This window comes from Leptospira noguchii serovar Panama str. CZ214 (assembly GCF_000306255.2).
Classification (GTDB): domain Bacteria; phylum Spirochaetota; class Leptospiria; order Leptospirales; family Leptospiraceae; genus Leptospira; species Leptospira noguchii.
Genome location: NZ_AKWY02000020.1, coordinates 1 through 57,671 on the forward strand (window position 1 = coordinate 1; position 57,671 = coordinate 57,671).

Annotated in this window: 46 protein-coding genes and 2 pseudogenes (1 of these 48 running past the window's edge); 21 read left to right on the forward strand and 27 right to left on the reverse strand. The window is 35.5% G+C overall.

Features of this window, described 5'->3' with window-relative positions:
* Together LEP1GSC059_RS08770 and LEP1GSC059_RS08780 are read left to right on the forward strand one after the other, a co-directional pair.
* A partial coding sequence (locus LEP1GSC059_RS08770) for a DUF1564 domain-containing protein (RefSeq protein WP_020980693.1) occupies positions 1 to 365 on the forward strand: 365 nt, incomplete at its 5' end.
* Positions 366 to 811: 446 nt separating this feature from the next.
* On the forward strand, positions 812 to 2,947 hold the full coding sequence (locus tag LEP1GSC059_RS08780; RefSeq protein ID WP_036057379.1) for a sensor histidine kinase: 2,136 nt from the start codon (positions 812 to 814) through the stop codon (positions 2,945 to 2,947).
* 3 nt (positions 2,948 to 2,950) lie between these two features.
* Here LEP1GSC059_RS08780 and LEP1GSC059_RS08785 read toward each other — a convergent pair whose 3' ends face one another.
* Positions 2,951 to 3,625 carry a glutathione S-transferase family protein gene (locus tag LEP1GSC059_RS08785; protein WP_017215544.1) on the reverse strand — a complete coding sequence of 225 codons (675 nt, stop codon included), beginning with the start codon at positions 3,623 to 3,625 and terminating at the stop codon, positions 2,951 to 2,953.
* A gap of 1,283 nt (positions 3,626 to 4,908) precedes the next feature.
* Here LEP1GSC059_RS08785 and LEP1GSC059_RS08790 point away from each other — a divergent pair.
* Positions 4,909 to 5,229, forward strand: coding sequence for a DMT family transporter (locus tag LEP1GSC059_RS08790; protein ID WP_002155560.1), 321 nt, complete (start codon positions 4,909 to 4,911; stop codon positions 5,227 to 5,229).
* A 3-nt stretch (positions 5,230 to 5,232) separates the two neighbouring features.
* On the opposite strand, the gene LEP1GSC059_RS08795 is transcribed toward LEP1GSC059_RS08790, so the two are convergent.
* Complete coding sequence (locus tag LEP1GSC059_RS08795) at positions 5,233 to 5,808, reverse strand: PaaI family thioesterase (RefSeq protein WP_002180486.1); 576 nt, start codon at positions 5,806 to 5,808, stop codon at positions 5,233 to 5,235.
* Between the two features lie 426 nt (positions 5,809 to 6,234).
* Between LEP1GSC059_RS08795 and LEP1GSC059_RS08800 the strand changes: the two genes are divergently transcribed.
* Complete coding sequence (locus LEP1GSC059_RS08800; protein ID WP_020980654.1) at positions 6,235 to 7,266, forward strand: zinc-binding dehydrogenase; 1,032 nt, start codon at positions 6,235 to 6,237, stop codon at positions 7,264 to 7,266.
* Positions 7,267 to 7,376: 110 nt separating this feature from the next.
* On the opposite strand, the gene LEP1GSC059_RS08805 is transcribed toward LEP1GSC059_RS08800, so the two are convergent.
* Positions 7,377 to 8,270: an IS982 family transposase gene (locus tag LEP1GSC059_RS08805; RefSeq protein WP_017213826.1), complete on the reverse strand. Its 894-nt coding sequence runs from the start codon at positions 8,268 to 8,270 to the stop codon at positions 7,377 to 7,379.
* A gap of 102 nt (positions 8,271 to 8,372) precedes the next feature.
* A complete protein-coding gene (locus LEP1GSC059_RS08810) occupies positions 8,373 to 9,128 on the reverse strand; it encodes an SDR family NAD(P)-dependent oxidoreductase (RefSeq protein ID WP_017213545.1) in 756 nt (251 codons plus the stop codon).
* Between the two features lie 62 nt (positions 9,129 to 9,190).
* Here LEP1GSC059_RS08810 and argB point away from each other — a divergent pair, with 62 nt between their 5' ends.
* Together argB and LEP1GSC059_RS08820 are read left to right on the forward strand one after the other, a co-directional pair.
* Positions 9,191 to 10,066 carry an acetylglutamate kinase gene (argB, locus tag LEP1GSC059_RS08815; RefSeq protein WP_002180081.1) on the forward strand — a complete coding sequence of 292 codons (876 nt, stop codon included), beginning with the start codon at positions 9,191 to 9,193 and terminating at the stop codon, positions 10,064 to 10,066.
* Between the two features lie 171 nt (positions 10,067 to 10,237).
* Positions 10,238 to 11,983 (forward strand): GAF domain-containing SpoIIE family protein phosphatase, encoded by a 1,746-nt coding sequence (locus tag LEP1GSC059_RS08820; protein ID WP_017213543.1) that lies wholly within the window; start codon positions 10,238 to 10,240, stop codon positions 11,981 to 11,983.
* 465 nt (positions 11,984 to 12,448) lie between these two features.
* Here the strand turns inward: LEP1GSC059_RS08820 and LEP1GSC059_RS08825 are convergent, their stop codons facing one another.
* Complete coding sequence (locus LEP1GSC059_RS08825; RefSeq protein WP_017213542.1) at positions 12,449 to 13,744, reverse strand: ATP-dependent 6-phosphofructokinase; 1,296 nt, start codon at positions 13,742 to 13,744, stop codon at positions 12,449 to 12,451.
* Positions 13,745 to 13,855: 111 nt separating this feature from the next.
* Here LEP1GSC059_RS08825 and LEP1GSC059_RS08830 point away from each other — a divergent pair, with 111 nt between their 5' ends.
* A complete protein-coding gene (locus LEP1GSC059_RS08830) occupies positions 13,856 to 14,788 on the forward strand; it encodes an LIC_20087 family outer membrane protein (RefSeq protein ID WP_002179833.1) in 933 nt (310 codons plus the stop codon).
* A gap of 450 nt (positions 14,789 to 15,238) precedes the next feature.
* Here LEP1GSC059_RS08830 and LEP1GSC059_RS08835 read toward each other — a convergent pair whose 3' ends face one another.
* The 6 genes from LEP1GSC059_RS08835 to LEP1GSC059_RS21710 form a co-directional block, all read right to left on the reverse strand.
* Positions 15,239 to 15,565, reverse strand: a complete 327-nt coding sequence (locus LEP1GSC059_RS08835; protein WP_002179688.1) for a hypothetical protein — start codon at positions 15,563 to 15,565, stop codon at positions 15,239 to 15,241.
* Between the two features lie 109 nt (positions 15,566 to 15,674).
* Entirely contained in the window at positions 15,675 to 19,418 is a 3,744-nt protein-coding gene (gene metH, locus LEP1GSC059_RS08840) for a methionine synthase (RefSeq protein WP_017213541.1), read from the reverse strand.
* Positions 19,419 to 19,463: 45 nt separating this feature from the next.
* Positions 19,464 to 19,763: an indolepyruvate ferredoxin oxidoreductase subunit alpha gene (locus LEP1GSC059_RS08845; RefSeq protein WP_017213540.1), complete on the reverse strand. Its 300-nt coding sequence runs from the start codon at positions 19,761 to 19,763 to the stop codon at positions 19,464 to 19,466.
* Between the two features lie 52 nt (positions 19,764 to 19,815).
* Positions 19,816 to 21,126, reverse strand: a complete 1,311-nt coding sequence (gene ahcY / locus LEP1GSC059_RS08850; RefSeq protein ID WP_002179979.1) for an adenosylhomocysteinase — start codon at positions 21,124 to 21,126, stop codon at positions 19,816 to 19,818.
* A 1-nt stretch (position 21,127) separates the two neighbouring features.
* Entirely contained in the window at positions 21,128 to 22,111 is a 984-nt protein-coding gene (locus LEP1GSC059_RS08855) for an ArsR/SmtB family transcription factor (protein WP_017213539.1), read from the reverse strand.
* 243 nt (positions 22,112 to 22,354) lie between these two features.
* On the reverse strand, positions 22,355 to 22,534 hold the full coding sequence (locus LEP1GSC059_RS21710; RefSeq protein ID WP_081099772.1) for a hypothetical protein: 180 nt from the start codon (positions 22,532 to 22,534) through the stop codon (positions 22,355 to 22,357).
* 357 nt (positions 22,535 to 22,891) lie between these two features.
* Between LEP1GSC059_RS21710 and LEP1GSC059_RS08860 the strand changes: the two genes are divergently transcribed.
* Both LEP1GSC059_RS08860 and LEP1GSC059_RS08870 read left to right on the forward strand, forming a co-directional pair.
* A complete protein-coding gene (locus LEP1GSC059_RS08860) occupies positions 22,892 to 23,485 on the forward strand; it encodes a TetR/AcrR family transcriptional regulator (protein WP_017213538.1) in 594 nt (197 codons plus the stop codon).
* A gap of 394 nt (positions 23,486 to 23,879) precedes the next feature.
* The gene (locus LEP1GSC059_RS08870; protein ID WP_017213536.1) at positions 23,880 to 24,308 is read left to right on the forward strand and encodes an acyl-CoA thioesterase; all 429 of its coding nucleotides are present in this window, start codon (positions 23,880 to 23,882) and stop codon (positions 24,306 to 24,308) included.
* A 101-nt stretch (positions 24,309 to 24,409) separates the two neighbouring features.
* On the opposite strand, the gene LEP1GSC059_RS08875 is transcribed toward LEP1GSC059_RS08870, so the two are convergent.
* Positions 24,410 to 25,219, reverse strand: a complete 810-nt coding sequence (locus LEP1GSC059_RS08875; protein WP_017213535.1) for a TIGR01458 family HAD-type hydrolase — start codon at positions 25,217 to 25,219, stop codon at positions 24,410 to 24,412.
* Between the two features lie 621 nt (positions 25,220 to 25,840).
* On the opposite strand from LEP1GSC059_RS08875, the gene LEP1GSC059_RS08880 reads away from it, so the two are divergent.
* From LEP1GSC059_RS08880 to LEP1GSC059_RS24190, 4 genes and pseudogenes are all read left to right on the forward strand, one after another.
* Positions 25,841 to 26,356, forward strand: coding sequence for an LB099 family protein (locus LEP1GSC059_RS08880; protein WP_017213534.1), 516 nt, complete (start codon positions 25,841 to 25,843; stop codon positions 26,354 to 26,356).
* A gap of 193 nt (positions 26,357 to 26,549) precedes the next feature.
* Positions 26,550 to 27,959: a polysaccharide deacetylase family protein gene (locus tag LEP1GSC059_RS08885; protein WP_036026944.1), complete on the forward strand. Its 1,410-nt coding sequence runs from the start codon at positions 26,550 to 26,552 to the stop codon at positions 27,957 to 27,959.
* Positions 27,960 to 28,004: 45 nt separating this feature from the next.
* Entirely contained in the window at positions 28,005 to 28,751 is a 747-nt protein-coding gene (locus LEP1GSC059_RS08890) for a class I SAM-dependent methyltransferase (protein ID WP_017213530.1), read from the forward strand.
* Positions 28,748 to 29,038 (forward strand): annotated as a pseudogene (locus tag LEP1GSC059_RS24190) (chromate transporter); the annotation flags it as partial. The gene LEP1GSC059_RS08890 and the pseudogene LEP1GSC059_RS24190, both read left to right, overlap by 4 nt.
* A 41-nt stretch (positions 29,039 to 29,079) precedes the next feature.
* On the opposite strand, the gene LEP1GSC059_RS08895 reads toward LEP1GSC059_RS24190, so the two are convergent.
* The gene (locus tag LEP1GSC059_RS08895; RefSeq protein ID WP_020980686.1) at positions 29,080 to 31,998 is read right to left on the reverse strand and encodes an adenylate/guanylate cyclase domain-containing protein; all 2,919 of its coding nucleotides are present in this window, start codon (positions 31,996 to 31,998) and stop codon (positions 29,080 to 29,082) included.
* A gap of 162 nt (positions 31,999 to 32,160) precedes the next feature.
* Here LEP1GSC059_RS08895 and LEP1GSC059_RS08900 point away from each other — a divergent pair, with 162 nt between their 5' ends.
* The 3 genes from LEP1GSC059_RS08900 to LEP1GSC059_RS08910 are packed head-to-tail and all read left to right on the forward strand — an operon-like array spanning position 32,161 to position 34,860.
* Complete coding sequence (locus tag LEP1GSC059_RS08900; protein WP_020980724.1) at positions 32,161 to 34,098, forward strand: long-chain fatty acid--CoA ligase; 1,938 nt, start codon at positions 32,161 to 32,163, stop codon at positions 34,096 to 34,098.
* A 55-nt stretch (positions 34,099 to 34,153) separates the two neighbouring features.
* Positions 34,154 to 34,567: a DoxX family membrane protein gene (locus LEP1GSC059_RS08905; RefSeq protein ID WP_020980653.1), complete on the forward strand. Its 414-nt coding sequence runs from the start codon at positions 34,154 to 34,156 to the stop codon at positions 34,565 to 34,567.
* 53 nt (positions 34,568 to 34,620) lie between these two features.
* Entirely contained in the window at positions 34,621 to 34,860 is a 240-nt protein-coding gene (locus LEP1GSC059_RS08910) for a hypothetical protein (protein WP_002179960.1), read from the forward strand.
* A gap of 539 nt (positions 34,861 to 35,399) precedes the next feature.
* On the opposite strand, the gene LEP1GSC059_RS08920 is transcribed toward LEP1GSC059_RS08910, so the two are convergent.
* The 10 genes and pseudogenes from LEP1GSC059_RS08920 to hisE form a co-directional block, all read right to left on the reverse strand.
* Positions 35,400 to 36,956: an NAD(P)/FAD-dependent oxidoreductase gene (locus tag LEP1GSC059_RS08920; RefSeq protein WP_017213526.1), complete on the reverse strand. Its 1,557-nt coding sequence runs from the start codon at positions 36,954 to 36,956 to the stop codon at positions 35,400 to 35,402.
* 186 nt (positions 36,957 to 37,142) lie between these two features.
* A pseudogene (locus LEP1GSC059_RS08925) lies at positions 37,143 to 37,590 on the reverse strand (hypothetical protein).
* Between the two features lie 235 nt (positions 37,591 to 37,825).
* Positions 37,826 to 38,707 (reverse strand): mechanosensitive ion channel family protein, encoded by an 882-nt coding sequence (locus tag LEP1GSC059_RS08930; protein WP_002179922.1) that lies wholly within the window; start codon positions 38,705 to 38,707, stop codon positions 37,826 to 37,828.
* Positions 38,695 to 39,792, reverse strand: coding sequence for a 3-dehydroquinate synthase (gene aroB, locus LEP1GSC059_RS08935; RefSeq protein WP_002179768.1), 1,098 nt, complete (start codon positions 39,790 to 39,792; stop codon positions 38,695 to 38,697). Before aroB ends, LEP1GSC059_RS08930 begins: the two co-directional genes overlap by 13 nt.
* A complete protein-coding gene (locus LEP1GSC059_RS08940; RefSeq protein WP_002179702.1) occupies positions 39,789 to 40,253 on the reverse strand; it encodes an NUDIX domain-containing protein in 465 nt (154 codons plus the stop codon). Before LEP1GSC059_RS08940 ends, aroB begins: the two co-directional genes overlap by 4 nt.
* Before the next feature lie 454 nt (positions 40,254 to 40,707).
* Positions 40,708 to 41,451, reverse strand: a complete 744-nt coding sequence (gene rnc, locus LEP1GSC059_RS08945) for a ribonuclease III (RefSeq protein WP_002179962.1) — start codon at positions 41,449 to 41,451, stop codon at positions 40,708 to 40,710.
* Between the two features lie 53 nt (positions 41,452 to 41,504).
* Positions 41,505 to 41,738: an acyl carrier protein gene (acpP, locus tag LEP1GSC059_RS08950; RefSeq protein WP_000753030.1), complete on the reverse strand. Its 234-nt coding sequence runs from the start codon at positions 41,736 to 41,738 to the stop codon at positions 41,505 to 41,507.
* Between the two features lie 498 nt (positions 41,739 to 42,236).
* On the reverse strand, positions 42,237 to 43,001 hold the full coding sequence (gene fabG, locus LEP1GSC059_RS08955; RefSeq protein ID WP_002179721.1) for a 3-oxoacyl-[acyl-carrier-protein] reductase: 765 nt from the start codon (positions 42,999 to 43,001) through the stop codon (positions 42,237 to 42,239).
* 452 nt (positions 43,002 to 43,453) lie between these two features.
* Positions 43,454 to 45,382, reverse strand: a complete 1,929-nt coding sequence (locus tag LEP1GSC059_RS08960; protein ID WP_017213522.1) for a hypothetical protein — start codon at positions 45,380 to 45,382, stop codon at positions 43,454 to 43,456.
* A gap of 3 nt (positions 45,383 to 45,385) precedes the next feature.
* Positions 45,386 to 45,664 carry a phosphoribosyl-ATP diphosphatase gene (hisE, locus tag LEP1GSC059_RS08965; protein WP_000394955.1) on the reverse strand — a complete coding sequence of 93 codons (279 nt, stop codon included), beginning with the start codon at positions 45,662 to 45,664 and terminating at the stop codon, positions 45,386 to 45,388.
* Between the two features lie 128 nt (positions 45,665 to 45,792).
* Here hisE and LEP1GSC059_RS08970 point away from each other — a divergent pair, with 128 nt between their 5' ends.
* Entirely contained in the window at positions 45,793 to 46,863 is a 1,071-nt protein-coding gene (locus LEP1GSC059_RS08970; RefSeq protein ID WP_036057387.1) for a thioredoxin domain-containing protein, read from the forward strand.
* A 431-nt stretch (positions 46,864 to 47,294) separates the two neighbouring features.
* Here LEP1GSC059_RS08970 and LEP1GSC059_RS08975 read toward each other — a convergent pair whose 3' ends face one another.
* Positions 47,295 to 48,401, reverse strand: a complete 1,107-nt coding sequence (locus LEP1GSC059_RS08975) for an SIR2 family protein (protein WP_017213520.1) — start codon at positions 48,399 to 48,401, stop codon at positions 47,295 to 47,297.
* Positions 48,402 to 49,218: 817 nt separating this feature from the next.
* Here LEP1GSC059_RS08975 and LEP1GSC059_RS08980 point away from each other — a divergent pair.
* Positions 49,219 to 50,250 (forward strand): FRG domain-containing protein, encoded by a 1,032-nt coding sequence (locus LEP1GSC059_RS08980; RefSeq protein WP_036057389.1) that lies wholly within the window; start codon positions 49,219 to 49,221, stop codon positions 50,248 to 50,250.
* 159 nt (positions 50,251 to 50,409) lie between these two features.
* Positions 50,410 to 50,535, forward strand: coding sequence for a hypothetical protein (locus tag LEP1GSC059_RS24535; RefSeq protein ID WP_020980720.1), 126 nt, complete (start codon positions 50,410 to 50,412; stop codon positions 50,533 to 50,535).
* A gap of 73 nt (positions 50,536 to 50,608) precedes the next feature.
* Here LEP1GSC059_RS24535 and LEP1GSC059_RS08985 read toward each other — a convergent pair whose 3' ends face one another.
* The 3 genes from LEP1GSC059_RS08985 to LEP1GSC059_RS08995 form a co-directional block, all read right to left on the reverse strand.
* On the reverse strand, positions 50,609 to 51,445 hold the full coding sequence (locus tag LEP1GSC059_RS08985; protein WP_235592099.1) for an Lp29 family lipoprotein: 837 nt from the start codon (positions 51,443 to 51,445) through the stop codon (positions 50,609 to 50,611).
* Positions 51,446 to 52,314: 869 nt separating this feature from the next.
* Entirely contained in the window at positions 52,315 to 53,007 is a 693-nt protein-coding gene (locus LEP1GSC059_RS08990) for a class I SAM-dependent methyltransferase (protein WP_017213516.1), read from the reverse strand.
* 387 nt (positions 53,008 to 53,394) lie between these two features.
* The gene (locus LEP1GSC059_RS08995) at positions 53,395 to 54,723 is read right to left on the reverse strand and encodes a hypothetical protein (RefSeq protein ID WP_017213515.1); all 1,329 of its coding nucleotides are present in this window, start codon (positions 54,721 to 54,723) and stop codon (positions 53,395 to 53,397) included.
* Between the two features lie 106 nt (positions 54,724 to 54,829).
* Here LEP1GSC059_RS08995 and LEP1GSC059_RS09000 point away from each other — a divergent pair, with 106 nt between their 5' ends.
* Both LEP1GSC059_RS09000 and LEP1GSC059_RS09005 read left to right on the forward strand, forming a co-directional pair.
* The gene (locus LEP1GSC059_RS09000; RefSeq protein ID WP_017213514.1) at positions 54,830 to 56,842 is read left to right on the forward strand and encodes a methylmalonyl-CoA mutase family protein; all 2,013 of its coding nucleotides are present in this window, start codon (positions 54,830 to 54,832) and stop codon (positions 56,840 to 56,842) included.
* Positions 56,843 to 56,866: 24 nt separating this feature from the next.
* Positions 56,867 to 57,671, forward strand: the 5' portion of a protein-coding gene (locus LEP1GSC059_RS09005; protein WP_017213513.1) for a P-loop NTPase family protein. Its footprint extends 146 nt past the window's final position; the window shows 805 of its 951 coding nt (coding positions 1-805); the start codon lies at positions 56,867 to 56,869; the stop codon falls past the right edge of the window.

The window sequence follows — 57,671 nt, forward strand, 5'->3', positions numbered from 1 at the left end:
ATCTTTCTTCGTCGGAACGTCTCGGCAAAAAGGCGGGCAGAACTTTATATCAACCTAGTCCAGGTAAATTAAAAATGAAACGAATCAATGTTCGTGTTCCTTCCGGAAGTTGGACTCTTTTGGGAACGTTGGCTCAGGCTCATGGTGTGTCTAGGTGTTATCTTTTTAATTATCTTTTGAAATTGGAAGCTCTTGGGGTCGGGGATTCTATCTTGAATACGGTTCGGGCGGGAGTTCCCGCATTTCACTGGTCTTACAGTTATATCCTACACTTAGACCTGCCAAACAACCGAGTAACTCGAAAACTACACTGTGAACCAGAATCCTATTTTTATGCTTTAGATCTAGAACGGTTTTCTACATAAAATCACTTACACAAACATCAGTAGTTAAAAATATATTATAATTTATGAATATATTTTAATAAATTATTGAAAAAAAACTATATATACTATTCAAAAAACTGTATTATCTATCGGTTTTCATAAAAAAACGGAAGGGAATTAATTTTTGAAAAACTATAAATTGTAAAAAATCTTTGAACTCAAAATGAAAGATCAATTTTCTATAAGAGGCTCAAAAGTTTTCAAATTTCTCTTTTAAAAAATTTAGTTTCGAAAATGGATCTATAAATTTGTAACTGGAATTAACGGGACTTGAGTTTTACTATAAGTAAAAAAACAGTCAAAATGAAAAAAGGTATTTTGTAACTATTGTATAAACGGTTTCTGTTTTGAGAAACTTTGAAACTAGAAAAAGATCGACGAAATTGACACTTAGCTCTTAAACTGTCGTCGTCTCTGAGCAATTGATGACAAACGTGAAAAACCATTCAAGATTTTCCGCCTACTATTTGGGACAATGGATATTTGGAATCGGTACGATTTTAGTGATCGTATCTTTTTTTGGTAACTATTATTACAAAGAAAAAAATATAGACAGACTCATTGATAATATTCACTGGACCGTTTCTTATCTTTGTGCGGCGGCTTTAGCCTGGCTCGGTTATTTTTCAGAGAAGGTCTGGATTTATCGTTTTCGATTTTGGTTTGCACTTGGTCTTACTGCAAACGCATTCGGACAACTCTCTTGGGCGATTCAAGTTTATTTCAATTATTACATGACTCCAACCCCGAGCGATTTTCTTTTTCCATGGGTTGCTCCTTGTTTTGTCATAGGATACTCTATTATAGTTATTGAATGTGATCGAAACAAAATCAGAGTGGCGGCATTGGACGCTCTTGGTCTTATCACGGCGGTTCTCACGTTTTCACTTGCGTTATATCTTCCTCAGAGAGAAGGAGTCGGAATTGCTCAGCTTCTTCCATTGATCAATCATCCAGTATCTTTTTTAACTGCTGCCGCTTTGGGAATTTTATTGATTCCTGTTCTAAAACTACAACCAGATAAATCTTGGTTGTCGTTTATAATTGGTATGGGAGGGAGTGGTTTTTGTTGGTTGTTATGGAACGCGTTATTTATTGTTGAGATTCCTCCCGATGGAACCGTTCTCAATGCCGGTTTCTCTGTTTCGACTTTGATCTTGGGATATGGAGTCTGGACCTGGGAACCTAAACTAAATGATCATCCGATTTTAGGAAGAAGGTTTGAAGCGGCGCTTCGTTTATTGCCTTTATTTGAAGTGATTGCAAGTTCGATTACGATTGTACTGGCAGGAACTCTTAGTGGTTTGCCGGAAGGGGTTCGAATTGTTGCATGGGCTGGAACTACAATTGTGGTTTTAATTGCGAGTGTGAGACAAACCTTACTCGTTAAGGAGATGACTGATACGGAACAGGAAATCCGTTTGGTCAACGAAGGGCTCGAAGAAATAGTCGCTAAACGGACTGGAGAACTTAGAACTGTAAATCAATATCTTATTTCTAAAAATGAACAAGTAATTAGAGCGATCGCAAACTTAAAAAACACACAAAAACAACTCGTTCGTTCTGAAAAGATGGCTGTGCTTGGACAGTTGGTTGCTGGAATTGCACACGAACTAAATACCCCATTAGGCGCTATCGTTTCTTCTAACGAAGCCATTCAGTTAGTATTGTCCAATTCTTGGGAAGGTCTTTTGAGAAATTATTCCGATTTTACCGAAGATGAAAAATTAATTTGGGAAAAACTTTTTTCAAAAGGAATTACTCTAAGAGAATTTTACGATACAAGAGAAGAAAGAACCAAAAGAAAAAAAATAGCAATTTTGTTAAACGACTTCGGGTTTTCCGAAACGACTCGTCTTGCGGATATTCTTACTGATCTGGGGATTCATCCAGATTATGTATTAGAAAATTTTAAATATCTAAATCAAAAAGAAAAATTGCTTATGATCGCGCAAAATGCTCTATCTCTTTCAGGTCTGGCAAGAGCGAGTTTTACGATCGAAAAAGCCGCTGAAAAAGCTTCTCTAGTAATACAAGCTCTGAAGGAATATGCGTATAAAGATCGTAGCGAAACTGCGATGAGTCCTGTGGATGTACGGAAACAATTGGAAACAGTACTGACTCTTTATTATTCTAAATACAAAACTCAAGTAGAGATCGTTCGTGAAATGCCGGAAACTTCTTACGTTCGAGGAAATGCGGAATCTCTTACACAAGTATGGACAAATCTGATCGGAAATGCTCTTTATGCGATGGGATATAAAGGGAAAATTGAAATTTCTTGTAAAAGAGTTGAGACTAGTTGGGAAGTGGCAATTAAGGATAGCGGAACCGGAATCGAAGAGTTGATCAAAGATCGAATTTTTGAACCTTTTTTTACTACAAAACCTTCCGGTGCGGGAACCGGTTTAGGCCTGGATATATGTAGAAGAATCATAGAAGATCATAACGGAAAAATCTATTTTGAAACTTCTAAACAGGGAACCACGTTTTTTGTGATTCTTCCCGCCGTAGAACCGGTTTTGCAAAAATTCGAAAGTCAAATCAGTAAAAATCAGTAAATTCTATTTTGTTAATATAGACTGAGCTTTCTTTTTGATTTCTTCTTCATCTTTTTTATGATCCACTTTATTCGGTATATCTTTACCCTTAATGAATGCAGGACGTTTTTCTAATTCATCGTTCCAACGTTTTAGATTGGGAAATTCATCCAAACTGATTTCTACCCAGTCGTGCATATTGATCCAAGGCCAGGTAGCAATGTCTGCAATAGACAGATCCTTGCCGCCTAAAAATTTACTTTCACTCAGTCTTTTATCTAAAACGGAATATAATCGTTTTGTTTCGTTTTGATATCTATTGATCGCGAAAGGAATTTTTTCTGGTGCGTATTTTAGGAACACTCCGGCTTGTCCCTGCATCGGACCGACTCCTCCCATTTGAAACATAAGCCATTGTATTACGGTACTTTTTTCTTTTGGATCTTTAGGCAAAAGTTTTCCGGTTTTTTCCGCAAGATAAATTAAAATTGCGCCAGATTCAAATACCGCAAAGTTTCCGTTGTCTTTGTCGGTAATTGCTGGAATTCTTCCGTTGGGATTGATTTTAAGAAACCATTCCTCTTTTTGTTCCAATTTATCCAAATTGATTGGATGGATCGTATAAGGAATTCCTAATTCTTCTAACATAATAGAAACTTTTCTTCCGTTGGGTGTAGACGCCGAATATAATTCGATCAATGTTTTTCTCCTAGTTGTGGGGTGTTTGTTTAGAAGTTAGACTTTCCTTTTGGAAAAAATTCGGTTTTTAAGTAGAAATCTAAAAAAAATTGTTTGAATCGAATGGGTTTTTGAACATTCGAATCTATTACGGGAATTTTCATATTTGAAAAGGTATTAGAATGTTTTTGAGTTTTACTCACTTGGATTGAAACTTATATTTTAGAATTCTTGAACGTATCAAAAACCTTTTATGTATCGTAAGCGATTTTTTTAAACGAATTGAAAACTAATTCAAAAACTCGAAAAAAAGAATTAATCGCATTTATTTCGGTATTTTATTATAGAGTTTTCGAGTAGGATCAAAACGTGGTAGTTCCCACAGAAACCATCTTTTTACTATTAGATTACTACTCGGACGATACTAAGTTATTAACGGTCGAATTTTTGGAAAAAATAGAGTTATTTAAAAAATGTCGCAAATACGGGATTTACGACATTTTAGAGCATGGCTAAAACATTCAAATTATTGAAACAATCTATTCTATTTATGCTTCCGAGTAAGTAAGTATTCCTATATTTTTAGAAATTTCGGGGCGGATTTTACGTTCATTCTTTTTTCGTTTAAGTAAGATTTTATAATTTAATGTGTGTTTGGTGTAAAGTCCGTTTTTATAGGACAATCTTGTCGTAAAAAAAGTGAATGTGGGAACTCTTACAAATCGTGGTTTACAGATAGATTTTTAAAATGAGGAACTCGGACTTTCAGAAAATTTCTCACTTACGTTACTTAACGTGAGTTCGGCGTAAAAAAATGAGAAAGGGTTTTAAAAAATATGAGTTTTTGCAATTTAAGAATTGGTTCTTAAAATCGCGATTTGTTGTAGTTCCCACAAATTAAGTCGCATTAGAAATTTTTAAACAGTATGAGTTCCTACATTTTAGGAATTGATCAGTAGAGTTCAGATCCAAGTTTTTTCAAAAAAATGAATTCCTTGCGACGGATTTACGTTACTTAAGTTTTTAGGAAAATGGATTTTAGTTTATAGAAGTCTGTTTTTGGAAAAAAACGATCCAAAAAAGTCAGAAGTCGTTTCCTGTTTTCAAATTAGAAAAATATAAAATTCAATTTTTTGAAAATATTAGACTTTTTTAGGTGATTTAAAAAAATCATTTTATATTTTTGAAAGATATCTAGAAAATAATATATCATGAATTTTAAGACAAACCACTGTTAGGTGTATAATTTTAGACACTTAAGTGGTAGTTTGATATTTAATTTTATAAAAAGGTTTTTGGAATTTATGGCTTGGATTTATCTCATGATCGCTTCTATTTTTGAGATCGGCTTTACTACGTGTCTTAAGTTGTCGGATAATTTTACAAAACCAACTTGGATTGGGAGTTTTGTGTTTTTTTCAGTTTTAAGTTTAGCTTTTTTGAATAAAGCCGTTCAAACGATTCCTATGGGAACGGCTTATGCTATATGGACCGGTTTGGGTGCCGTGGGAACGATATTGGTTGGAATTTTTCTACATGGAGAAGTGATCGATTTTTGGAGAGGATTCTTTTTATCAACTTTAATTCTTTCCGTTTTAGGTCTTAAATTTTTAGTTCCGGAATGAGATCTAGGAATTTACCTTTTGAAGTTTAAGGCGTTTTCTAATTTCTTTACCTCGTTTTTGGTTTACTTCTAAAACTTGTAAAAGTGTATCGATTGGAAAGACAGTTCCTTGAAACATTCTTCTCATTGTTCTTTCTGACATGTCATACCAGCGCGCTTTGGAAGAAACTAAAAGTTCGCCTGATTTGGAAAGATGAATCGTGGCCTTGGTATAAAGTCTTCTTCTTCTTACCATTGTAACCCAACAACGTACTTCAACTTCTTCATTCAATGGAACTGCTTTGTGATAACGCATATAAAGTTGGTCTGTCATAACGAAATGACCAAGATGAAAACAAAGAACTCCTTGGGCTTCGTCAAGAAGAGTTGCTAAAACTCCTCCGTGTGCGTAACCGGGAGCACCTTCAAAAGCTTTCTCGATTTTAAACGGGAATCGAACTTCGCCGCTTTCTTCATGAAATGGAAAACTAGCGTGAATCCCTTTGGCGTTTTCGGGACCACAGCCGAAACAATTTTTATGATGCCAATCCTGTCCGTTTTGGCTAGCTTTAATTTCCCGGTAGATTGTTTCTGTTTCCATAGGTAACTATTCGTTTCATTTTAGAATCTGTTCCAAAAACTATCACTTTTCAATTTGTATTTTATTTCTTTGAAGTTCTATTTCCATGAAAAATTTGATACTTAAGGATTCAAGTTCGAAACCGTTGATCCAAAGTCTTTTTTCAATTTCGTTTTTTAAAATCTTTTAAATAAATACATAATAGGACTTTAAAAAAATTTCAGATTTCTACTGAGAATTGTATTTGGGAATTTTGCATACAAATTCAGATCGTTACAGAGATTTCGGTAAATAGAAAACTGTATTGCCCCATTTATTTTAATGAAAAAGAAATAAAAGAAAATTAAATTTTCAATCACTCTATTTTAAAAACAAATCGTCTTGACCATACTAACGACGGTCTTAATCTAACTCGGTTTTGATATGAAAAGTCGGAAAGGGTTGGAAATGAAAGCAGCTATTTTAGAATCCGGTAAAAAAAAATTAGAAATCAGAGACGTTGCCGTACCACAACTTAAGGCAGAACAAGTAAGGGTAAGAATCAAAGCTTGTGGTATTTGCGGTTCGGATGTACATCTGGTGGTCCATGGGACTCTCAAGTGCAAACATTTTCCCAGAATTCCCGGACATGAATCATCTGGTATTATTGAAGAAGTAGGCGAGAACGTTAGACGATTTCGAAAAGGGGACCGGGTAGTTATAGCGGCTGGAACCTCGTGCGGAGTTTGTTCTTATTGTAAGGAAGGAAGAGAAAATTTATGTAAAGACTTAGGAGTGTTTGGTTTTGATCGAGATGGAAGTTTTGCAGAATTTAATATAGTAGAAGAACGTTATTTGTATTCTCTTCCAGACGAGATTCCATATGATCAAGGAGCAATTCTTGCGGATGCGGTATCTACTCCTTATCATGCCATTCGTTATAGAGGAAATATTCAAGAAAGTGATACGGTAGCAATTTTCGGTTGTGGGGGGCTTGGGGTTCATGCGGTGGCGGTTGCCAGAGCGATGACAAAAGGTAAGGTGATCGCATTGGATGTGGATCCAGGAGCATTAGAAAATGCTTATAAATACGGAGCCGATGAAGTGATCAATTTGAAAGAAGTACGAAATTCAGGTAAGATATTAAAAGAAGTATCGAAAGGTGTGGATCTACTGGTCGATTTTTCGGGTTATATGTCTAACGTAGAAGATTCAATTCGTGCGATGAACCCTGGAGGTAGAATTGTACTTGTGGGTATAGGTAGACAACCTTTGAAATTTCAGATTCCTTTTATATTAATCGAAAAAATGATTTCGGTATCTGGTTCTTATGGATCCGATCGAAGAGCAATTCCGGAACTGATTGACTTTTATTTAAAAGGAAAAATTAATCTTTCTCATTCGATTACTTCTCATCATCCATTAGAAGAATTGAATGAATGTCTTGAGGCTTTGGATCAGAGAAAAGGGAATCCAATTCGGTTTATCGTTGAACCTTAATCGGTTCTGAATTTACTAGAGTTGTTGAAAAATGAATCTCCGTTTGTTTCTGTTTTATAGAAACGGTCGATTTAAACAGTTTTGTTAATTTTAACTAACGTGAATTCGGTCTAAGGAGAGATTAAAAGTTGTAAATTGTCTTTAGATCTCAAATTCAAAGACGGTTTTTTTGGAAAGAATGAAAATGCAACTAAACCACTTAAAAGATTAACAGCCCAATTGCAAAAACTCCGATGTCTAGTATGTTGAATTTGGCAGATATTTTTAAGTTCATCGTTAACCGATTCAATGATAGCTCTTTTTCTTAGAAGAATTTTATCAACCAAGGGCATTAATTTATTTTTCATATTCTTTTTAAGTTTTGTAATGAGTTGAATTCCCTTTTCATAAAGACTTTCAAATAGAGATTGACTGATGTATCCTCTATCTCCGAAAAGTTTATCGTAAATCTTTTTAACAAGTGGGAAAATCACTTTCGAGTTTCTGTCGTCGACGTTTCCAGGAGTGACCATAAATGATAATATTTCACCTTGATCATTTACGATTAAATGTAATTTAAAGCCGTAAAACCAGCCTGTGCTTGATTTCCCTCGTTGTGCAATGTTTTTAAATACTTTATGAGAATGGATTCTTCTGTTGTCGCATACTTTGAGAATTGTAGAATCAATGAACGATATTCCGGAACATTTTCCCATACAAGTGTTGGATAGAAAGGAAGCTATAACAGCTAACACGTTAGGCATCAGTTCAACGAAACGATTGTAACTTACCGCTTTTGGGAATTCGGATTTCAGATTCTTTTTTATTTCTATCAAATAAAAATTTTTAAATTCTCTATAATGAGAAAGATGAAAATAAACTACGATTGTTGCTACCTCACTCAGGCTGAGCTGAAATTTACGATTTCTTTTTCCTGCCACGGGACTCAATATTTTCCCGTTCCAATTTATTTTTTGTTGTGTACAATAATCGTCTATTGCACAAAATATTGATGTCAGATCCATATTGAACTCCTTTTTGCTGAAAGTTTGGTTCAATATGGATCTGGCGCTTTTGAGTACAAGATCTTTCTCTTTTTTCCCACCTTACGCCGAACTCACGTTAGTTTAAATTGCAGTAATACCTCCGTCAACGGTCCAATTGGCACCGTTGATATAAGAAGATTCCTTGTTTAATAAAAAAGAAACTACCCTTGCGATTTCGGAAGGAGATGCGATCTTACGCGCGGGTGTCATTTGAATGATTTTATTTCTATGGTCTGGAACTTGATCTTCTTGAATTCCCATTGAAGTTTCTATATAACCAGGACTTACAGCGTTCGAAGTAATTCCAAAAGGACCCCATTCATCAGAAATTGATTTTGCAAAACCGATCAAAGAATGTTTGGAAGCGGAATAGGCTACCGAGTTTGCAGAGCCGACAATAGATAAAGAAGAAGCAATGAATACTAATCTACCTAGTTGCAATTTTTTGAATTTAGGAAGAATCAATTTCACAATCTGAAACGCAGATCTTATATTTACCGAAAAAATTCGATCCCATTCTTCTAAACTAACATCAGTAATTTTATGATAAGGACCGCCGTATCCCGCACAATGAACAAAACCATACGGGCTTTGATTTTGAGAAGAAATCAAAGCTTCCCATTGAGAAAGCGCGTACGTAAGATCTTGTTCGATTGTCAGATCTGTGTTAAAAAAAAATTCTCCCGAAAAAATTTCCTTTGGAGATTGAATATCTAAATTCGTTACGGAATAACCTTCCGATAGAAGTGACCTTACGATAGCTCTTCCTAAACCTCCACTTCCTCCTGTTAGAATGATATTTTCTTTTTTAGTTGTTTCCTGATTTTTCAAAGTCAACCTCGAACTTACATTCGTATTTCTAGATGACAGAGAAAGACACAAGGATTCTTTTGTTTCTCATGGAAAAACTTTTGGAAAGGGTCAATCACATCCTCGAAGCTCTTCCTTATATTACTCAGTACTCGGGCAAAACGGTTGTGATCAAATACGGTGGGGCAGCGATGGCAAAAGCTGATCTCAAAGAATCTTTTGCAAAAGATATTGTTCTTCTAAAATATGTAGGCATTCATCCAGTAATCGTCCACGGTGGCGGTCCCGAAATCAACAGACTCTTGGACAATTTGAAAATCCCAACCGAATTTGTTCACGGTCATAGAGTTACAGACACTCAAACGATGGAAATCGTAGAAATGGTTCTTACTGGTAAGGTAAATAAACAAATCGTTTCTCTGATCAATTCTCAAGGTGGAAAGGCAGTTGGAATTTCCGGTAAAGACGGTAACCTTGCAAAGGCGACTAAGGCTCCTGTCGAAATCGAATTAGAAGGAAAAGAAAAACAACTCTTTGACGTCGGACTCGTAGGAAAAATCGAATCTATAAATCCCGAAATTCTTCATAACCTCCAAAAAGAAGGTTTTATTCCGGTCATTTCTCCGGTCGCCGAAAATTCAGAAGGAGAAAGTCTCAACATCAATGCGGATACGTTTGCAGGTGAAATCGCTGGAGCACTCAAAGCAGAAAAACTGATTTTACTTACCGATACTCAAGGAATTTTAATCAATCAGCAATTGGTAACAGGACTCAATCGAAGTAAAGTAAAAGATTATATTCGAAAGGGAGAAATTTCGGGAGGAATGATTCCTAAAGTAGAATGTTGTCTGACAGCAATCGATCAAGGAGTACGTAGAACCCATATCATAGACGGAAGAGTCGCTCATTCCATTTTGATTGAGATTTTTACAGACCAAGGAATCGGCTCTTTGATCGAATCGTAATTTGTTCGTATTATTTTCAAAAAAGTTCATATTCATTAAGAAGCTCTTTATAAATTTTATTTTTCCCTAAGTTTTCAATCGTGTCTCTGACGTTGAAACTCCTTGACAGAGAAAACTTTCTTGTGTCCAATGATCGAATTCTTTTAAAGAATCATCTATCAACACATCAGTATGAGTGAAAGGCAGTTATCCTTATCTTTAATTTCCGATATAACGGCGAGAATCAATTCGACCGATGATCTGGACGAGCTACTTGGTATTATCATAGAAACCACAAAAGATGTTCTCAATACGGAAGGTTGTTCTCTTCTTTTATATGATCAAAACGAAGATTGTCTAGTATTTAATGTTGCGAAAGGAACCAAAGGAGATTCTTTAACGGAACTCAAAGTTCCAAGAGGTAAAGGAATCGCAGGAATAGTTCTGGAAACATTGGAACCCGTAATCGTAAACGACGCCGCAAACGACCCTAGAATTTATAGAAACATTGACGAGACGGTAGGTTTTGTAACCAACAATCTGATTTGTGTTCCGATGAGCACTCAAGGAGAAATCCAAGGAGTTTTGGAAGCAGTCAATTCTCTCGAAAGAAATGAATTCACAAAAAAAGATATTAAAATTCTTCAATATCTTTCTGATCTCGCTGCAATTGCGATCAGAAATAGAAGATTAATCCGGGATTTAAAAAGTAGAGCCAACGAATTAGATTGTTTATTTCAACTCAGTCAGGCGATTTCGAATATTTCTGAAATGGATCAATTTTTGAATCTAATCGTAAATTCGATTTCGGAAGTAATGAATGCGGAAAGAGTTTCTTTAGTTTTTTTTAATTCGAAAACCGGCAAATACGAACTTAAAAAAAGCATCGGCTTTAGTCTAGAAGATCAGGAACATTTTATCAATGAAAAAGAAGGAGTCATTCAAAGAATCATAGAAACCGGAAATCCGATTCTGGTTCAAAATATATCCACGGTAGAAGATTGGTTTCGCCCTGAAAGATACAAAACAAAATCCTTCATTTCAGTTCCGATTCGTTTGGATGGAAAAATCATTGGAATTTTAAATGCAGCCGATAAAAAATCAGGCAACAGTTTTGACAACGCAGATCAAAACGTTTTAAGTACAATCTCCAATCAAATTGCAGAAGCTTATAATTCCCTGCTTTCTAAAGAACAAAAGGAAAAACTCAATTTGATTTATAGAGATATGCAGATCGCTTCTCAAATTCAATTGAACTCTTTGCCAAATATTCCTAAAAAAATCCAAGGGTTAGAATTAGAAACTAGTTATACAGCTTCTAGGGAAATCGGAGGAGATTTTTACGATCTGATCTATCATAATCCGGACGAAGTAAGTGTTCTTATTGCGGACGTTTCTGGCAAAGGAATCGCAGCGGCACTTTTTATGGAATTTTCCAAAACGATCATCTCGGGAGAAGTTTCCAGAAATTCTTCGACTAGCATCAGTTTGATGAGCGCCAATAGAATCATTCAGGAAAAATCAGGATACTTTATGTTTGTCACCGTAATGCTCGTAAGGATCAATATGGCAAAACGAAAGATTCATTATTCCAGTGCGGGACACAACGAACAACTTCTTTATAGAACCAAAGAAAAAAAGGTAATGAGTCTTTCTGGTAAAGGAATGCCTCTCGGAATCAAAGAGTCCGAAATTGACGAACACGAAATTGATTATTCTTCCGGAGATCTTTTGATTCTTTACACAGACGGAGTCAGCGAAGCGATGAACGAATCCAACGAGATGTACGGCCTCGAAAATTTGATCAAACTCATCGAACGAAACGGAGAAATGGCTCTCGGCGCCTTAAAAGAACTCATCATAGATACTACGGACTCGTTTAGAGGAGACGCGGCACCTCACGACGATTATACGCTTTTTATGGTTCGTCTTCCTTAAACGAGACGTAACATTGTATATTCTATTTTTATAAACTGATTGAGAACGATTGTAATCCGTTTCTTTTTAACTTGGATTACTGATCTCTATAACCCTGAGTACCGTTAATTTTTATTACAAAGTGCTGTTTAACGCAAATTCGATGAATCGTAGGGGAACTCAGAGCGTTTTGCTTCTATGGTCTCTTGACGGATTGTGTTCTATAATAAATTGTAACTAAAAACGAAACATCGCATTCCGTTTCTATTATACAATTTATTGACTGAAGCTGAAGGTGCAATTCGTAACGCCCCATTTTCTTTTTCTGGATTCACATTTTTTTAAGTTCCCGAAAAAATTTTGAGACTTAACTTACGGATTTCTAAATATTCATTTTTCGCAATTGGAATTTGTAGGAGTTGTTTTTGATAAGAGAAGCAAAATGAGACGCTTTCATTTCACAAAAACGTGGGATTCATTCAAAAACTATTTGGCCAACATGTGAGCCGGCTGTCCCGTTGAAGCCAAAAACGATCTCCATAAAGTACTGCGATCTGGTTGTAAAACTTTTCTTTCCTGAATTGCAACTGAAATCGGAAGATGTGTGAATACATTGTTCCACATTCCTACCACCATATCTGTTTTTCCAGCCATGCCGGCGTGTACCGCATTCTGAGCCAGAAAACCGCAAAATACAGAATCCTCTGCGTTAGCCGTAATTGATCGAATAATATAACTAGGATCGATGTATTTAATGTTTACCGGAACATTTTCTTTTTTGAAAAACTCAGTCATTGTATCCTTCAGAAAAAGTCCGATGTCCTTGAGTTTTAAATTTCCTGAAGAATCTCTTTCCTCCGTAGAATCAAAAAATTTTTGACCAGCCCCTTCTGCTACGATGATAACAGCATGTCCCTTTTTTTGGATTCTTTTTTTGAGATCATCCAAAAAGGCCTCGTTTCCAAATAGATCAAAGTCCACTTCCGGAATCAGACAATAATTTACGTTTCTAGATGCCAAAGCCGCGTTGACCGCAATAAATCCGGAATGACGCCCCATCAACTTTACAAGCCCAATTCCATTCGGTGTTCCCTTTGCTTCCACGTGAGCACATTCTACCGCTTCCATCGCTTTGGAAAATGCAGTAGAAAAACCGAATGTTTTTTGTACGTAATTAATATCGTTATCGATTGTCTTAGGAATTCCTATTACGGAAATTTTTTCTTTCCTTTTTGTGATTTCATCCACGATGGCTCTAGCGCCCCTGAGAGTTCCGTCTCCTCCAATACAAAAAAGAATTTTTACTCCATAAAAATTAAGACCGTCCACCATCTCTTTGGGAGATTGATTTCCTCTCGAAGAAGATAACATAGACCCGCCTTCGTCTACGATATGTGCTACTTTTTCTGGAGTGAGTTCAATTGGTTGATGAGAATATTTTTTTACAAGTCCTTGATACCCATAAAGAAAACCTAAAATTCTGGAAACTCCATAACGATAATAAAGTTCCATTACGATTCCACGGATCACGTCGTTGATTCCAGGACAAAGCCCTCCACAAGTAACAATTCCTGCAGTTACTTCCTGAGGGTTAAAATAAATTTTTTCTCTAGGACCAGCCTGTTCGAAAAAGTCAGGACCTTCTTGGACATAAGAATCCCAATCTTCTTTGGATTGAAATACTGTTCTGAATATCAATCTGGAAGTATCACTTGTATAATATTCATAGTCTGCCGGACTAGGAATTGAACATTCTCCAAAATTTTGAATCTTTGTTTCCATGATCGGTTCCTTATAGATTATTTTCGAGGATTTCGGTAAAATTCATTTTATTTTACAATTTTATACTGACAGTACTGTTTTACTTTCATAGTCTTACAGATAGAACGTTTTATGAACAAAAAAAGATCTTTTATACTATCTTTATTTTTGATTCTATTTGGAGTTTCTATTTTTTCAGTAGAAAATCCTTCATTCGGCCCGTTCGAACCGTATCATCTTTCCCGTAATTTCGATCTCAATCATCAAAAATATCTACAAGTAATTGCAATTCCTTATAAAGATCCGATGGAACTCAAACTAGGACCGGAAAACAATTCTATTTCTGATAAAGAATCAGTAGAAACTAATTTTATACAAACTCCCAGACTTTCTTTTTCCGGAATGTTTCAGCCTTTTTTATTTTCCGTAGTTCCAAGAGAAAGGATTCAATTTTTACCAGTTTCCGAAACCATTTTTGTAAACGATGTTTCATCTCGAAACGGCAAACTAGTTTCGGGAGCCTTTTCCGAAAAAAGAACAATGGATCGTATTACAGATTCTAGAAATCAAATTCCCGGTTTCGGTTTAACGAATTGGAATTTAAACTCTCTTCAAAATGGAAATAGTTCCGGAGTTATGTTTCTTTACATGAAACGTCACGCAGGATTAGAAATGGATTTTAATGCAAGAATGATCGGCAACCAAGCGGGTCTTGCATTTTTAGAATCCGCAAGATCCACGATTGCATTCAATTATTCTGTATTTCCAGAAATTGGAGAAAGTTCTAAAATGAATTTCTTTCTTCAATTTTCGAGCATCAAACGATTTCAGGATAAGGGTTTAAGTTATGGGGAACCCGGAAATAATTTTCGCGGTATGAAATCCTACGAATACTATCTAAATCCAGGTATTTCTTTTTCATCCAGAAACTTAAGTTTAGAAGGTATGATTCGAGTTCCAGTTCCAATTGCAGCCCAACTTGGAGGAGAACAACATCAATGGATGCAGGATGTTCAAGGAATTCTTGGAATCAAATATAGTTTTTCGGAAACTTCTTCAAAGTAAAAAATATTCTGAGTTTCTTTCATTATTGGCGTATCTTTCAATCCAATTGAGATGATTAAATTTGTTCATACCATAACGCGAGTTAGTTTGTAATAGAAATTTTGAAATTTTTTTCTTAAAGTAAGAGTTCCTACATTTTTACGAACCTGCTCAAGAGAATTCTTGAACTTTTAAAAATTTCACTGTAATACGACTTAATCTGTGGTAGTTCCCACATTTCAAAGTTTTACCGTAAAATTTAAATTTGTGAGAGTTCCCACAGATTAAGTCGCATTACAAATACTGAAACATTTATTTTTAGTAATTTTGAAATTGTATGAGTTCCCACATTTTCAAAATCTAACTACAAAACATAAACATGAGATAGTTCCCAATTTTATTTTTTACGAAAAAATCCAGGTTTTATAAAATCAAACTCTTATGTGGGCCTATAAATGATTCCTAACTTATTTATACAATACCTTGTTTTTTCAAAGAGAACGTAAGATCCATCTTACTGATTAAATGTTTTGCTCTTCCAAAACGAATCACACTCTCCGGTTTCGCACTCTGATCTGTATGATAAATTTCTAAACAAGTTTCTATCACCGGACAAGAACGATCCGTACAACCGATTTCAATAATTTTTAAAATTTCGTTTCCTTGGAATTTTAGAGATGTTCTAAGCCAGGAGATTAACATTGGATGAAACGAAAATTCTTCGGTACTTTTACGAGTCTCCGAATATACGGGAGCATGATTGTGCACCGAAGAATGATTGGAAATCTCAGGATCCATACTTTTTTAATTAGACTAAAAATTACATCCACATTCTCAAAAGATATTCACAAAACTTAATTTTACTTCATCAAAAAAGATAAATTACCGGAATAGATTCTTATATTTTTCAACGTACCGCAGAAACCGCAAGAGGATCATAGGCCAGATTTGGAGCTAACCAACGCTCTACCACTTCTACACTCATTTCTTTTCGTTTTGCATAATCTTCAATTTGATCCCGGTTGATCTTTGCCACCGCAAAATATTTTGATTTAGGATGTGCAAAGTAAAGCCCACTGACTGAACTCGCGGGCCACATTGCAAAGTGTTCCGTTAGAGTAATTCCGGTATTTTTTTCCACTTGCAACAAATCGAATAGAACTCTTTTTTCAGTATGATCGGGAGAAGCTGGATATCCAGCCGCAGGACGGATTCCCCTGTATCGTTCGCGGATCAGATCTTCTGGAGAAAGATTTTCGTTTTTGTCGTATCCCCAATATTCTTTTCGAACTTTATAGTGCATGTATTCCGCAAACGCTTCCGCAAAACGATCACCTAACGCCTTTGCCATGATTGAATTATAATCGTCTTGATTATTTTCAAATTGTTTTGCAAATTCTTCCACTCCGTGTCCTGCAGTTACGGCAAACCCCCCTATATAATCAATTCTTCCAGATTCTTTTGGAGCCACGTAATCCGCCAAACAATAATTAGGCTCCGTTTCATCTTGTTTTTGAATTTGTTGACGAAGTGTATGAAATACAGTCAACAACTTAGAACGATTCTCGTCTTCATAAACCTCTATATCGTCCCCTACTGAATTTGCAGGAAAAATTCCGATTACACCCTTGGTCTTAAAAAGTTTTCCAGTCGTGATCGTCTTCATCAACTTTTGTGCGTCCGCAAAAAGTTCCCTCGCTTGTTTTCCGGTCGTTTCACTTTCTAAGATCGCAGGGTATCTCCCTTTAAGTTCCCAAGCGGTAAAAAAAGGAGTCCAATCAATAAAGGGAACTAACGTTTCTAAAGACACTTCCTCATCAAAAACCTTGATGCCGGTAAAAGAAGGTCTATCTATAACGGTAGTAGACCAATCGATCGGATCGCAATTTTCTCTAGCCTGTTCCAAAGAGATCAATTTACGTTCTGCTCTTGTGTTAAAATAATTTTCCCGAGCAACTTTTTGATCTTCCTTTACCTTTTGAAAATACGACTCGTGTAAATCTGGATGTAATAATTGATTTACTACATTTACAACCCTAGACGCATCCACTACGTGTACAACCGGATGATCATAAACGGGCGCAATTTTAACCGCGGTATGAGCGGAACTTGTAGTCGCTCCTCCGATCAACAAAGGAATTTCCAAACCGATTCGTTTCATTTCGGATGCTACGTGAACCATTTCGTCTAAAGAAGGAGTAATTAAACCGGAAAGACCAATGATATTTACGTTATGTTTCTTTGCTTCTTCTAAAATTTTATCAGAAGGAACCATCACACCTAGATCAATCACCTCATAGTTGTTACACGCAAGTACTACACCCACAATATTTTTTCCGATGTCGTGAACGTCTCCTTTGACAGTAGCGATTAAAAACTTAGGGCGAACGGAAACTTTTTCCGATCGGTTCTTTTCTTCTTCCATAAACGGCAAAAGATAAGCCACTGATTTTTTCATGACCCTTGCACTTTTTACTACCTGAGGAAGAAACATCTTTCCCGCACCAAACAACTCGCCTACAATTTTCATTCCGTCCATCAGAGGGCCTTCGATGACGGTTAACGGACGTCCGTATTTGAGTCTGGCTTCCTCAGTATCCTGATCAATGTATTCTACAATTCCTTTTACAAGAGCGTGAGAAAGTCTTTCTTCTACCGAAGTACCTTCTCTCCAAGTTTCTTCTTTTTTTTCAGTCTTGTCTCCGGCAGCCTTTACGTTCTCCGCAAATTCTACAAGACGTTCAGTTGCATCCGGTCTTCTATTTAAAATTACATCTTCAACATATTCTAGTAGATCTTTTGGAATTTCTTCGTAAACCGCAAGCATTCCAGCATTTACGATAGCCATGTCGAGTCCGGCACCGATAGCATGATATAAAAATACGGAGTGCATTGCCTCTCTCACTGGATTGTTTCCGCGAAAAGAAAAAGAAACGTTAGATAAACCGCCTGATACCTTTGCGCCAGGACAAAGTTTTTTAATCTCCCGGACCGCTTCTATAAAGTCCATCGCATAATTATTATGTTCTTCGATTCCGGTTGCAACGGTGAGAATATTCGGATCAAATATAATATCAGTTGGACTAAAGTTCGCTTTTGTTACAAGAAGGTCATACGCCCTTTTACAAATTCGAACCTTATCTTCTTTGGTTGCGGCCTGCCCCTTTTCGTCAAATGCCATTACGATCGCGGAAGCTCCGTATCTTTGGATTTTCCTAGCGTATTCTAAAAACTTATCTTCTCCTTCTTTTAAAGAAATAGAATTTACAATCGGCTTTCCTTGGATACATTTCAAACCTTCTTCTAAAACACTCCACTTGGAAGAATCGATCATAAATGGAACCTTAGCAATATCCGGTTCACCTGCGATCAAATTTAAGAAATGTTTCATAGACGCTTCACCGTCTAACAAGGCTTCGTCGAAGTTAATATCGATTATGTTGGCTCCAGCTTCTACTTGTTGTAAGGCAACTGAAACGGCTTCTTCAAAGTTTCCTTCTATAATTAGTTTTTTGAATTTAGGAGATCCAGTAACGTTAGTCCTCTCGCCTACTAATAAAAATCCTTTATCGGAAGTAATATTCAAAGGTTCTAAGCCTGAAAGTTTAGTCACCTCTTCTATTTTAGGAAGGGTTCTAGGTTTTTTACCTCGAACCGCTTTAGCAGCCTCTGTAATATGTTCCGGTGTGGTTCCACAACAACCCCCGGCAATATTCAACCAACCTGAATTTGCAAATTCTTGAATGTATTTTCCAAATTCTTCTGGAGTTTGATCGTATCCACCAAATGCGTTTGGCAACCCCGCGTTCGGATAACAACTAATATAACAAGGTGAAATTCTTGCCAGTTCTTCAATATAAGGACGCATCTCATCGGCCCCAAGAGCACAGTTGATTCCCACAGAAAGAGGATTACAATGTGCAATGGAATTATAAAACGCTTCCACGGTTTGACCGGAAAGAGTTCTTCCAGAGGCGTCCGTAATTGTCACGGAAAGGCAGACCGGAATTCTAACTTGCAAATCTTCAAATACTTGTTCGATCGCAAAGATCGCCGCTTTTAAGTTCAAAGTATCAATGTTTGTTTCCGGAAGAAGTAGATCCACACCCGATTCTACAAGTGCTCGCGCTTGTTCATAAAATGTGGCAACTAAATCGTCAAAAGTTACCGCACGAAACGCGGGATTATTTACATCTGGAGAAAGTGTAGCGGTTTTAGTAGTCGGACCAATTGCACCTGCAATCAAACAAGGATGATTAGGATTGGTTTTCTGAAATTTTGTAATCGCATTACGCGCGCAAACGACCGCGGCTTTGTTTAAATCCGCGACTAAAAATTCGGTTTTATAATCACCCTGAGAAATTTGGTTTGAACTAAACGTGTTCGTCTCTACAATGTTAGCTCCCGCTTCTAAAAATTTCAAATGAATCGATTCGATTACGTCCGGTCTAGTCAAACAAAGAAGTTCGTTGTTTCCTTTTAAAGGATGAGGGTGATTTTTAAGAATTTCTCCTCTAAAATCTTCTTCCTGTAGAGAAAATCTTTGGATCATAGTGCCCATTGCGCCGTCTATGACTAAAATTTGTTTTTCGAGAAGGGAAAGCAGTTCCTTAGAGGAAGGATTTGTATAGTTCTGAACTTTATAAACCATGAGCAAACTTCTTTGATAATTTTAAAAACAGTATAACTTTATATTCTAATATTCAGGATTTATACACCCCTCTTTTTTGAGAGGAATTTTTACGTCCAGAATCGCAGGATAACATTTCGCTTTTTGAGCGTTTGCCTCGATCCAATCCCGCCAGACAAAAGGCACTTCGTAATCCGGATAAATTGCATCTACCGGACATTCTGGTCTACATTTGTTACAATCAATGCAGACAGAAGGTTCAATATATAAACAGTCGGCCCCCTCTCGAAAAGCCTCCACGGGGCAAACTGCGGCGCAGTATGTATATTTACAATTCCTGCAAGGTTCTGTAACAACATAAGCCATTGTTTTTCGAGAGACGGACAACCCAAAGTCCGCCATTCGGAAAAATTTAGGATCAATATCTGTAATGATCCGGTTTGAAAGGCCCGTTGATAGGAACTCCCAGATAGTCCGCTTGTTTTTGATTCAGTTTTGTTAAACGAACTCCCAACTGTTCAAGGTGAAGAGCCGCCACTTTCTCGTCCAAATGTTTTGGAAGGGTATAAACACCTAACTCGTATTTGTTGTTGTAAAGTTCGATCTGAGCCAATACCTGATTGGTAAACGAACAAGACATTACAAAAGAAGGATGACCCGTAGCACAACCTAAGTTTACAAGACGACCTTCCGCAAGAACGATGATAGATTTACCGTCCGGGAAAGTGTATTTGTCTACTTGAGGTTTAATTTCTTTTTTAGTTACACCTTTTTCGCCGTTTAGTCTGGACATTTGGATTTCTGTATCAAAGTGTCCAATGTTACAGAGAATTGCCCCGTCTTTCATCGCCTTCATGTGTTCTAAAGTAATGATATCATCATTACCAGTTGCAGTTACTACGATGTCCACTTGTTCGATGATGTCTTCTACACGAAGAACTTGATAACCTTCCATAGAAGCTTGAAGAGCACAGATCGGATCGATTTCGGTTACGACCACTCTTGCACCAAAGTTACGAAGAGAAGCCGCGGAACCTTTACCGACGTCTCCAAAACCACAAACTAGAGCCACTTTGCCTGCGAGCATAACGTCTGTTGCTCTTTTGATTCCGTCTGCGAGAGATTCACGGCATCCGTATAAATTGTCAAATTTGGATTTAGTAACGGAATCATTTACGTTAAAAGCAGGAATTTTCAGTTCTCCTTTTTTAAGTAGTTTGTAAAGACTCTTAACGCCTGTGGTAGTTTCTTCGGAGATACCTCGGATTTCGCTTAACAATTTAGGATACTTTTCGTGAATATATGCTGTAAGATCTCCTCCATCATCAAGGATCATGTTTGGTCCTTTGTCTCCAAAGAAAATGGTCTGTTCAATACACCACCAATATTCTTCTTCGGTTTCACCTTTCCAAGCGAAAACGGGAACCCCAGCCTTAGCGATTGCAGCAGCAGCATGATCTTGAGTTGAAAAGATATTGCAAGAAGACCATCTCACCTCCGCCCCTAGTTCCGTCAGGGTTTCAATTAGTACCGCGGTCTGGATTGTCATATGAAGGGATCCGGCGATTCTTGCGCCAGCCAAAGGTTTTTTACCTTTGTACTCTTGTCTTAACGCCATAAGACCTGGCATTTCTTTTTCCGCCAGAATGATCTCTTGTCTTCCCCACTCAGCTTGGGAGAGATCTTTTACTTTATAGCCTAAGCCTTTTTCTTGTGTTATTGCGGACATTTTAGTCCTCCTTTTTCTTTGCTTGAATGATCAAAATTTTAAAAACATTGCCCGTATCAAATTCTTCGTAAGAAACAACTCTAAAACCGGAAAGTTCCAGCCAATCTTGCAAAAGTGAATAATCAAATCCCAACCAAAGATCAGAGAAACTATCTCTCATAAACTCTTGGTTGTGTTTTTTCAAATCTACAAGACAAAAGGTCCCACCAGACTTTAGAATTTTATAAATTTCGCGAATAACCGTAGGTGGATTGGAAAGATGATGGAGTACCATAGAAGCGACGACCGCGTCCGCTTTTTCTTTGGCATAAGAAGCCACATTTTCCAAAGGAGAACGGATAAAAGATACATGAGAATTTCCTGTAAATACAAGTCCCGCCTCTTCCAACATCTTTGGAGAAGAATCGATTCCAATCACTTGATCCGATTTTGTCAAAAGATAAGGAATCAAACCTCCGGGCCCACAACCCAGATCGTAAATTAACGAGGAAGAATCCGGTAAATAAGAAAGAATTTTTTTACGATAAATTGCAGGATCTAATACATCCTTTTGAATCGATTCCCAGTCGTGTGCTACATTATTAAAATAGAATGTGTTTCTCTGATCCCTTCTAGAAAGAATTTCTGAAATTTGGGTCTGATCTTCCGATCTAAATGGAAGGTTTTCTTTATAATTGAGAAGAAGTTCAGTAATTTCCAAAGAAAAATCAGGGGTTCTCTTTTCTTCTGGAATCCTGTAATAAACCCAAGAACCTTCTCTTTCCGGAATTAAAAAACCCGCGTCGGTTAAAATTTTAAGATGTCGGGAAACTCTAGATTGTCCCATTCTTAAAACCTCTGTAATTTCCTGTACATTCAAAGGGGATAAAGATAAAATGTGTAGAATTCGAATTCTAGTTTCATCCGAAAGCGCTTTGAGCGCGGAAAGAATCTGTTTGGGACCATTTCCAGAATGAATTTTGGCTTCTAAGAGTTGTTCCACCAAGTACAGGATATCAAGATATCCTGATATCTGCAAGTTTTTTATGGATCCAAATACACTTTTACTTAGAAAATGAACGTGCTTTTAACTTTTTTTATTTCTTAAAATTGTATGAGTTCCCACAATTTTAGGGATTTTGTCTATAAAATCAAGATTTGCAGTAGTTCCCACAGATTAAGTCTCATTACAAATTTTTAAACTATCACTTTGTAATTTAGCTTTTGTATGAGTTCAAACACCTTATTTTTAACGTGAGTTCGACGTAAGAAAATTGGGGCGAATAATAAACTCAATGCAACGCGACCCGTAGGAAAGTGTTGTGCTGAGTTTCAAACGCTTTCGTAAAAAGCGTTTTACTGAGTTTTTTTCGCTCCAATTCCTTCGGAATTTTTCAAACTCAATGCTGCTCACTATGGATCGCAGCATAATAATCGCTTTCGCATTTGTTATGCCGAACTCACTTTATTTTTAGGAAAAAATCGGATTTTATAAAACACACCGAACTTACGTTAAATTACGTATTCTATAATTAAATTTCTAAATTATTTTTTAAAGTGAACTATAAATTTTACTTGAAAATTAATATGACCAGTCGTATTAGATTACTGACTCAAAGTTATATAATAGATGATTGCTGCTAATTTTTAACACAAAGACTATTTGAGCGTAAAACATTAGGAAATTCTGTTATATAGCTTATCAGTAAAAGGAAGGATTTTTTTAACTCTATAACTGTAGTATAAAAAAATTTCAGAACCTCAAACGATGTTTTAACTCAATAAGATGAAAATTTCTGCAACCCAATCCGCAACCAAAAGAAAATCTATACTTCAAACAGGAATTGATCTTATCCGACAAAACGGTCCAGTAGGAATCCAAGAGATCGCAGACAAGGCAAAAATTCCCAAAGGATCTTTTTACAATTATTTTTCTTCTAAAGATCAATTTCTAATCGAGGCTTTAGAAGAATATACACAAAACGCAATCCTTTGGAACAATCAAACTCTGGAAAAAGGGAAACGAAAACTATACTATTTATATGAACAAAAAGTAATTTTAGAAAAGAAGTTTTTACAAGATGGTCTTTCCTGTCTAATCAACGTACTTTCCCAATACTCTTCTCCAAAACAACAAAAACTGAGAAACAAACTAAAACTGAGAAACAAACTAAAACTTTCTTTGGATTCTATATCAAAAGGAATTTTTAATTCTCTTCGTTTAAATCCAAAAAACTCGTCCAATGAAATTTTAATTCATATTCAGATTTTAGAATCTTCTTGGAGAGGCGCAATGCTTCTTGCAAAAGCTACTGGTGACTCATCCTATCTTGAAAATTTTTTATTCGTTCATCAAAAACTGATCAAAGAATGTATATAAAATGATTTTTATATTTTATAATATTAGTCAAACAGAAATTTTATGCAAGAGTTTCACTTGGCCGTTTCAAAGTTATCTCAAAAATGATTTAAAACATTTTAGAAAAATTCCTTGTAGACGGAATGGAAAATTTTGGAAACCGTTTCTAACATTTTTAAATTCGGATCTAATGATTAGAATTGTTAAAAAATTAATTCTTCATAAATTTCTGTTTTATAGAAACGGTTGATTGAAGCAATTTTGTTGATCTGGACAACAACTCATTATATAGCTTTTATAGGGAGCGATCATTGAATTCAGGAATAACAATTCTACTACTTAGAGAAATATTACAAATTTACTATAAAATACAAAGCCAAATTACTTAAGATATATTAAATATTAGGAAATTAGAATGAAACTAGAAAAGTTAACCGAAATCAGACAAGGGCATTCGACACAAATTACAATTCGATGGGATGAATTGGACCCAAACGGCCACGTGAATAATAAAAATTTTCAAGGCTATTTAGACGAGGCTCGCATGAGAGCCATGCGAGATTGGGGTTTTTCTATGGAAAAATTAAAAATACAAAATTTTGGACCGGTGATTCTTTCGATCCAATTAGATTTTAAAAGGGAAATTAATTATCCGGAAACAATCTTAATCGAATCCGATCTGTTTTTAAAAACAGCGACTCGCGCCGTATTTCAACAAAAAATCATTTGTCAGAGCAATCAGACAGTTTCGTGTAACGCAAGTACAGATTGGGTAATTCTAAACCTAAATTCAAAACGACCCGCTAAATTTTTAGAAACGATTGGTTTAGAAAAATCTTTTTAAAAGGAATTTTGAATGTTACGACGGTCGCAAAACAATAATTTTACTTAAAAATTTAATTTTTAGATTTTTATAGAAGTAAAAAAGATGATAGACGTATTAAATCAAAATTTTTGAAAGAAAGAAACTAGAAAACCTATATTTTCCCAGACGGCATCGGGAGATATATTTGATTTTTTTAATATCCCATCTCTATATTTCCCAGTTTTCACGAGAACTCCTCGAATACCACAGGCTTGTGCACCTCCTATGTCGGAATCCAGATCGTCCCCTATCATGATCGTTTGAGAAGCTTTGGCAGAAATCATTTTTAAAGCGGCGTTAAAAAATGCTTCTGAAGGTTTACCTATAATTTCCGCTTTGACCCCTGTCGAGTATTCAATCCCAGACACAAAAGCTCCTATATCCAACATCAATCCTTCTTTTGTCTGCCAAAATTTACCTTTATGAAGAGCGATCAGCCTGGCTCCATTTTTTACTTTTTGAAAGATCTCATTTAAAATTCTATAGTTCCATTCTTCTCCTATATCTCCGACTAACACCGCTTCGGGGGTCTTTAATTCTAAGTTAACTTCTTTCAAATCGTCTTGAATTTCTTTTTTGATAACGAAAAAGGTTTTTGGATTTCCTGTTTCTCTAATGTATTCTCCAGCCGCTCGAGGTGAATTCAGAATTTTTTCCTCTTCCGCCGGAATCCCTAAATCATTTAGGAATTCTGAAAGCTCCTTTCTCGATTTTGTAGTCGTATTCGTTAAAAACAGATATGGTATATGATTTTTTTTTAAATAAGAAACCGCTTCAGACGCACCCGGAAGAATAGTATTTCCGGTATACAATACTCCATCTAGGTCCAATAATACATTTCGGATTTTTGCATTCGTTTCCTTTTGTGGGGTTGTATTTTCATCCGTCATGATATATTATTCTAACGTATTTTTTGATTTTTGGGATTCTCTATTTTAAAATTTTTTACTATAGCGTATTCTATTTTTCTTAATCGTATACTTACGCTTAACTTTTATTTCTTTCTTGTTTTAAATCTATAAACAAGTTATATGGAATTTTATGGACTTCTAAAAAGTATACAACTTCCACATTACAGATAACGGCCTCAAATCCATTTTATTTTCTCAAAACTTGATAGAGACAAAGAACACAACTGTAAAATAAATTCGCCATTTCTTCTTTTAGTATTACACTTCCGTTTACTAGAATTGCGTTTTGATAAATCAAAAGCAGATGACTGTTAGGCGACAAATCAATTAACTTCCCTTCCAAAAAATAATCCGTCTTCTGTCAACAACTGTTATACGATTCTATCGATCTTCTAAATACGAATTCGAATTTATATAAGAAATGTATTTTAATTAGTAAGTGTCGAATTACTTCAGTGTATTTTCAAAAACAAGAAATACATTCGAGAAATTCTTTTTAAATTCGGAAAAATGTTTTCAAGTTAACCATATTATGATAAGTATTGTTCTTAAGTTTGAAGAGTTTATATTCTTCGGCTAATTTAATGAGCGTAAAAAAATATGGAAATCTACGAAAAAGAAAAACGGAAACTACTTTCAGCATCGACACCGGAGCAGTACATCGAATTATCCATCAAATCGAAACTGACCGGTCCTAAAAAATCTAGTATCACATCCGAATGGCTTACGTCTACCGGATATACGATCGACGATATTAAGTACGCAAGAAACCGACATCCCTTCTGGAGAAAGAAGAGAAATCAAGGTTCTTACGAACGTAACAGCAAACGTCTGGAACAACACAATTACTACAGATCTGATCAAAAGATCGTCTGGGATAAAACCAAATTAGCTAAGTTCTTTGATCTCAACTCTAAAGGTTTAACCGATCATGAATTGGCAAAAAACTTCAAAACTTCTATTCCAGCAGTGAATCATATACGCAGGAAGTTCCGCTTTGCTTCCGAACTTTTAAGACTCGACAAACAAAAACCGGCAAAGGGCGGCATCTTAAAACTTTGCTCCCACAGTGAATCGGTCTTAAAGAGGTTGATCCGGGAAAAAGAAGGGAAATAAATTTTCTTCTTTCGAGAACTCTTTTAGTCCCGGTCTTAAGATCGGGGCTATCTTCTTTTGTTCATCCAAACTCATTCGGAAATTGTTCTCCATTTTTTGTTTTTTTAAACAATAGAAATCCTATCCCAGGAATCGCTTGCCGCAGAAAGGGGAGGTAAAACACTAACCGAATACTCTTGTCCCGGATCTTTGAATGCAAATAACAATTTCCAAAATTCGCTTTAATTTTAAAACGTTAATTCTCTTTTATCTTATTCAAAATCGAAGCTATAAAGTATCAAGATCTACTTTACGCGTTATACGAAATCATTTGTTCACTCTCATAATTCTTTGTAATTTTATTCCTTCCGTTCTTTTTTCCGCCCCCGTAGACGATTTTCTCAACCCCGAAAAAAAAAGAAAAACGAGAACTTCTTCTTCCCAAGATACAATTTCTAAAAAAAATCCACAGGAAAAAAAAGACTTAGACCCACCGCCAATCTCTAAAACATCGGATCAAAATTCTAAAATTACAAATCTCTCTAAATCCAAAAAAAAGAAATACGAAGACGCAATCCCTACCGTTAAAGACGACACTCCACCTACTCCGAGTTATACGATTCAATCCGCTTACGAATCCGTTTCGGGTGGTGGTGTTCCAGTTCTTTGTTATCATCATCTCGCGCCCCAAGGCGGACCTATGGGCGGTTACAATCTTCACCCAAATCTTTTAGAAGAGCAGTTTAAATTTCTAAAAGCCGCCGGTTACCAAACGGTTCGTTTAGATCAATTTTATTCTTATATCAACGGTAAAAAACCTTCCGACTTTCCAGATAAACCAATCCTTTTGACTTTTGACGACGGTTCTAAAACCCACTGGGAAGTTTTAGTTCCATTGTTAAAGAAATACGGCTTTACCGCTTCTATATTTATTTATCCGTCGATCATTTCTTCCGGTAAAAAATATTACATGACCTGGGATCAGTTAAATAACGCTTTGGATAGCGGTGTTTTAGATTTAGGATCTCATACGTTATACCATCCTAAACTTCCAACGATGAGCCGTGCTTTAATTCGAAAGCAACTTTTAGAATCTAAACAAATTTTAGAAACTAAAACTGGTAGAAAGGTAATCGATCTCGCTTATCCTTTTGGTCTTTTTGATCCTAGAGTGATCGAAGAAGCCAAAGCGATTGGCTATAGAATGGCGTTTACAGTAAATCCTGGAAAAAATCTTCCTGGCACACCCATTTATAACATACATAGATCTTTGGTTCCTTGGGGACAATCTCAGTCCTCGTTTAACTCCATTTTGACGATGGCTCCTCCTTCTAAAATTTCCATTTCTATCCAAGACGGTTCCTGGGTAAAAGCAGGTCAGGAATTTAAAATTCATCTTGAAGGAGTTCAACCGGAGTCGGTAACCATCCAAATCAAAAGTAAAAATGTGATTTCAGAAGTTCAATTTCCAGATTTTACCGTTAAAATTCCTGACTTTTCTAAAAAGTCCACGTTTCTTCCTTTGATGATACAAGCTAAAACGAAGGAAGGAAAACAAATTCAATATCAGTATCTTTTTATCAATCAAAAAGAATTTAAAAAACATCCGGACGGCATTTTTTAAATTCTTACTTGAGTTTTATATTATGATCTCTGAATGTTTTTAAGTATGAGTTTCAGAGATCATTTTTCCTCCCATTCTTCTTTTTATTCTGAATTTAGACCCGGTTATCCTAAGGATCTATTCTATTATTTAAAAAGTTTGGTTCCTAACGGTAAAGTGGCTTGGGATTGTGGTACTGGAACCGGCCAAGCTGCAGCTTCTTTAGGAGAACTTTTCGAAAAAGTAATTGCGAGTGATCCTAGCGAAAATCAGATAGCCAACGCAGAACCTCACCAAAATGTTGAATATAGGGTTTGTAAGGCCGAAAATTCTACATTAGAAAATCATAAAGTAGATTTGATTACTGTCGCACAGGCATTTCATTGGTTTGATTTTGAACCATTTTACAAAGAAGTGATTCGAGTCGGAAAGAAAAAAGGAATTCTTGCCATCTGGGGCTACGGACTACATTCGATTTCTTCTGAAATTGATCGGCTCGTGAATAAACTCTACGAAGAAATTGTGGGTTCATATTGGCCCGCAGAAAGAAAATATGTAGAAGAAAAATATAAAACTATTCCTTTTCCCTTTGAGGAAATTATTCCTCCTTCTTTTAGCATGAAAGAAGAATGGAATATAGATCAATTATTGGGTTATCTAAGAACTTGGTCCAGCGTTCAAAAATACATTCAAAAAAATGAATTCGATCCGGTGCTTTTAGTCGAAGAGGATATTCGAAATTCTTGGGGTTCCATTCAGACAAGAAACGTAGAATGGCCTCTCTTTTTTAAAATCGGGAGACTTCCAGATTGATTCCTTCATCTGGAGAAACGATTCGTTTTTGGTTCCTAAGTTTCGACAATCCCGTCAGACATATGAATCTTATGTATAAAGCCCTTATAGAAAAAAATAGATCGGTAAAGATCAATTGCGTCATGCGTTAAATTACTGTATCTTTCTTCCGGATCCGGGAGCACAACACTTACAACGTATTTAGTTGGATTTTACATGGAACCCGCAGGAGGAATCTTTGCTGGTCTCCTTTTTATCCTTCCCCCGTTTTTATTTTTATAGGAATTAGAATATTCTATTTCTTGTATATTCTTTAGTGGAATCTTTTTTTAGAAATCGATCTGATTTTTCATTTATGAGTTCTGGTATAAATTCCATCCCAGTTTTTTTCTGGAGGATTTCGTTTGTATTCTTCACAACGTTCGATCAAAAGGACCGCCGCCTTATCCTGAACACCTCTAGTAATCTGTGAACTTTCAAATAATTCCTGTGCCAAAGACCATTCTCGATTGAGATATGCTTCAAAGCCTTTAGAAAATTCTAATACAGAAGCTTCTAATCTTTCTGGAACGTTGTCCGCTCTTCCAATCAGCTCATAAAGTTGAACCGATTCATTTTTCCCTTTGACTCGAACCACATCCAAAAGTCTGGTAAAAAATTCTTCCTTGATTTCGTGTTGAACGGATTCACTCACTAAAATACTAACTCCGTAATCTTTACCCGCAGCTTCGAGCCTTGCCGCAAGATTTACTGTGTCCCCCATCATCGTATAAGCCGAAATAGAATCGGTCCCCATAAAACCTACTTTTGCAAGACCCGTGTTGAGTCCGATCCTAATCTGCATTTCTTGCGCTTCTACAATATAAACCTTTTTTGCTTTCCATTCCTGTCTGAGTCTTTCAAGGGTTTCAATCATCTCAACTGCAGCACGCGCCGACTTGATAGAGTGTTCATCCACTTCCACGGGCGCATTGAATATTCCCACAATTGCATCTCCGATATATTTATCTAAAACTCCTTCGTGTTTTTTTAATATTAACGTCATAGTCGAAAGATATTCGTTTAACAAAGAAGCCAGCTCGATAGAAGTTAACTTTTCGCTAATATTCGAAAAATTTGCTACGTCCGAAAAAAAAGCGGTAATTCTTTTTTCACTTCCGCGTTTAAGAGCCGCCAGATCGACCATTGCTTCTTTGACCACCACTGGATCAATCATCGTCCCTAATATATTTTTGATTTTTTCTCTTTCTTTTAAACCAGTGACCATAGAATTTAAAGCTACCGTCAGAGTTCCAAGTTCATCCTTACCACCTTGTTCAAATTGAACTTCCAAATTTCCCTGACCTACTTCTTTTGCGTGAAATATGATCCGTTTGATTTTTTGAACCACAAAACCAGAAATTAAAATCGCAAATATAAGAGAGGCTACACAAATCAGTAAGGCTGTGGCAATCGCCGAATTTTTATTTTTCTGAATGGTCTCCAATCCTTCGGTTCGGTCAACTATGGTTCTTGAAATTCCAGAAAGATTGGCAGATAATATCGTCGAACTTACATCGTCTCCAGATTCTACAAAGAGAGGTTTAGAATCCAAGTTCCAAAGAATTTCCTCCGCTTCTACTCTTGAATGTGAAATGATTCCGTAAGAAATCAATTTTTTAAGTTGAAGGGTTGGAGTTTCACTTCTACCGGAATAAATCCATTCCCGGATGGATCTCCATCTTTCCTTGGATAAATTTTGTTCCTTTGGATACTTTAGATAATCGGAATAGTTTCCAGAATTCTGACTAAATCGCAATACAATCAGATCCTCAAGTCCTGCGTTTCTAAGTTCGCCTAACGCGTCTATGAGAATATCTTTTTCACTTTGAATCGGGAAGGAGACAGAACGAGCTCGTTGATGTATATTCGATTTTTTTGATGTTTCTTGAATACTTTTTTTATCTTCGGAATATTCGTTTTTAAACGTTTCAAATACGGTTTGTCTTTCCTCAATCAATTTAGAATAACGAGCGTATAGATCATTAAAAGTTTTATCTCTAAAAGGAGGAACCGGAGGTTTTTTTTCCTTTAATTCTTTTACCTTTTTTTTCAAAGGGGCCACAAGATCTCGAATTTTGAGAGCAATATTAGCATCCTGTTGCAGATAACGTTTTACAAAATCTGGCAATTCTTTTTTAAGTTGATCGGCCCGTTGGGTGGAATTTTGATTTTTAAAAATTGGAGAATATAATACCTGTAGCTCCATTTTACCAACCGTATGTGAATTTTTATTTGTATCTTGTGAGAAGTCTAAGGACAGGATTTTTGAAATTGAATCCTTCAGACTTATGTCTATATCGTTTAAAAATATATTAGAATTAATTGAAACTTCTGGTTTAAAAATTTTTGTATCGAACGAAGGGGTCAAATTTTCTCTGCTTTGATTCAAAACCACAGGAAAAGTTTGAATTCTATATTGAGACATGTTGAGTCCAAGCTCTTCTATCTTTTTGTGTTGTTTAGGAAGTGAAAGTTCTAGAATAGATCGATCCAGTTGGTTTCTAGTTTTTTCGATTTCTTTTTTTAAGTAATCCATTGTCTGTTCTAAATTCTGTTTATCTTTTTCGGAAGTTTTTTCTGAAACATGCAACTCTTCCAATTTTTGTTTTTGTTCATTCAAATCCGCTTCCAAAACAACAACTTGATGAGCAATATTTTTAAGTTTAGAATACGTTTGATCCGAAATGGCAAGACCATTTGGATCTTTTAATAAAAATTTAGTATTCTTTTCGAGTTCATCTATATCCGTTTTAGAAAGATAAACAGAATAGTATGTTTCTTTAATGGAAGACTTACGTTCTTTTCCTAAAACTCCGAAAAGTTTCGTTTTAAATCCGAAAAGATTAAGTTCTTTTGTTTCCTGAGTAACCACTTTTGTTCTATATTTACGTAGAGCTTGGCTTTGACGTTTGACCTTTTCTCGAAACGATTCTACACGAATCAAACTGTTGGAAAAATTTTCCAATTCAAGCACCAAACCTGAAATATAATGTCTGGAAATAGAGGCTTCCTTTTCGTAATTCTGTGTAAGAATTTCGGTTTGTTGATGAACATCGATCGCGGTAAGAATCATAACCGTAAAAGCGATCAACGTTCCCGTAAAGATGGCGAGTTTAGCTCTAATTCCTAAATAAAAAAGATTCCTAAAATGGCCAATCCATTCGAATTGATTCCGGATTTTTTTTAGAAGAGACAACGTTTGTGGTTTGATCTGATCTGTAATCACTGGGATATCCTTGTTTGAGAGATCTAACGTGTAAGTCTCAAAACGGATCTTTCAGTATAAAGAATTTTTAGAAACGGTAAATTCGATTTTTTATCTAGGAATCAATTTAGATTCAAAAATTTTCTCGACTGAATTCAAGGTTTTCATAAAGTTCTCTCCGCTATGAAAACCGCCACCATTCCAAAAATCCAAACTAAAACTTTATACAACGTTATGAAAGCTTCCGCGGAAACTTTTGCAGATTCGACCGCACAATACTATAAACCAGACGGTAAAAATTATCAGGCAAATAGTTTCAAAAACCTTTATGAAACAGTTCAACAAATTGGCTGTGGATTGATCTCTTTAGGTATAGAACCGGGAACTCCGATTGGTTTGATCGCAGACTCGGGAGCTCGCTGGCTTTGGTGTAGTATGGGAATCACAAATATAGGTTGTGTGGACGTACCAAGAGGAACGGATTCTACTGCGGATGACCTGCGTTATATTCTTAATCACGCAGAGTGTTCGATCGCTTTTTTAGAAAACGAAATTGCCTTAAAAAAAGTTTTAAATCAGAAATCTGAATTCCCTCATCTTAAAAAGATCATCTTGTCCGATCAAAAAGGGACACTTGAAGATACAAAACCTTTTGAAATCATTTTGTTAAACGAATTAATTGAAAAAGGCAAAGCCTGGATACAAAACAAAGGAAGAGATGAATTTCATAAAAGAGGTTCTGCAATCCTCGAAGAAGATCTGGCTACGATCGTCTATACATCAGGTACAACTGGAAAACCCAAAGGTGTGATGTTAACTCATAAAAACATAGTGTTTAACGTAGACAGCGCTTTACAAGGAGAGGATTTAAACGTATATCCTACCGACAGAAGTATGGCGTATCTTCCTCCTTGGCACATTGCGGAAAGACTTGTAGAAACCGTTTGTATTCGTGCAGGAGGAGCGGAAGCGTTCACTTCCATTTCTACTTTAAGTCAAGATCTTGCAGATATAAAACCTACGTTGTTACTTTCGGTTCCTAGAGTTTGGGAAAGTCTTTATAATAAGATTCATGATAAAGTAAGAAATTCTTCTCCAGTCCAACAGGCCTTATTTGGAGCGTTCAAGGAAATTGCAATTACTTATTACAAACATCTTTCTAGGTTGCAAGATTTGGAATATTCCTTAGTAGAACAATCCACCTTTGCTTCTTTGTGGCAAAAGTTAATTTCATTTTGGATCGTAATCCTTCTTTGGATTCCGAATCAAATCTCTCAGCTCGCTTTCAATAAAATTAAACAAGGATTAGGTGGAGAATTGAAATTTGCACTTTCCGGAGCTGGAGCTTTACCTCAATATATAGATACGTTTTTTAACGCGATTGGAATTCCAATTTTAGAAGGTTACGGAATGACAGAGTTATCCGGTATTTCTACAAGAAGAATTCTAGGGAAAATTACGGTAGGAACTCTAGGTCGTTGTATTCCAGGAGTTCAAATCAAACTGATGGACGAAAAAGGAAATGAAATTACTAAACCAGGAATCAAAGGAATCGCCTGGCACAAAGGAGATCACGTAATGAAGGGTTACTATAAAGAACCCGAAAAAACGAAAGATATTTTGAGTTCGGACGGATGGTTGAACTCTGGAGATCTTTTAGCTTGGACAACTTCAGGAGAATTAAAATATTCCGGAAGAGCCAAAGACACGATTGTACTTTTAGGTGGAGAAAATTTAGAACCAGAACCTATTGAATTCGCTCTGGTTCGAAGTAGATTTATACAACAAGCGATGGTAGTCGGTCACGATCAAAAAACACTTGGAGCCTTGATCGTTCCGGATAAGGAGATTTTAGAAAAATATCTAAAAGAATCTAAATCTAAAATGTTAAACGAAGTAGAAAATTTAAACAGAGACTCGGATATAATTACACTTTTTAAAAACGAAATTAAAACGTTTATATCAAGCGAAAACGGCTTTAAGAATTTTGAAAAAGTTTCCAATTTTAGAATTCTAAATAAGAAGTTTGAACCTGGAGACGAATTAACACAAACGATGAAAATTAAACGAAACGTAGTCGCGGACAAATATAAAAAAGAAATAGAAGAAATGTATCGGTAAATGTAACCCTTGCGAAATTGAATCCGAAGGTTTCAAAGAATCTCAGGAGAAACCTTTGTCTACAACCGATTCTGTCAAAAAAAAACTATTGCTCAATTGTTTAAGAGGTATCGTAGCATTTACATTTTTGCAGACACTATTCTATAAATTTACAGGAGCTCCGGAATCAGTTGTAATTTTTTCCAAGCTTGGGATGGAGCCATGGGGAAGAATCGGAACCGGTATTTTAGAATTTGTCGTTTCAATTTTATTGTTTATACCTGGTTGGAATTGGTTGGGTTCTTTACTTGGGTTGGGTCTTATGTCTGGCGCGATTTTTTCTCATGTATTTGTAATCGGGATTGAACAAGAAAACGATGGAGGATTGCTCTTTTTTATAGCACTGAGTAATGCAGTTATATGCACACTACTTTTGTGGCAAGAAAAGGAAACTTTAACGACGATTTTGCGAAAGCACTTTCAAAAATAAACTTTTCTAGAATTTTGAACTCATTAAACTTTCAATAAAAATGGAGGATTTTTATGGGAGAAGAACAAGCAAAAATTCATGCATTGAATAAAATTGTTTCTATCATAGACGAAAAAGCTTCCATCTACAAAAACGAAAGAAAGTCTATGCCTTCTGCGCGTGCAATCGCCGAAAAAAAACTGATTTTAGATCTAATAGACGACGGGATGAAACTCGCCAAAACGATCCAACCAAAACCTACCGATCTAATCCAAGATCTGGAAAAACTAAATAAGCAATTTATGAATTTATAATATTATATAAAACTTACTCTTAAGAAATAGAACAATAGAACTTATTGATCAGAGCGAGGGTCCGGTCCGGCTGTCTGTGGCAAGCCGGATTCGCCCAGATTTTCTTAAGCCGCGCTCACGTTAGGCAAATCTCCGTTTTTAGGAAGAACAATTTGTATTAGAGTTGTTGAAGATTAGGTTTCCGTTGTATTAAAATAGAAGAATTGAAGCAGTTTTGCAAATCCCACTATAAAAAATTTTTTAAAATTGTAACTTGAGTTCAACGCGATCTGTCGAGCGCCAATAGAAGCGAGACGCTTTAGTTCGGAGAGCATGGCTTGAAGTTCCCTCGCATTGATCCCTTTCGCGTTATACGCACTTGAAAACATAAAAATATTATGATAAATTTATTTTAAAAATTCGAATTTGAATTTTAAAATAAATCAACAATTTCCAATGAGGCGTAATTTTTTGGGAACTTATACATTCTTGCAAAATTAATTGTTAACTTTTAAAATCATTTTCATATATAAGAGTAGATCTATTCTTATATATGATTTTTAACTACTTGCCAAAACACACGCAGTCGCGGATCGGATTCCGTCCATCGCCGCAGATATAATTCCACCCGCGTAACCCGCACCTTCCCCACATGGATAAAGTCCTTGGATTTGAACATGTTGTAAAGAATTAGGATTTCTCGGAATACAAACGGGCGAAGAAGTCCTCGTCTCCGGAGCGTGAACAACTGCCTCGTTTGTCAAATAACCTTTCATAGAACGATCAAATTCTTGAAAACCTTTTTGCAAAGATTGATAAACGAAACGAGGGAGAACATCGTCTAACACAACCGATGTGATCCCAGGAGTATAGGAAGTTTTAGGTAGATCGATAGATAACTTGCCTTGAACAAAATCCACAAGCTTTTGTGCTGGAGCTTTTTGTGTGCGACCACCCGCAAACCAAGCTTTTCTTTCGATCTCTTTTTGAAACTCCATCGCAGCCAAAGGACCAAATTTGGAAAAAGGTTTAAAATCTTCCGGTTTTAACTCTACAACAATTCCGGAGTTTGCGGAAGGCCTTGCTCTTTTAGAAGAAGACCATCCATTTGTAACTATTTCCTCCGGTTTAGTCGCACAAGCAGCGATTACACCTCCAGGACACATACAAAAAGAATACACACCTCTTCCATCTACCTGTTTTACAATATTATAAGGAGAAGGAGGAAGATAAGAACTTCTGACTTCACATCTATATTGAATGGAATCGATTAAAGATTGACTATGTTCTACTCTAACACCCACAGCAATCGGTTTGAGTTCGAGCTCGATTCCTTTTTGATGAAGCAACTCGAAAACATCTCTTGCAGAATGTCCGGTAGCTAAAATTATATTTTTTGCATATATTTTATCCCCATCTTTCGTAACCGCTCCTTGAATTTGATTTCCGTTTAACAATAAATCGGTGACTCTCTTTTCAAAATGAACCTCCCCTCCCATTTCTATAATTTTCTCCCGGATGTTTTTTACAATTTTAGGGAGTTTATTGGTACCTATATGGGGGTGAGCTTCCACGAGAATGTCTTTGTTTGCCCCAAAACCTACGAGCCATTCTAAAATTTGACGAACGTTCCCTCTTTTTTTGGATCTGGTATAAAGTTTACCGTCTGAGTATGTTCCTGCCCCACCTTCTCCAAAACAATAGTTCGAATCTTCGTTTACGTTATGGTGAATATTAACTTCTTTGAGATCGAAAGGACGTTTCATCACATCCTTACCTCTTTCTAAAAGAATCGGTTTAAAACCCGAAAGAATCAGTTGAAGACAAGCAAAAAGACCTGCCGGACCCGCGCCAACTACAATCACTTCTTTAGCGTTAGACACATTTGGAAAATCAGGAAGAACAATCTGTTTCTCTATGTAATTCTCTCCGATAAAAACCAAAACTTTCAGATTGAAGTAGATTGTTTTTTGTCTTGCATCAATAGAACGGTTCAAAATTTCAATATGATGAATTTCTTGTATTTCAATTTTTAAAGTTTTAGAAATAAACGTCTTGAGCGTTTCATATTCGCCTGCGACTTCTGGAACCACACGGAGCTGAAGTTCTTGTATCATAATAATACTTCTTTTTAAAAAAAGGATGTAAGAACAATCTCAATTTATAAACTCAAAAACGAAAGTGTACGTTTGATTAAACATTTTTGTGTGATAATTTTAAAAGTTCAGGTAGTTTTTTAATCAAGACTAAAACAAAATAACCCAACTAAAATATAAGTTAAAAGAAAACAAACTGAAGCACTCTCATTGGTTCTGTGTTTCAATTAAGAGCGTCAATAATTCTTGAAACTTTTCATTTTGAAAATCATGATACAGAGCTGATTCTCCGGGAGTTATATAAATGATTCCATGATCTAAAATTTGCAATCTTCTGCCATGATTAAAATCAACAAGAATTCCTTTACTTGGAAGAGTCACATAATAAAAACCCCATCCTTTTTTTAATTTTGCAATCCATTTCCAAACGAGAGAATTTTCTTTATATTCTATATTTATCCATTCGTAAGATCGATCTTCCAATTGATAACTTCTAGGATCGATTAAAGTTACATGGATTTTTTTTAGGGATAGAAAGTTCTATTTCAGAATCACAAAACTGTAAAAAAGGAAAAATCAAAACCAAAATGAAATAGAAAAATCGGATTGTAGACCTACTAATAATAAATTTAGTTTTTAAAAATCTAAGAGACAAAGTATTTACCCTAAACTATACAACAGAACACAAAATCTTTTACACTCAAACAGTTCTTTGTAAAAAAATTTACGACTATTTAACGTGAGTTCTGCGTAAGAAAATGAGAAAGGGTTTTCTAAAAATAGAAATTCCTACAATTTAAGAATTGGTTCATAATAAATCACTGACGTTAAGTCTCAAACTTTAAACGTTCCATTATTCAAACTTATAGAAAATCAATCAATAAGTAACATTATAAAATTCTAATTCCAGGAAACTGTTTAAATTCTTTCAAAATCTGGTGGGAAATTTTAGTTTTCATATCCCTTCTTCCCCTAACGTGAGTTAAATATCTTAGAGAAAAAAGGATTCCTCCGTCTTCCAACGAAAGATATACAATCGGAGAGGTTTTTCCCAGACGAACCAAATAATTTTTAGAAAGTTCCTGAAGAGTATAATCAATCTCTCCTTGATCTATGATGGCGTTATTACGGATAATTCCGTTTAAAAGCTCTTCTGCCTTTTCAAAATCGGAATCATAGGGAATTTTAACTCTCATTTCATCCCATACGTAATCCATCTTGTCTTTTACAACAATTACCTGGCGTAATATTACAAAATGATTTGGAAAATGGACAAGACGGTTCGTAGATTGATCCGACTTAGGATCGGAAGAAATTTCCATCAAAGTAAAACGATTCATTCCTATATTGATAACGTCTCCTCTAACCCCTTCGATTTCAATACGATCCCCTACTTCAAAACCATTACTTCCGTGGATAAAAAACCAACCCACAAAGTTGAGCGTAATATCCTTTAAAGAAATGACAATACCGGCCCCGGCCAAACCCATTACGGTCGGAAGATAAGAAAGACCCGAAAAAACTACTGGTAAAAGAATTACCAAACCCAAAACCACAAAGGACATCCGAGCCATTTTTCTACGGTTATAACGAGAAGTGACGTCTAATGTAGGTTTAAAAAAATCGAGAACTACTATGATAACTTTATAAGAAAGAATTAAAAAAATAATAAAATATACGATAAGAATCAATTCTTCGGAAAGACTTCTTTCCTTGGTTTTCAGAAGTATAAACGGATTGATACCCTGAAAAAAATTGATTACAAATTCCATTGAATACCTTTTTGTTTATGAATTGCTAATATAATATCTTCTGAATCTACAGGAATATCAAAAACGGGAGAACCGGGACTTTTCAAAAGAACAAAACGAATCGAACCACCCACGTTTTTTTTATCGTGAAGCATATGTTTGGCGAGTTGTTTAGATTTTAATTTAGTCTGAAATGGAAGCCCGTAACGTTTCAGAGACTCTATCGTTTCTTTTGTAGTGACAGAATCGAGTCCAGAGTACTGTTCGCTTAACAATAACGCCGTCACAAGACCAATCGCAACCGCCTCTCCATGAGAATATTTTTTATATTTCGTAACGGATTCGATAGCATGAGCCGTAGTATGCCCTAAATTTAAAATTTTACGAAGTCCGGTTTCTTTTTCGTCGTTCGAAACCACGTTCGCTTTAAAACGAACCGACTCGGCGATCAAGTAAGGAAGAATCTTAGAATTTACATTCAAATCTTTGAATGAATGGGCCTTCACCTTTTCCCAGTATTCTCCTCCAGAAAGAAGTGAATGTTTGATAACTTCCGCTTGACCACATCTCCATTCCCGATCCGAAAGAGTGGACAAAACAGACAAAGGAGCAAACACAAACTCTGGTTGATAAAAGGAACCGATCATATTCTTTCCGAAATCTGCGTTTACCGCAACTTTTCCACCTACAGAAGAATCCACACACGCAAGTAGAGTTGTAGGAATTTGAACAAATCGGATTCCCCTCAAATAAGTAGAAGCGATAAAACCGGCAAAGTCTCCAACAACTCCGCCCCCAAATGCGAGAATCAAAGACTTACGATCCGCACCGTATTCAATCAATTGATTATATACTTCTCCGGTTCGATTGATGTGTTTGGACTTTTCTCCTCCTTTGATATAAATCGTTTTGATGGGAAGAGACGATAATTCCCTTTCTAAATATTTGGAATAAATAGAATGAATCGATCTTTCAGTAATTAAAAAGACAGAAGTGATTCCTGGAAGTTTTGCAATCTCTTCCGACAAACCGGAAAGATCCGAATGGAGATGAACCGGAACAGACTTGTGTTCCGTATTTACCGGAATGGTTTCGATAAGACTCATTTTTTTTCTGATACCCAGATACTTTTGATAAACGGCGCAGATTTAAAACCACCTTCTAAAAGAAAGGATTTGATGTCTGGCCTAAGATCCATTTCTCGAATTGCCGCCGAAGAAAAATAGCCGAAACCAGTGATTGCCTTTTCGTTCAAATTGAGTTCCGGAACTTCCTTTTTGACGTTCACAGAAAAAACGAGTTGAATGAGATGCCTTTTCCCGCCGGGTTCTATGGATTCATTTAAAAGTAAAAAAGAAGCCGATTTCATTTCAAGAGAAAGTTCTTCTTTTAGTTCTCTTTTAAGTGCGTCTTCTGCACTTTCTCCAAATTCGATCCCACCCCCTGGTAAAAGCCAGTAATAGGAGTCTTTTTTCTTTTGCTGGATGAGTAGAATTTCGTTTTGAGAATTTTCGATTAGAGCCGCGACTCTAACACGCAGTCCCTTCTTTTTAAAGAAAAAATCCATTCTATTTAGATTGTCGTCCTTTGATCTTGATTTGGAAATCTTAACTTATCCGTCAAAAGTCTGTTCCAAAACCTATTTTGTACGTAATACCAAAATGAGAAATTTGCTCTAACTGAAGCTAATTTATTTCTATAACACTCTTTTTGCAAACACATAAGGAAATTTTGATATACCTATCCATCCGCCAGTTCCGGGCGTTTTCATTGGTTTCAAAATTTGTCCTTCGTTTTTTGATCCGGAAATTTTAGGGAACTCTTAGAATTCCAAAAGAATGATCATCCTATCAAATGTCTGCATAAAATCGTTGTTTTGCGACTTTCATCAAATCAAAATTAGAGCTTCTTTATTTTAAAGTAGTTCGACGTCAACTTATCCGTAAAAAGCTGAATGTGGGAACTCATACAAATCACAATTTTACAAATAAACTCTAAAAAAACGTAGAAACTACCGCAAACTAAGTCCTTTTTCGAATTCTATTATAAAGTTCCTTGGCAGCATTTTGTTCGGCAGATTTTTTACTCACACCGGAACCAATTGCTTCCCATTGATCCCGAATTTTGACCACCACCTGAAACGTCTTTGCATGATCCGGACCTGATTCCGATTTAATTCTATATATAGGGAGAATTTTAAAGTGTTTTTGGGAATATTCTTGCAATTGGGTTTTATAATCTCTAACGGATTCCTCTTTTTCAGGATTTTCGACAAATTCAAATAAATGTCTAAGAATAAATTTTTCGGCGACCTCGAAACCTTGATCTAAATAAATCGCACCTACAAGAGATTCAAAAAGATTTGCGGAAAGTTTACGTCTACCTTTTCCTAGAGAATTTTTTTCCCCCTTTCCTAAAAGAAGATATTCAGCAAGTTCCAACTTTTCAGAGATCGAATTTAAGATTGGAGTGGAAACGATCCTAGATTTGATCCGAGACAATTCTCCTTCATTTGCTTTTGGATATTTTTGAAAAAGAGAACGAGCGGCTACAAGACCCAAAACTGAATCGCCTAAAAATTCAAGACGTTCGTTATCTTCTAAAATTTCTTCGTTCTCGTTTTTATAAGAACTATGAATAAACGCGGTATTATAATATTCTACTTTTGAAAACTTGATCCCGATCTTTTTGGAAAGTTTTTGAAGATTAAGAACCCTTTCCGGGTCTTTTAGAGAAGAATGAGGTTGTGCTTTCTTAAAGCTCAAAGGAAAGAAAAAGAATTCCGAGTTCCGTGAAGAACCCGGAAAATCTCAAACGATTAAGACTTGAGGTTGTCGATGAACTTAGTTACATCCCCGACAGTTTGAATTTTTTCAGCGTCTTCGTCAGAGATTTCGATTCCGAATTCTTCTTCGAGAGCCATTACTAATTCAACCGTGTCCAAAGAGTCTGCACCGAGGTCATCGATGAAGTGAGCCTCAGGTGTAACTTCAGATTCATCCACTCCAAGTTGTTCTACAATAATAGATTTAACCTTTTCAAAGTCTGCCATTGTTTCCTCCGTACCACATTTAGGTGGTATGATGATTTTTTGTTAGATTTAGATAGGCGGATATAAAATCCACCGAATTTTATAGATTTAATTCTGAAAATATTTGGCAAGCCAATATACTTTTTTTTAGAAAAAAACTCCTTTAAAATGATAATTCGTTTTTGTTTTTTAAATCGGTTTTGATCGAATTGAATGTAACGTAGAGAAAGATTCATAAAATGTTTCCCTACAATTCAGACTTTAAGAATCAAACATTTTGCAAATGAAAGTTTCAATTTTTAAAATTCTTAAATCCGATTGTATCTTTCCAAAATAATTCTTTATCCTACATTTTATTCCAAAAAAGAAAAAACCCAAAAAGGAAAAATGTTTTTCTTTAAAGAAAAAAGAATAAGATCAAATTAGAATTAGATTTTTTTCGAACAAATGAAAGGAAATATAAGAGTTGAGATTCTTTCACTATTTTAGAATGAAAGAATCTTTTAAAACTTTAAATTCTTAAGCTGTTGCTCCAGGTAAAAAACCTCCGCCATTTACTTCAATCACCTGGCCGGTGATAAAAGAAGAAATATCGGAAGCCAAAAATGCGATGGTGTTAGCAATATCTTCCGGTTGGCCCGCTCTTTTTAAGGGAATCGCCGCAACCATGGCAGCTCTAATTTTTTCAGGAATCGCATCCGTCATTTCAGTGGCAATAAAGCCAGGTGCAATTGCATTACAACGAACCTTGCGAGAAGCCATTTCCAACGCTACCGCTTTTGTAAAACCAATCACTCCCGCTTTAGACGCGGAATAATTGGTTTGTCCTATATTTCCGTTTACCCCAGCAATGGATGATAGATTGATGATGGATCCTCCATTTGGATTTTTCATCATAAACTTAATAGCTGCTTGTGTACAATTAAAAGTTCCAGTAAGGTTTACTGCAATTACGGCGTCCCATTGTTCTTTTTTCATTCTCATAAGAAGAGTATCTTTTGTAATACCTGCATTGTTTACAAGAATGTCTACAGATCCAAATTCATCTACACATGCTTGAATCGCTTTTGCAGCAGAATCTGCATCTGCAACGTTGGTTCCGACTCCGATCGCCTTTACGCCGGCCTGTTTTGAAATTTCATCCGCGGTTGCTTTGCTAGATTCTTCGTTTAAGTCCGCGATTACTAAATTTGCTCCCGCTTTTGCAAGAGTTAAAGCCGTTGATTTTCCGATCCCACGAGCAGCTCCGGTGACTACGGCGTTTTTTCCTTTTAAATCGATCATAATTCTTTCCTATTCGGGTTCTCTGCAGCTAAAGTATTTTGTTCGAATTTTGGGTCAAGGGAGTTTTCCAACTTTTAACTTACATGCGACAGAACGGACGTTCTAATTATATTCAACTAAAATCATTTATTACACACATTCTATTGAAATCGTTTTTTAAAGTCTCTTGTAAGACCATAAAAATAAGATACAACTTTTGTGATTTTCTTTTTTATATGAGTTCGGTCTAAGTGAATCCATCTTTTATAGTTTCATTTTTTTGTAATAAAGTTATATGTGGGAACTCTTACAAATTGATTTTACGGTTAAACCCTGAAAATGTAGAGAACCCAATGACTACAAAAATAGATTTATCTAATTTGTAAGACCTCTGTTTTGTAAAACTCATCAAATTGATTGATTTTAAAGAATTTTAGATGAAGATAGAAAATTAAGTTGTGATTTGGATCATTTTACATGGACGTGGAAGATCCAAAATATTCTCGAATTAACTTTTGAGTCAAGTCTTCGTCTTTCCAATTCATAAAAGGAAACCCGTATAAGGTATTTCGATATTCCTTTAATACAAATGGATATCTAGTTTTAAAATTTCCATTTCCTAAAAAGGTAAAATCCAAAATTACCTTCCAACGTTGTTTTGTCCAAATTTCTTCTTCGCTTAACAATCGAACCTCGTAATAAAAACGATCCAATTCTTTGTTCGGAAGAGATACTGAAATTTCTTCTATATATTCTTTATAACCTTGCGGCAAAAGACGAACATAATGTCCGGGAAAACCCTTTCCAGGTAATCTCGCTAAAAAAGGATCAGTGATTCCCAAAAGATCGACCCAGTGAATTTGAGGACCTCCATAAAATCCGGCTAACCCTACATTTGTAGTGACCCTAACCTGTTGAATTTCTTCTAATAATTTAAAAGTTTGAACCTCTTTTGATTCTTTCCATAAAACTTGTTTTCTATCAAATAAGTTTAAACTTGAATTTGGAGATTTTAAACGATTCTCAGATGAAACTCGAATAGCATACTGAGCCCAAGGATGAGTTTCTGGTGTAACTCCTTCAGCCCAATGTTTTAAGGAAGAATTGTCATGATACGAAGCCCTTTCGTCTACAACTCCGTTTTCTACTTGAACCGGAGTTCTTTGAAACATATAACGAAATGGAGAAAGAGGATATACAAAAAAATAAATTAAAATGATTACAAATAAAAGTTTATCCCAAAAACAAAATAAGCCTTTCCAACTTGAAAATTTTAGTTTATTAAATTCTAATTTAGGAAAAGTACATAAAGAATTTTGAATATTTAAATTTGAATTTTCAAAATGTAAGACAAAAAAAACACTCTGCGAAAAAACGGAAACGATCAAACAGGTCCCCAAAAATCTTCCCGCCATAAAATCTCCACCTATCCAGAGAAGATAAAACAATACAATGGAAATAGAACCAAGACTTATCCATAAAATTCCTTTTTCTTTTTCGGATAAGATCCATTCTATTTTTGTAAATCGTTTTAGAATTGGCCCGGAAAACACCCAAAATATGTGTAACCCAAATACGCAAATAATTATCGGATCCCATTTTAGACTGATTCTGATATAATTCCATCCGGCAAAAATCCTTTCAGAAAAAGAGAACAACACATTTGTTTTTGCGTAGTAAGTATTTGGCAGCAACGAACCAAAATATATGATAGAAAATGCTAAATAGCCTAACCAAAAAAATATTCCTAAAAATGAATATTTTAAAAATTGAATTTTTTGCTTTTTAAAAATTCTCCAAAAGAGAACACACCCGGGCAAAATTAGAAATAATACCAAGTCTAAACGTGTTAAAAGTAATAGAGCCGTCAAAAGTCCGATTTTATAAGAATCGATCTTTACATTTTCTTGTTTTGAATTTAAATACAAAGAATAGAATTTTATTTCGAAAAGTAGCAAAAGTAAGAACGAAAGCGGATTTTCCAATCCAGAAGTATTATAATCTATGAATGTTCTAGATGAAAAAAACACTCCCAAAGAAACAACAATCAATCCGAACGTATTGCGAAACTTTGAAAAAGTAAAACAATAAACGAATATAAAAAGAATTCCACATAGATAAGAAAGTAAATACGCAGAAATCGAAATTTCCCGAATGACCCATTGTATAGGTATCAATAAAAAGAGCCAAAGAGGATGTGTGTAAACTTGAACCCTTTCTAAAGGATTCCAACGTAGTCCATATCCGTTTAGAAAATTATCCACAACCCGAAACGTTATGAATGAATCGTCGCTCAACCATGAACTGTGATAAAATAATATTGAATGTATAAAAAATAGTAAAAGTAAGAAGATAATTTTGTCGGAAACTCTTTTGGGAAAGTAGCTTTCCGATAAGTTCATTTTTTAAGAATGGCGTTTGTGAAGTTCTTCTACAATTTCTTGCAGAGAAAGTCCTTGTTCTACTAATAAAACCTGCAAATGAAAAAGTAAATCTGCTACTTCGTGTGTAAGTTCTTTTTTATCCGAATTTTTTGCGGCGATGATTACCTCTCCAGCTTCTTCTCCTACTTTTTTGAGAATTCGGTCAACTCCTCCTCGAAACAAGTCCGCTGTATAAGATTTATCGGGAAGGTCCTGCTTTCTTTTTTTGAGTATGTTTTCCAACTGTAACAAAAATTCCATGAACCGTTTCCTTTCTAAAATCTGCTTCTAGTTTTCCCAACCTTCGATTCTCCGACAACCGTATTTTTAGAGTTCTTCTTAAAGAAAACGCTGGCTAAAACGTTGATTCAAAAGTCTGATGATAGAGAATGAAAAAACTATTCTATACTTTTAATTTTTCTGAGCAATTCTTATGGGAGTTCCCACATTTCAAAAACAGGCGGCTCCATAATCAAAGATTAAGATTTTACAGTAAAAGCGCATTTGCGATACAGGAGTTCCTACAAACAAGTCAAAAAATTTTTTATTTGCAAAAGTATGATTTTATGGATTGTCGCAGAAATTCAGCGCTACGACTTTCTATACTCAGAACCTCATTTCTGGTTGTAAATCGTTGGATAAAAATTTTATCTTTTTGGAATTTTATTGTATTCTATACCTTCTTTTCTTTCCCAATTGCAGCCGAAATTCAATGGGAAAAATCAGTCCAAATCGCATTCGAAAAAGCAAAGAATAACAATAAACCGATCTTTATAGACGTATATGCGGATTGGTGCGGTTATTGTAAAACTCTCAAGACAGAAATTTATCCTAAGAAAGAGGTTCAGCTCGAACTTTCCAAATTTGTCGCTCTTTCCTTAGACGGAGATAAGTTTCCAAATTTAAAACGCAAATACGGAATCAAAGGTTATCCTTCAATTCTCTTTTTAGATCGAAACGGTAGTTTGATCGATAAGATTACCGGCATGCCTGACTCCAAGATGATTCTCAAATCTTTGAAAAATGCTTACGTTCGTAGAAATCTTGAGAATGAATATTTGGAAAATTTAACAAAAGATCCACAAGGTATCCAAACCAATTTCCAGGCCGGAGTTTATTATTTTGAAGCAAAAGAATACTCTAAGGCAATTCAGTTTTTTCAAAAAGCAATTGATTCAAATGATTCCAAAAATCCTGAAAAAAAACACGATGCTTTATTTAATTTAGGAATTTCTTATTTAGAGATCGGAAACTTCAAATTGGCAATCACAACTTTTAACTCTTATCTTTCTAAATATCCAAATGGAGATCTTACCTCAATTCTTTTCTTTCGTGCAAACGCATATGAAGAACTAAATCTAAAAGAAGAAGCAAAAGCCGATTATAAAAAAGTTCTAGAACTTACACTCGACCCGGATGAAAAACAAGATCTTCAAATAAGAATCGATTCTTTAAATTAGATTTTTTTTATATATGATCTTTTTGTTTTTCTTTAACTCTAGAAAATTAATTTCTTTGGTTTTTACTCAGAACTTACATAATAAAATATCTATTTCATAGTTTACGCTTTCATGATATGACTTTAAAAAAAGAAAATCTGGGCGAATAAAAAAACTCAATGCAACAACGTTCTACAATCGAAACATAATAATAGCTCTTTCGCATTGGATTCTACCGAACATGCGTGAAATGATGCTTTGTCACAACATTTAAGGACACTTAATTTTCTAGAGACAAGTAAAAGTACAATTTTAGTCTACGGATTTATGTAAAATTAACTTGAAGTATATTTCTCATATTTCGTTCAATATACTGGGAGTAAAAATTTAATTTCAAGAAGCAAAAGGTTCAAAACCGCAAATTCAGTATTGTTGCGAATATACGAAAGACTTTATAAATCAGGTCTTCGGCTAATTCTGTCCAGTTGACTATAATCATTTAAAAATTCAGTGGCCGTCGACTTTATATGCTTAACAAGCCCCGATTCCAAAAAAGAACTATGAAATATCTTTTTGATTTTGTAAGAGTATTCATCATCTTCCATTGGGTTAACAAATAATACTTCTCTAAGAGAAATATTATCCTGCAAACCGGAAGAAAGTAGATATTTAAAATGAATATCTGTTTCTGGTATCGAAAAACCAATAATAATCAGTCTTGTAGCCTTTGAAATTGCAGTAATCGCGCTTTCCCATACGTATTGCAATGGACCTGAGAATGATTTTTGCCACGTAGGAGGTAAAAGAATTCTACCACCCTTTGACTCAGATGCATCATCATAATTACGATATGCTTGTATAATTAGTCCACTCGAACCGGACTTTTCCTTCCAATTTAGTGATCCATGCAATTTTAAAACTTTTATACCAGTGTCAGCATTATATAGTTCCGGAGGAATATTAGCACCTCTTAAACCGTAATCTACTTTATAACCTAAATTCCAAATGCAATTCTCTAAAATAGTATCATAATTAAACGACAAAAAAGTATTATTAGAAATTACGTTCTTCTTTCTGAATATGCCAAGCATGTTTCCAACGTAAAAATCATAACTATCACATGAGTATAGATTGGACATTGTATTGTATCCAACTTCTGCTTTCAAAATAGATTTTGGTAGTTTAATAGCAAATTCTTTACTTAGAGATAGTTCGATATTTTTCCGCACCAAGGTTTTTTCACAGTAATTTAAAGTAGCTGCGATACTTTCAACGATTGCTTTATTAAAATCATAGGATTGTTTTGCTGCTGCTAATGAAAATAACTGTTCTATATCTTCAATATTGATATTAACTCGATAAGCTGCACTTGCAGCTTTCAGCCTAAAATCAAAAACATCGCTAATATGCTTGATTGATGCTGAACCTTGATTTGTTTCTAACCATTCTGCGGCTTCCCTCATTCTAAAAAGGAAGTCTTTTGTCAAAGGCATGTTTGCATCTTTAGAGAAGCCTGCGCCCAACACATACACATTGTTATTATTATATATCTGATTCATTTATTAAATTATTTAACCAATCCGGCCGGCTTAGATATGAATTTTAAACAAGAGTTTTCATTACGAAATGTTCATCTGTAAGCTTAACGGATACAAAATATATTCAAGATCAAACAAATAAAACTAATTTTTCTAAATAAGAAGATTCGCTTCACCAAAATTTGGTAGAATATAAAATCCATAAAATTTACCAGAGATGTGAAATTGAGAAAATAATTAGATTATTTTATATAAAAGGAAACTTCACACAGGCATCTTTCGTGAAACATAAAAAAGAAGCCATTGAAAAGGAGACTTTAAAGAAGCGTGTAGTAAAGTCTTAATGTCTCCTTTCAAAACCTTTAAGAGAAAGCCTCTTTTTTACCAAGTCTTATAATATAATTTATAGAGGTTGGTAGAAAACACTGAATTTTACGATGCCGATTTACTTTGGAAAAGCTCTTTTAAAGATCAATTCAAATATATGCAGAATATTACAATTAAGGCATTCGCCATTCTTTTATATCCAAACTAATAATTCCTGATTAGGATTCTGGCTTGATTACACAATTGCTGCATATGGATTCAATTCATTCGGTTCTCTTAAACCAAAACAGATATAAACAACCTCATCAGCTTTAGCTTCAAAGTTAGGAGAAGATTTCATTAATGTCTTATAACAATATTAGAGTTGTTGAAAAATTCCATAGTTCAATTGAATAAACTGCTTCAATTGACCGTTTCCATGAAACAGAAATGGATGGAGAATTAATTTTTCAACAACTCTATTCATAATTTACTCGACATGCGTAACTGGTGACATCAATAATATTTCCATTTGGATCAACTATCTTCCTGTGCAGCAACTCGTTCCATCAAGAAACATTTAATTTTTTTGCTCTATTTATATGTATCTCCTATATCAATGAAAACTATTGATTTAACAACGATTGAGGAAGTATTTTCTGAATTAAGTCCTGCAAATATACGCTGGGATGAACCATTCTTATCTAAGTATATTTTCAGAGGCCAAGCAAACGAGAGTTGGCAATTAATACCTAAGGCTATCAGAAAAGGAACTAAGTTTTATACTGATGATCGAACTCGGAAAGGAGTTCCACTAAACCAAAGGACAGTAAGAGATCAGATTGAACTTGAATTCAATCTAATATATCAATTTATCGAATACAGTAATTTGTCAGGCCTTTATACACCGAATGATCACTCTGTATTGAAAGAAGTTGAATTCACAAATTTTATCGATTATTTAAATCAGCTTGGCCGGGGCACTATACCTTGGCCAGCAAAAGAATACCATCCGATTCTTGCAATGGCACAGCATTATAATCTACCCACATGCCTTTTAGATTTCACTCTAAATCCTTTTGTTGCTTTATATTTTGGAGCTAAAAGTTCACTTCAACTTCGTCGATATAATGACTCAAAATTTTCGGTCTATGCGGTCAATGTAGACTTACCCATGCTTACGATTGGAGATCATAAAGCTTGGTGGCCAGAAGAGAAAGAGCTTTTTGCGAGTCAGATGAAAAGTCGAACTCGATATCAATTTATTCAAAGCACATCATATTCAAATCAAAACCAGACTGCACAAAAGGGCGTTTTTTTAGGATTAATTAGAGAAAATAGAAATCCCAATGGATCAGTAGAGATATTATCTGTAGAAAATTACATTAACCCTGTAGAGAAAGACGATGAATTTATTCTAAAGTTTAATATTGAAAAAAAAATTGCCGGTAGAATTCTAAAAATACTTTCTAAATACTCTATAGACGCCTTACATTTATTCCCTGGCCTTTACGGTATTAGCGAATTTATTAAAGAAAAGGAATTATGGGCTCCAAAATGGTAAACCTTCTTAAGTTTGATCCGAAATTATAGTTAGCGTCGTAAGACTTAATAAGAACCGTTATCAGAATATTCGTATGCTTCATACCAATATTGTCCTAAAGGATCTCTCTCTTGAGAATTTTTCAATCAGTTTTGTGAATTAATACACAAGGAAACCATAATGACTGATAAAAAATCTATCCCAAGAAAAATACAGAAATTAGCCTATCAAGAAGTTGGATTAAAATGTGCCATTTGCTCGGAAGATGATATAACTACGCTTGGAATTCATCATATTGATTCTTAAGAATGGGTGGTGGACATGATTTAAAAAACTTTTTATTACTTTGTAGCAATTGTTACACCAAAGCAACCTAAAATTATCGAACCTTCAGTTGGCTATCTACTAAAAATTCTTGAACGAATTTTTGCCCCTCTAACATATTCGGTTCCCAAATACAAGTAGGCTGAGGTCGAAAACCAAGTAGCGCGTCCCGGTTGTATAAGAAACATGGATGCTCTTCATTTTTCCAAACAGAATGAAAAACGAGGTAACTATTACTAAGCTCAAGTTCGTCGAGTAATTCTAAATTTTTACCGTAAATAAGAAATTTAGTATACGACTTCTGATGATCGACTAATGGAACTAAATTAAAAGTTAGGAACGAAGGAAAGAAAGTAAAAGCCATCGAAATCCAACCAAGTGCCGTAGACGTTTGATATGGATAGTAGTTTATTGCTATGATATAATAATCAATTTTGTCTTTTTGAATTTTTAAATACTTAGACGTAAAAATCAATTCATAAAGCATGTCTGATTGTGAAGTTTTACCACTAAACTCTGCCTCAATAAATTTATGATTCGCAAGCATGTGATAGTCAATTTGCTTTGGGTAATCCTCTCGGAAAGGGATAGTTGTTAAATCTTTACCAATACCAAATAATTTCAAAAGATCTTTATTGGAACGCGAAAAGGCGACAATTCGCTTTACTGGACGACGATAACCTCCTCTTGGCCTAAACAATTCGTGAAGTGCATTTTCTGTCTGTCCAAGGTATAAAAACCTTACGGTATATTCGTAATCGTTAAATCCGACAAGAGCGATAACTTTCTTAGAATCAACTACTTGATTATCCTTACTTAAGGATTTATTTTTATTGATCGCAAAATAAGAGTAACAATTATTGAAAGATAAAAGTACAAAGAAAATTATCAAATTTCGTAGTAATTGAAACTTCATATATTCTAAGATTAACATTAAAATCATTAGTAGTGATATTCTAAAAAACTGAATTGTCCCGTCATTCCTTTCTACTAAGAACTACATAATAAAATACCTGTTTCATAGTTTACACTTTAATGATATGAATTTAAAAAAAATCTGGGCGAATAAAAAAACTCAATGCAACAACGTTCTACGATCGAAACATAATAATAGCTTTTTCGCATTGGATTTATCGAACATACGTTAGATATGATTCCCTAAGTCGTAGAATGCTCTAAAACCATATGTATACGCTTGATTCAACAGTAGTCTAAGTGCAAACAAAGGAAGAAGAACCAGATACAAGAAGACCGGCTTAACGGCTTTTATCTATCTTTCAGAAAAGTTGGAAAGAAAACGGATTGGAACTCTTTTTTTACTCATCGCGATTAAGAGCAATTGCTTTCTTTACTTCTATTTCAAACACGAAGGCAGATAAATTAGACCTTTACTCGTAGAACAACTTCCTTACTCTACTCCGTTACACAGACCAAGGATATCCTTGGCTCTTGGAGTTTTTAAGAACCATCGTTTCGTAAATTACAGTGTTAAATCCAAAGACGCTTGTTACAAGTTAACAAAGAATTATTGCCGCAAGAATGAAATTCACAATCAAGTTGTAGAAGGAAATTATTGTTTAGTCAAGACCGCGTTCTCTGCTTACGGATACATTCGACCTGAATTCAGTCAGTTGTATTTGGATGAGTTCAGTTTCTTGAAGAATGCGAATGTTCTTGGACTCGATTCTCTGGGGAGTAGACCGATCAGTAGAAAATCTTAAGAATTATTCCGATGAGTTTTGGCGGAAGATTTCGATTAACTCATTCATCTTTAAACAATTCATCCGTAAATCTAGAATCAGCCACCAGTCTACTTTCCAAAAGATTAAAACCAACTCTTCTAAAATAAGGTTTTAACATTTTGAGGTATTGTTTTTTAGTTCTTATGTAGGCATAAGGATCTTCAAAATAAATATCTTTTTTCATTCGAATATAATCGTCTTTAGTCGGAACCGAAAAATAAAGATACTTTACAATTTTATGAAGTTTCTCAAAGACGGGTTTAAGATCTCCCTGGATGTATTGAACGACTGAATTACAAATTCCTAAATCAAAAGGAAGATGAACAAAATAAGAAAGATCTAATTCTTGAACCGTTGTGTTCAAAACTGAAATATTCCAAGCCCTGATCCATTTTTGAGCAAGTAATTCATCAAGCATCTGTTCAGACGGATCGATCGCCATGATTCTTCCTGGTTTGAAAATTTTCACCATTTCTTTTAGTAGAATTGCTTTCCCGAATCCGAAATCCGCAATCGAATTGACGTTGATTTCCATTAAATTTAGAATTGATTTCGCATAACGTGCATGTTCTTGTGCATTAAACGTTGCGTCTACATCTGTTCCAGAACCGTATATATCTTTCCAGTATGCCATTTCAAACGGAAGACCGTTGGCTCCTAAGGTCAAATCATCAGAAAATTCTTGTTTTTTATTTGGTTTTCCGAATTTCAATTTTATTTACAACTGTTCTACAGCTAAAATTAATTATTAGAGTTGTTAAAAAATTCCATAGTGCAGATTAACAAAACTATTTCAATCGACCGTTTCCATAAAACAGAAACAGACAGAGAATTAATTTTTCAACAATTCTATTTATCAAAAGTCTGATTTGCAAGAATTACTTTCTAAAACATAGAATCTATTTGCAGCTTTAAAATAATCACTGATTACAAATCTCACTCTATCCCACAAAGACCATAAAAGTTAAATTATAAGTTTCCACTTTATAGATTCTCCTTTGGAAAATGATTATAAAAAGATAAACTATTAGAATTATTAAAAAATTAATTTCTTCCGCTTTTCTATTAAAACGAATGGATAAAATTATTTTCAAAGAACCTATTCTGGACTCAAAGTAGAAGAAAACATTCCAATTAAAAAACGATTTAGACTTTGCTCACCCGTCTTTGATAAAAGGCCAGATTTCGCTTTTTCGACCCGGATTTTTACCTGAGTATTTTCCTTTTGCTCCGAAATAACCTTCATTAGAAATGCCTTAATTAAAATCTGTTCCCCAGATAAAAAAATAAAAAGAGAATTTTTTATGGTATAACGTTTAAGCATTTCTCTTTTATCCGCAAGCCAGATTTCTTCTAAAAACAAATAGTCTCGATTCCTCCATTCCGTCGGCCTGACAAACACAAGTTTTTGTTTGGAATGAAAATACACGTAAGACGAAACCGCTAAGTCTGCGTAAATTTTTTCGTCATTTCGAATTACTTCCCTATTTTTTAAATTTACCAGATCTTTTATGAATGTATCTAGTTTTACCGAGTTAATTCCGGTGATAGGTTTAACAGAAAAATACGCGGATACAAGAAGGACTATAATCAAAACAGTACTCGCCGTTATTGTGTTTAGTTCTTTTTCGGACTTTAAAAGAAAATTTCCTAAATACAAAATCAAAAACAACGGTCCAAAGTTTAAAAGATATTTCCAAAGAAGTTTATAAAAATTTTCGAAAGAATTTTTTCCATAAAATCCTGTTAGAATCAAAACGGCCAAAAGAGCTAAAAAAATTCCTAAATAAACGAGTAACACAAGTTGGGGAATGTTTCTTCTTTTAAAAAAAACGGATTGGTGCTTTTTTCTCTCTCGAATTCCTACCGTTCCAGCCTTGATTATGAAAATCGTAATCCCCACAAAAAAAACTGTGAAGTGGGAAAAAAAACTTCCGAGTATGCAAACGATTAGTAGAAATATGTCCCCCAACGTTTCCATTCTAAATGCTAGAAAAAGTATCAATAAAAAAAACAGACTAAAAAGTTCCGGATAAAACGCCAAAGGTATAGAATACGTCAAAGGTGTGATCGCGGATAAATAACAGAGAAGATAATGATTCGGTTTCCATTTTTCCCTTTGAAGAGTAAAACCTATACAATGGATTCCGAGTGAAAAAATAAATGCAGAAAGAGAAAAGAAAGACGTGGTATAGTTTAGTCCAGTGACTGATTTCCAAAGATTTAAAACTAAAAAAGGAAGTGGTGGTTGATCGGAAAAAAATTTTCCCTCTTCTGTTAAGGAACGTAAATTGGCGAGTATCTCCATCGCTTCCGGATTTAAAGGTTCCCCGAACCAGTTATAAAGTACAGAGAGAATGACTGCAAGACCGGTTGCAGATAGGAAAAGGAAGATTGGGTTGGCTTTGTTACTTCTTTCTAAATCCATAGGGCCCGTAGTTTTTGCGGAAATCAGAGCAAGGATAAAAATTTGGGTGAAATTCTACCAACACATTTTGAAGTAACAATGAGAACCTCGAATCGGGACAGAATTTATGGAAAATAAAAATCATATCCTATACGACAAATCCGGCAAACCATCCAAAGAACCGGCTTGGATTTTTAGAACCTACGCGGGGCATACGAACGCGAGAGAATCCAACGAACTTTTTAGAAAAAACCTTTCTAAAGGTCAGACAGGTCTTTCGATCGCCTTCGACCTTGCTACTCAATGCGGTTATAGTTCCGATCATCCTATCGCAAAACCCGAAATCGGTAAAGTGGGAGTTCCGATCAATACCCTGGAAGATTTTAGAATCTTATTCAACCAGATTCCAATCGAAGAGATGAATACCTCGATGACAATTAACGGTACTTCCATGTATCTTTTGTCTCTTTACGTGGCTCTCGCCCAAGAAAGAGGAGTAGACGTTTCGCTTCTTCAAGGCACCACTCAAAACGACATCATCAAAGAATATCTCGCCAGAGGAACGTATATCTTTCCTCCCGCTCAATCCATCCGAATCATAGTAGATATGTATGAATACTGTCTCAAAAACATTCCGAAATGGAATCCGTCTAACATCTGTTCGTATCATTTACAAGAAGCAGGTGCAACTCCAGTCCAGGAACTTGCATTCGCCCTTGCAACCGCAATGGCAATCTTAGACGCGATCAAAGAAAGAAACTGTTTTACTCCAGACGAGTTCGAACAATGTGTGGGGAGAATTTCTTTCTTTGTTAACGCGGGAATTCGTTTCGTGGAAGAAATGTGCAAGATGCGCGCATTCACCGATATGTGGGACGAGATCACAAGAGATCGTTATGGTGTAAAACAAGATAAATACCGTCGCTTTCGTTACGGAGTTCAAGTTAATTCTCTCGGTCTTACAGAAGAACAACCGGAAAATAACGCTTGGAGAATTCTCATAGAAGCGTTAGGCGTCACCATGAGCCGAGACGCTCGTTGTAGAGCTCTTCAACTTCCCGCTTGGAACGAAGCACTTTCTCTTCCGAGGCCTTGGGATCAACAATGGTCTCTCAGATTACAACAGGTTCTCGCTTATGAAACGGATCTTCTCGAATACCCAGATCTATTCGAAGGTTCTAAAGTTGTAGAGAGCAAAGTAAAAGAACTCAAAGAAGAAGCCTACAAAGAGATTCAGAAAATTTTAGACATGGGCGGAGCGATCCAAGCGATTGAAAACGGTTACATGAAGTCCCAACTTGTAAAGTCTCAAGCAGAACGTCTTGCAAAAATTAACAACAACGAAATGGTAATTGTAGGTAAGAACAAATGGACCGAAGGTATTGCTTCTCCATTGATGACAGATCAAGACGGAGGAGTTTTTAAAGTAGATTCTAAGTCTGCGGAAGAAACTTTAGAAGTTCTTGCAAAAGTAAAATCTAATCGAGACACAAATCAAGTAAAAGCCGTTCTAGCACAATTAGAAGCAGACGCAAAAGCTGGTAAGAATTTAATGCACGCTTCCATCGAATGCGCCAAAGTTGGTATTTCCACTGGAGAATGGGCGGACATTCTGAGATCAGTGTTCGGTGAATATAGACCTGCTACCGGTGTAGAAGGTCAAAAACTCAATCTCGAATCTGAAAAGGTAACACGTGTTAGGGGAAAGGTAGATTCGTTTTTAAAAACGAACGGTTCCAGACCTAAAATCGTAGTCAGCAAACCTGGGTTAGACGGTCATTCTAATGGAGCCGAGATGATTGCAGTTTCCGCTAAACATGCTGGTTTTGACGTGATTTATTCTGGTATTCGTTTAACTCCGGAAGAAATCGTTCAAACCGCGGTGGAAGAAAACGCGGACGTGATTGGTGTTTCTATTCTTTCCGGTTCTCATTTGGAGTTGGCGGAACAAATTTTTAATGAATTAAAACACTACAAAGCAAATATTCCGGTCGTATTCGGAGGAATCATTCCTCCTTCCGATTTCGACGCACTTACAAAACTCGGCGTGAAGGCGATCTTTACTCCGAAAGACTACGATTTGATGGACGTGATGGAAAGAATCATAGATATCATCTCCAAAGCTGTAAGGGCCGCATAACGCGTTTTTGTTTCGAACATAGTCGTGAAACATCGCAAAGAAGATCTCGCAGAACTCATCGAAGAGGCGCGGGTGGGAGAAAAATTTCCTCTCGCAAAACTCATCTCTGGTTTAGAAAGACCGAATTCTTTTGAGTTTAGAAAAAATCTTTTCGAGACTCTTGGTTCTCTTGGTTTAAATGGAAGTCATTCCTTAACCGTTGGTTTTACCGGAACTCCAGGCGCGGGAAAGTCTTCTTTGCTTGGTGAATTGGCGACTCAGTTTTTGAAATCGGATAGCGGAGAGACAATGGCAATCGTCGCAATTGATCCCTCCAGTCATATTTCCGGTGGTTCCTTGTTAGGCGATCGTACTCGGCTTTCCCTTCCCGCACGCGAGAAACGAATCTACTTCCGTTCACAACCTAGTCAGTTAGAACTAGGTGGGGTTAATCCTTATACGTACCACGTTATTCGTCTTCTTCGTTGTTTTTTTCGTTTCGTTTTTATCGAAACCGTTGGGATCGGTCAAAACGAGATCGAAGTTTCTAAACTTACTGATCTTTCTTTTCTCGTTTTACAGCCGTTAGGTGGAGATCAGATTCAATTTATGAAAAGTGGAATCATGGAAGTTCCAGATTCTTTTATTCTCAACAAATGTGACGAAGAAATTCTTGCTAACTCCAGTTATCACATGTTGATTTCTACATTAGAATTTTTAAAAGAAGTTATGCCAGGTAATCGACTCCCTCCCGTTTTTAAAACTTCTACTAAAACGAAACAAGGAATTCAAGATCTTTTAGATTTTATCCGTTCTGCAAAACCTATCATGGATCGTTCACAAGAAACCA

Bases quoted from the DNA above. Each gene is read 5' to 3' on its own strand.
- LEP1GSC059_RS08790 (WP_002155560.1), top strand. From the start codon at position 4,909: ATGGCTTGGATTTATCTCATGATCGCTTCTATTTTTGAGATCGGCTTT.
- argB (WP_002180081.1), top strand. From the start codon at position 9,191: ATGGAAAAACTTTTGGAAAGGGTCAATCACATCCTCGAAGCTCTTCCT.
- LEP1GSC059_RS08870 (WP_017213536.1), top strand. From the start codon at position 23,880: ATGAAACTAGAAAAGTTAACCGAAATCAGACAAGGGCATTCGACACAA.
- ahcY (WP_002179979.1), bottom strand. From the start codon at position 21,126: ATGTCCGCAATAACACAAGAAAAAGGCTTAGGCTATAAAGTAAAAGAT.
- LEP1GSC059_RS08825 (WP_017213542.1), bottom strand. From the start codon at position 13,744: ATGGAAACAAAGATTCAAAATTTTGGAGAATGTTCAATTCCTAGTCCG.
- LEP1GSC059_RS08820 (WP_017213543.1), top strand. From the start codon at position 10,238: ATGAGTGAAAGGCAGTTATCCTTATCTTTAATTTCCGATATAACGGCG.
- LEP1GSC059_RS08780 (WP_036057379.1), top strand. From the start codon at position 812: ATGACAAACGTGAAAAACCATTCAAGATTTTCCGCCTACTATTTGGGA.
- hisE (WP_000394955.1), bottom strand. From the start codon at position 45,664: ATGGAATTTTTGTTACAGTTGGAAAACATACTCAAAAAAAGAAAGCAG.
- LEP1GSC059_RS08970 (WP_036057387.1), top strand. From the start codon at position 45,793: ATGAAAAAACTATTCTATACTTTTAATTTTTCTGAGCAATTCTTATGG.
- LEP1GSC059_RS08795 (WP_002180486.1), bottom strand. From the start codon at position 5,808: ATGGAAACAGAAACAATCTACCGGGAAATTAAAGCTAGCCAAAACGGA.
- LEP1GSC059_RS24535 (WP_020980720.1), top strand. From the start codon at position 50,410: ATGACTGATAAAAAATCTATCCCAAGAAAAATACAGAAATTAGCCTAT.
- LEP1GSC059_RS08890 (WP_017213530.1), top strand. From the start codon at position 28,005: ATGAGTTTCAGAGATCATTTTTCCTCCCATTCTTCTTTTTATTCTGAA.
- LEP1GSC059_RS08805 (WP_017213826.1), bottom strand. From the start codon at position 8,270: ATGGATCTGACATCAATATTTTGTGCAATAGACGATTATTGTACACAA.
- LEP1GSC059_RS08800 (WP_020980654.1), top strand. From the start codon at position 6,235: ATGAAAGCAGCTATTTTAGAATCCGGTAAAAAAAAATTAGAAATCAGA.
- LEP1GSC059_RS08830 (WP_002179833.1), top strand. From the start codon at position 13,856: ATGAACAAAAAAAGATCTTTTATACTATCTTTATTTTTGATTCTATTT.
- LEP1GSC059_RS08975 (WP_017213520.1), bottom strand. From the start codon at position 48,401: ATGAATCAGATATATAATAATAACAATGTGTATGTGTTGGGCGCAGGC.
- LEP1GSC059_RS08835 (WP_002179688.1), bottom strand. From the start codon at position 15,565: ATGGATCCTGAGATTTCCAATCATTCTTCGGTGCACAATCATGCTCCC.
- LEP1GSC059_RS08960 (WP_017213522.1), bottom strand. From the start codon at position 45,382: ATGAACTTATCGGAAAGCTACTTTCCCAAAAGAGTTTCCGACAAAATT.
- aroB (WP_002179768.1), bottom strand. From the start codon at position 39,792: ATGAGTCTTATCGAAACCATTCCGGTAAATACGGAACACAAGTCTGTT.
- LEP1GSC059_RS08885 (WP_036026944.1), top strand. From the start codon at position 26,550: ATGCAAATAACAATTTCCAAAATTCGCTTTAATTTTAAAACGTTAATT.
- LEP1GSC059_RS08880 (WP_017213534.1), top strand. From the start codon at position 25,841: ATGGAAATCTACGAAAAAGAAAAACGGAAACTACTTTCAGCATCGACA.
- LEP1GSC059_RS08875 (WP_017213535.1), bottom strand. From the start codon at position 25,219: ATGACGGATGAAAATACAACCCCACAAAAGGAAACGAATGCAAAAATC.
- LEP1GSC059_RS08860 (WP_017213538.1), top strand. From the start codon at position 22,892: ATGAAAATTTCTGCAACCCAATCCGCAACCAAAAGAAAATCTATACTT.
- fabG (WP_002179721.1), bottom strand. From the start codon at position 43,001: ATGATCGATTTAAAAGGAAAAAACGCCGTAGTCACCGGAGCTGCTCGT.
- LEP1GSC059_RS08845 (WP_017213540.1), bottom strand. From the start codon at position 19,763: ATGGCTTATGTTGTTACAGAACCTTGCAGGAATTGTAAATATACATAC.
- LEP1GSC059_RS08920 (WP_017213526.1), bottom strand. From the start codon at position 36,956: ATGATACAAGAACTTCAGCTCCGTGTGGTTCCAGAAGTCGCAGGCGAA.
- acpP (WP_000753030.1), bottom strand. From the start codon at position 41,738: ATGGCAGACTTTGAAAAGGTTAAATCTATTATTGTAGAACAACTTGGA.
- LEP1GSC059_RS08995 (WP_017213515.1), bottom strand. From the start codon at position 54,723: ATGGATTTAGAAAGAAGTAACAAAGCCAACCCAATCTTCCTTTTCCTA.
- LEP1GSC059_RS08930 (WP_002179922.1), bottom strand. From the start codon at position 38,707: ATGGAATTTGTAATCAATTTTTTTCAGGGTATCAATCCGTTTATACTT.
- LEP1GSC059_RS09000 (WP_017213514.1), top strand. From the start codon at position 54,830: ATGGAAAATAAAAATCATATCCTATACGACAAATCCGGCAAACCATCC.
- LEP1GSC059_RS21710 (WP_081099772.1), bottom strand. From the start codon at position 22,534: ATGCTGCGATCCATAGTGAGCAGCATTGAGTTTGAAAAATTCCGAAGG.
- metH (WP_017213541.1), bottom strand. From the start codon at position 19,418: ATGGTTTATAAAGTTCAGAACTATACAAATCCTTCCTCTAAGGAACTG.
- LEP1GSC059_RS08940 (WP_002179702.1), bottom strand. From the start codon at position 40,253: ATGGATTTTTTCTTTAAAAAGAAGGGACTGCGTGTTAGAGTCGCGGCT.
- LEP1GSC059_RS08900 (WP_020980724.1), top strand. From the start codon at position 32,161: ATGAAAACCGCCACCATTCCAAAAATCCAAACTAAAACTTTATACAAC.
- LEP1GSC059_RS08910 (WP_002179960.1), top strand. From the start codon at position 34,621: ATGGGAGAAGAACAAGCAAAAATTCATGCATTGAATAAAATTGTTTCT.